The following is a 57,671-nucleotide window of genomic DNA, read 5'->3' as shown; positions in this document are numbered from 1 at the left end:
CCAACGTGCATCAGAAAAAAACCCGCCTAAGTCTAACGTTTAACATCATTTCTGCGGCACTCGCTTTTATTATTTGGGGCAGTTGGGCTTATTATGCCAATAGCGGGTCAGATACTAGACTTATATCCGCACTTACCCAAGCACTAGCCAGCTTCTGCATCACTTTAATACTGGTACACATGGTGACATTTATATTTCATCTGCTGCCAAAGACACCTTTGCGTATCATCCTACCAGCTATCATCTCAGTCAGTCTGACTGGCAGTGCACTGATACTAGCCCACACATTGGCAGGTACCTCAAAGATATTGCTCACCATCGCACCCGCATTGACGGTTGCTTTTACTTTTTGTGTGGTGACAGTACTCAAGTTAAATAAAACGGCGACCCACGCTAAGGAGCACCATGTCTGAACTCGAAGGTCGTCGCCCCCTAAAAGTTCGTAGCGCAGGTTTTGCTAAAAGCATCGCGCAATGGCTTGGTAATAAAAACATCACACCCAACCAAATCTCGATTTTTAGCGTGGTCTTTGCAGCACTGTCCGCGATCTGTCTCTTTGCACTACCTTACGCAAACGGCATCAGCTTGTGGTTACTACCCCTCGCAGCAGCACTATTTATCCAATGTCGCTTATTGTGTAATCTGTTTGATGGTATGGTTGCCGTTGAAGGCGGTAAAGGCACAGCGGCAGGAGAGCTGTTCAACGATGTCCCTGATCGAATTGCCGATCCACTGATATTGATTGCTGCTGGTTACGCCGTCACAGCGGTGGATTGGGCGGCTACACTGGGTTGGGCGGCAGGATTGCTGGCGGTATTAACTGCTTATGTTCGTACGCTATCTGTAAGTATCGGGGCACCTGCTAACTTCGCAGGACCGATGGCCAAACAGCATCGCATGGCACTGCTGACCGCAGCTTGTATCGTGACAGCGATTGAGCCGCTACTATGGACTCAGACCTTGACTATGCTATTCACCCTCATCATTATCATTGTTGGCTGTATCATAACAACAATCCATCGAACGCTAACCGCTTACCAATATCTCGAGGAAAGCATCTAAAAAAGCATACCTAAAGAACATTATCAATGCCGCTATTTTAGTACTTAAATAGCGGCATTGAAGACTTGGTCGTTTGTAGCCCTAACGTCCCGTAAACTCAGCCTCACGTCTCTCAACCATCGCCATCACGCCCTCTTTTGCATCTTCTGAATGAAACAGCGGCGGCAGATAGCTATGGATATTGGCCAATGCGGTCGCTGCACCATTACGACTCGCATCTTGCGCTGAAGACAATGTACCTCTCACACCCAAAGGCGCAGCTTTACAGATCTCTTGGGCTAGCGTCAATGCTCGCTCATATTCAGACCCATTTGCCACCACTTCGCTGACCAGATTCAGCCTATCGGCCGTTTGCGCATCGAATGCTTTACCAGTAAGCAGATAAGGCATGGCTTTTTGCCAGCCTGCTGCTGCGACAAAGCGTACGGTCGCCCCGCCAAATGGCATGATGCCACGCTGGACTTCCATTTGGGCAAAGTTGCAGTTGTCACTAGCGATCACTACGTCACTATTGAGCATCAGCTCAATGGCTACCGTAAAGCAAGTACCTTTTACCGCGACCACGACTGGCTTGGTGCGCAGTTTTCCACCAATGCCCCAAGGGTCGATTTGCTCGTCATTAAATTCAAACACGCCATCGTTTAGCTTGTCTTGTAGCTCGACCAAATCTAGTCCAGCGGTAAAGTGATCGCCATGGGCAAATATCAGCGCACAGCGTAAGTTGTCGTCTTGCTCGTAGCGGGTCATCGCCTCAGACAGCTGACCAATCATATGACTGTCAAAGGCGTTGCGTTTATTGGCGCGATTGAGCCCGACAAGGCAAACATGGCCTTGGGTGTTATAAGTGATGCGATTTTCTGTGCTATTACTTTCCGTAGTCATGGTTTCATCCTTGTTCAAATAATTATTGTCTTATAGTGAGTGGTTTTATAGTGGTAGTTATATAGTTAAATCTCGATACTTTATTCATAGAAATTTGTCGATAGACCCACTTTTAATATAGACACCCTCGCGCTATAACACAAGCAGCAGAACTGCTATGAATAAAGTCTACTGGAACCATTTTAGCGAACAGCAGTACTTATTTGTGAATATTCAACACACCCTAGGGCGTGTCCTCATTTTAAAAATGGTGATAAAAATAAGATAAATTGAAGTCAAACAAGGAAGATAGCGCAGATAATATCGAGATATTAGTCAGCTATTTGACGCCGTTTGGCAAAATTTAACTATTTTTAACCCATTTAGATGACTATCGATTGAATTGAGGACACGCCCTAATATTAAACCTTTTTTTACGTAACCGATAAAACGTTTGTTTCCTACGAAATCTGCTAAAATGGTTGATTATATTCAAACATCAAAGCCTCACACCATGACCCGTATTCCAGCAAATAGTACACACAGAAACAGATCGCCGGCGACCGCGAAAAAACTCGGTCAACTGCACCCACGCAACCCACACCAAGGTCGTTATGATTTTGCGGTACTGACTCGCGCTTTACCCGAGCTTGCTGAACATACTATTACCAATCCTAAAGGTGAGTCGACGATTAACTTCTCGGATCATCAGGCTGTGCGCGTGCTCAATAGAGCACTGTTAGCGAACTATTATGGGGTCAAGTTTTGGGACATTCCAGAAGGCTATCTATGCCCACCTATCCCTGGTCGTGCAGATTATATTCACTACATCGCGGATTTATTGGCGCAAACCACTCACGTAAATGCGGATAACACACCGCCGACAGGCAAAGAAATTCACGCGCTTGATATCGGTACTGGTGCTAGTGCTATTTATCCTATCGTTGGCAGCCAGAGTTATGGCTGGCGCTTTACCGCAAGCGATATTGATCCTATTTCGGTCAATACCGCAGCGTTAATTTGTGAGTCAAACCCAAAACTAAAAAACTCAGTTAAAGTAAAGCTCCAGCCTGAGCCTAAATTCATCTTTAAAAACATCATCGGTCGTCAAGATTATTTTGATATCGTGGTTTGCAACCCTCCGTTTCATGCGTCTTTAGAAGAAGCAATGGAAGCCAATAGCCGTAAGCAGCACAATCTGCAACGCCATCGTGGTAAGAATGAAAACGAGCAAATCAGCCGTCATTCAACCAAATCAGGCAATGCTGCGCAAAATCTAAACTTCGGTGGCCAGCATAAAGAGCTGTGGAGTGAAGGTGGCGAGATTGCCTTCTTAACCAAGATGATAAAAGAAAGTCAGAGCTTTGCAGAGCATGTCGGTTGGTTTACTAGCCTCGTCTCAAAATCTGAAAACGTGAAGCCGTTACAGCTGCTACTAAAGCAGTTAAACGTCGCTCAGATGCGTATCATCGAGATGAGCCAAGGTCAAAAAAGCACGCGTGTATTAGCTTGGCGCTTTGATACTGACGAAGAGTAATTACTAAACAAGACTACGAAGATCTTGTTTCACGTGAAACAAAAAAAGGCACCGCTTTGATATTTAAAGCGGTGCCTTTTTTATAATGACTAATTTTCATTAAAACCATAGTCAAAGAAACATAAAACCGATACGATTGTATTATGGTGCTACTGGTACAAATTTTACTTGCTTGCTGTATTCACAGAGGCTGCGAAAAACTTATCACAGCAGCACTGTAGCGATTTAAAAATACTTTGACCATAAATAAAAACCTAAATGAATCAGCTATAAAACATCACTTTCAGACCAATTAAAACAAGCACCAACCCACCTATCGCTTCTGCTTTATCTTCAAGCCATGTACCCGATCGCCAGCCTAAATAGACACCAAGCAATCCAAATACAGCGGTTACTATAGCGATAATAAAGCAAGCTAACCACGCGTTCAGTGCCAATAAATTCAGCGTAAATCCTGCCGCCATTGCGTCAATACTGGTCGCAACCGCTAACGTAAACATAGTGCGATGATTGATATGGCCATGCTTACTGGCGGCTGTTGCTGTCTCACTATCCGCATTTATAGCGTTACCTTTTGTGTGAAGCGCACTATCAACAGCATCCTCCTCATCCGTAATAAATACTTCGTAAAGCATCCTTGCACCCAGCACGATAAGTATAATCCCGCCAATCCAAGGTGCTGCTGCTGCCAACCAGCCTAATAGTGCTGCTCCTAACAAATAACCAATAAGTGGCATCACACCTTGTGCGATTCCAAAATACAAGGCAGCATACAAAGCCAGTCGCAGTAAATACGACTTACTCTGTTTTTGCGACTTAGCACCCAACCCTATCGCAACAGCGAATGCATCCATGGCTAAAGCGATAGCTAGCAGTATTACTTCAATCATTTCGTTTTTCTCGTAAAATGAATATGTCTTTATATCTGATTAACAATTAGCTTTAAATTTAAATATCTAGATTAGAAACTGTCAATGCATTTTCTTCAATAAAGATACGGCGCGGCTCAACATGATCACCCATCAAGCAAGTAAACATATGGTCAGCAGCAATGGCATCTTCGATAGTAACACGTAGCATGCGACGATTTTCAGGATCCATTGTCGTGTCCCAAAGCTGGTCGGCGTTCATCTCCCCTAGCCCTTTGTAACGTTGGATCGCTAGACCGCGACGCGCATCAACCATCATTTGCTGCCAGAGGTAATCAAAGTCGCGTACTGGAATGTCTTTAGTCGTACCAGCACTTGCTTCACGGCGGATAAAAGCATCATCTTCAAGCAAAGTATTCCATTCAGCAGACAGACGAAGCAGCTTACTGTATTCACCAGAATTAACAAAACTAGCATCAAGCAGATAATGATGTGCCAGCTGATGCACATAGACAGTGATACGTGGTAACCACTGTGCTTTAGTAGACACATCGTCGCTATCGGCTACGTCACCCTCTTCTGTCACTATAACTGGCGTCATACCCAATAAGTCTGCAGCTGCTGCATCCATATTTTTAGGTTGCGGTGCATGAATATTGATCAGTTCAATCTCAGGACTCAAATCACTACCAAAATGATCCAACTGAGTTTGCATGGTATCTTTCCACGATTGCATCGCAGACTCATCATAAGTCATGTCCGTGCTCAGTTTTGGTGTATGCGTCAACGCATCCAAAATCACCGCTGGAAAACGAATTTGCAAACGTGCTTTGATCAGCTGGGTTTGGTTATAATCATTTAATAGCGTTTCAAGCGCTTGACCAGTGATCGCAGGCGCATCGGCACTGACATGCAGCTTAGTATTGTCAATTGTCGATGACAGTAGATACGCTTTAAGTGCTTCATCGTCTTTTAGGTACAGCTCTTGACGACCTTTTTTCACTTTATATAGCGGTGGCTGAGCAATATAAATATAGCCACGCTCGATTAGCTCTGGCGTTTGACGGAAGAAAAATGTCAATAGCAACGTACGAATATGTGATCCATCAACATCGGCATCGGTCATGATGATGATTTTGTGATAGCGTACTTTGTCAGGATTATATTCGTCAGGACCGATGCCACAGCCAAGCGCAGTGATCAGGTTACCCACTTCCGCAGAAGACAGCATTTTGTCAAAACGGGCACGTTCAACGTTTAGAATCTTACCTTTTAGTGGCAAAATAGCTTGTGTCTTACGACTACGACCTTGCTTAGCCGAACCACCTGCAGAATCACCCTCCACAATATAGAGTTCTGATAATACAGGATCTTTTTCTTGGCAATCAGCCAATTTACCCGGCAGACCCGCGATATCTAACGTTGTCTTACGACGAGTCATCTCACGCGCTTTACGAGCCGCATCACGGGCACGTGCTGCATCGATAATCTTGCTTGCGATTGCTTTACCTGCACTCGGGTTCTCTAATAAATAGTCGTTAAATTTGTCATGCATCGCAGATTCAACGGCAGATTTGACTTCACTTGATACCAATTTGTCTTTGGTCTGGCTTGAAAATTTTGGATCAGGCACTTTCACAGAGACGATGGCCGTCAAACCTTCACGTGCATCATCACCCGTCGCAGCGACTCTTTCTTTTTTGAATAAATTCTCACGATCCATATAGCTATTCAAGCCACGTGTGAGCGCTGAGCGGAAGCCTGATAAGTGCGTACCACCATCACGCTGTGGAATATTATTAGTAAAACAAAACACTTTTTCGTTATAAGTATCTGTCCACTGTAGAGCAACTTCGACACTGATACCTTCGTCCTGCTCACTGGTAAAGTGAAAGACTTCATTAATGCCGTCTTTACCCGCATTAATATAGCTGACAAACTCTGACAATCCGCCTTTATGCTCAAACTCGTGGCGTTTATCAATACGCTCATCAGTCAATACGATACGCACACCAGAGTTAAGGAACGACAGCTCACGTAGACGCTTCGCTAAAATATCATATTCAAAGACTGTACCTGTGAATACATCAGCACTCGGATAAAAACGAATCTGTGTCCCTGTTTTATCAGTGGCTTCCATTTGCTTAATATCAGCATCAGGCACCCCATCAGTATAGGTTTGATGATAATGATGGCCTTCACGCCAGATATTCATCTCAAGCTTTTCAGATAATGCATTTACTACCGAGACACCTACACCGTGCAGACCGCCTGAGACTTTATAACTATTATCATCGAACTTACCACCAGCATGTAGTACGGTCATAATAACCTGCGCTGCAGATACACCTTCTTCTGGATGGATATCGACAGGTACACCGCGACCATTATCCATCACACTGACAGATTCGTCTTCGTGGATAATAATATCAATCTGATCACAATGACCAGCAAGCGCTTCGTCAATAGAGTTATCCACTACCTCAAAGACCATATGATGTAAGCCTGTGCCATCGTCGGTGTCACCAATATACATACCTGGACGTACGCGTACCGCTTCTAGCCCGCGCAAAACACGAATATCTTTAGAGCTATAATCAGAAGGTGATGCGTCAGAAACCACAGCAGATACTGTAGTTTCTTCAATAGCGTCAGATGTCAGTTGCTCGTGGTCGGTAGGTAGTGAATCACTCATGTGTCTTCCTTAATCTAGCCATAATCAGCCGTTTGTCATGGACCCACCACTACGATGATGCCGCATAACGTTATTTTGGACTTAATTTTTATCGTCGAAAATTTTGATGTACATGTTTGGCTAAAGCAAAATTAGCCAAAACTCTATAAGATATGACAGTGACTCAAAAAACATAAAGTCGGTATTTAAATCACACTAACACTCGTTTCTTTTTTTAAACGTTATCAGAACCAGCCTTATGGATTAAACACAATATTATCAACACCTTATAAAGGAATAAACAGTAAAGACAATCTATTCAATATAATCAAACAACTTGCTGAAAACAGGATAAAAATAAAGCTTAATTTTAGCATTTTTTTGCTTCTAAGTCACTGTTTACTGGTAGTTTTATCAGCATCTAGAGCCACCTCTAGACAACCTTGATTATAGGAATAACAATAGCAAATCTAAAAAACTCACGAGGTAATAAATCAAGATAAAATAGACAGTACACAAAAGCGCTTACAAAGACAAAATTCGACCATGTTTCACATGAAACATATTGTGATGTGACCAAAATCTTTCGATGAATGGTACGATATCATCCGTCAAGCTAGTCATAAATACCTGACATGGCAACTGTGATAGAGTCGACAATAAGATCTCTATCGCCCTATTATCAAGCTCTGCCGTAATATCATCCAGTAATACTACTGGTGTGATAAGTGGTTGCGATGACTGAGCAATCAAACCCTTATCTTCTGTAGAGTTAAGAAGCAGTGGCAACTGTGACAACCTTAATGCTGTGATGAGAAGTTTCTTTTCACCACGAGACAGTACATTCGCTGCTTGTTCTTTTAAAACAGCTAACTTTCCGTTTATATCAGTATCTATCGTCACGCTTGAAGATTCTTTATGACTCTCTGCTGCCTCATTAGAGCGCCAATGCACATGAATATCAGCACGATGATTGCCAATACGGGTGTAACCCAATTGTAAATCCTGCTCTAAACGCTCGTTAAGCTGTATATCAAGCGCCACGCTAGTATCATAACCTGCGTTATAGCTTAAGCTTAATTGTTCCGAATAAGACGGCAATAACTGCTTAACACTCTCAGTAAAATAAGGCTGCCATTCGGTAAATATCCGCTCACGATAATGGTGAATCAGCGCCGCATGATTACTGAGACCTTTATCCCATGATTTTAGTTCAGAGAGCTGTACTTGGGTTAATTGCCTCGTCTTTTTTAGTAAACTATTGCGCTGTTTTAATAGACGTTGGTAAGCCACCCATTGCGGATGAAACCCTTGTTTCATGTGAAACACCAACCAGTCCAGTAGCTGTCGCCGACTGGCACTGCCCTGCTCTAACATATCCATCGTTGACGGATCTATCAACAGTGTTGGTAGCTGTTCGGTTAAGACACTTTGATTGTATACAGTGGTTTGATTAAGCCGCAGAACCGTGGTTGCGTCTGTTTGTTTCTGAATGGCTAAGGTACTACTATCGTTGAGACGAGCGTGTACAGTCACTGCATTCTGATGATGTTGAATATAGCGTTTGGGCTGATGATGACGGAAGCTTTTGCCTCTTGATAACAAAAATATTGCTTCAAGTAACGAGGTCTTACCGCTCCCGTTTTCACCAACAATGACGTTGCAAGCAGCTGAATTTAGATTAACTTGCGTCAAATTGCGTAAGCATGAAACTTGTAGACGTTCAATCATAATAACGAGAGCCGCCTATTTTATTTTATTGCCTACCTACTAAACAGTAAGTAGGTATATTTAGTAAGCAAAAGTCGAATAATATAACAGATAAATTACACTGGATTAGCATTCTAAAATGAATAACAACTAGATACGCATTGGCATAATGACATACTGATGGAACTCGTCATTTAGCTGGTTAACCAACACTGAGGCATTTGATTGGCTCATATGCATTTGCAAGTCTCCTTGAATCACACTGAGAACATCTTGCAAATAAGCTGCGTTGAATGACAGCTCCATCGGCTCACCTTGATACTTAGCTTGTATCATCTCCACCGCTTCATCTTGCTCAGCATTGTTAGCACGCACTTCTACCATGCCATCACTGGCAAAGTTGAATACCACGCCACGAGACTTTTCATTACTTAAAATCGCTACACGGCGTAGTACGTCAGTCATTTTTTCTTGATTAAATAGAGCCAGTTTATCCGTGTTACTTGGCATGACGCGGCGATAATCAGGGAATTTTCCATCAATCAGTCGCGCAGTAAAAGTAACCATCAAATTATCACTCACCTGCCCTGCACTATCGACATCACCAAACGGTAAGCTAACTTGCAAGAACTCACGACCAAAACTCAATATTACTGAGTTATCTTTATCGCCCAACATTTTACCAAGCTCAGCAGCCAAGCGCTCAAGCTCAATGACAGCCTTACGTGGCAAGATAGCCTGCATATTCAGATCAGCACTGACATCGATGACACTACGCGCCAAAGCCAGTCTATGTCCGTCAGTCGCAACGGTCGTTAGTTGCTGCTGTGATACATCGAACAGCATGCCCGTTAGATAATAACGCACATCCTGAATCGCCATCGCAAACTGGGTTTTATGAATCAAATCAGTCAAGCGATTACGACTAATAGTCAGCGGTGTGATATTTTCAGGATTACCCAAGCTAGGATAATCTTCGCTCGGCAATGTTCCTAAGGTAAAACGGCTTTTACCACTGGTTAGTAAGCATCGCTCATTTTCTTGAGTAGCAAGATTAACTTGAGCTTGTGCAGGTAATGATTTACAGATATCTTTTAGTTTTGTTGCAGGTAGTGTCGTGGTACCTGCTTCAACACAAGCACCTGCAGGCAATTTCAACGTCGACGTTAGCTCCACCTCTAAGTCAGACGCGGTCAAAACCAGCTCTGATTCAGATAGCTGCAACTTGATGTTGCCCAAAATGACCATGTTATGACGCTTATCAGCAGCTTTGGCTATTAGGTTAATGGCTTTTAGTAACGACTCTCGATTAATCGATAATTGCATGCTTAGTTACTCTTATTTAAATGGTTTTATTTTTATAAATTTAAAATAATGACTCAATAATACCCTGTCTACTGACGATAATCTATTGACTAGCTATGCGCTTAGATCTTCAATATTATAAATCATATCATACGACTAAAACATAGTGATATAGCAGGCAACTAACCTGCTTGTAACATTAATGCCAGCGTCTTGTAATCTTTATCAAATGCAGGGTCTGCAGCTCGCAACTCGCTCACTTTATCACACGCATGCATCACTGTCGTATGATCGCGCCCACCAAATGATTGACCAATCTCAGGAAAACTATCTCCCGTCAACTCACGTGATAGCGCCATCGCTATTTGACGTGGTCTAGCAATACTGCGTGTGCGTTTACGGCCCATAATATCTTTAATGGTCACATCATAATATTCAGCAACCACCTTGCGAATATTATCCATATTAACGGCTTGTACGCGCATGGCTACAATATCTTTTAACGCATACTGCACCATTTCAAGGGTTATCTGTGCGCCTGTCAGATTGGCATTGGCAAAGACTTGGTTTAGAGCGCCTTCTAATCGTCTGACATTTGATACCACATTTTGAGCGATGAATAATGCGCACTCTTTAGGTAGTGTCATGCCATACGAAGCTGCTTTCTTTTGTAAGATTTGTACACGAGTATCAATTTCAGGTGGATCAACAGCGACCGTTAACCCCCAAGAAAATCGAGATCTAAAGCGTTCATCAAACTCCGTCATCTGTGATGGATGTCTATCTGAAGCCAAAATCAGTTGTTTATCACCACTGGTAAAATCAGCAAATAAAGTCAAAAACTCATTACTACTTTTTGTCTTTCCTGCTAATACATGAATATCATCTACAATTAATAAATCAACTTTTTTAATTTTCTTTTTAAAATCTTCTATTTTATTATTTCTTAATGAATAAACTAATTGATTAATAAATTTCTCAGAAGTGAAATAATAAAAACTTTGATTATTTTTTAAATATCGATGTGCTACAGAATGCATTAAATGCGTTTTTCCCAAACCAGAAGGTCCATATATAAATAAAGGATTATGACGATTCTTTGACTGACGTTTCCCAAGCTCATAACAAGCCTTGTAAGCAAGGTTATTAGACTTGCCCGTAACAAATGTCTCAAAAGTAAAGTCAGGATTGAGATAGCTCAACGATTTTGCATCAGCAGAGTCCACTAAAGCAGCACGACGCGTATTGGCATCGATGTCAGCTTTCGCATTGTTATGATGAATCGTTTCAAAATTATGTTCTGCAAGGGGAGGGGAGTGCTTATCTTCTACAAATAAAGAGCCGGATGATAACTGGGTACTATCATCTGTATCATGTCCCACATTATCAACACGGACAATAACCTCTTCGATACTACCTTGGCTATGCTTAGTAACCAGCTGCTGAATATCTTGTAAGTGGTTTTTTTTGATGTAAGTAACAAAATAATCATTAGGGGCAAGTATGATAAGGGTTTGCTCTTCCTGATGGGCTGATAAAGGTCTCAACCACATAGTGAATACGTTGTCTTTGACGTTATAGCGCAAGTCGTTTAAACACTTATCCCAAATATTTACTGTGTCTATCATGAATAATACTAACCCTATGGTCTGAAATAATAGATATGTCTCAATGATATAAACTGCTATTCAAGCACTAGCATAGCTTCTGAGGACCCAACTCAAAATCATCTTGGCAAGCTGAACAGAAACACATATCGGACAGGAGCTTAATTTACCACAGTTACCCTGTGGATAACACCTTGTTTTTTGTGGATAACATTGTGGACAGTTTCAAAGGTAAATAAAAAAAACAACTTATCCATATTTAATACACAGGTTATCCACAGCTTTGTCCATACTTTAATTTCTTGATTTTAAAAGATAAAAACCACTTAACCACAGAAAAAACACCTGCCAATAACAACAATACTTAAATATATTAATAGTTTATTATTATAGAATTCGATACAAACTGTGGATAACTTTTAAAATCAGGTCAAATAAATACGTGTTCTAAGTTGGTTAAACTGGATATTTAAAATATATTTTTATTAAAACGAACAAACAGATAAACTCACTTTAGTGACCAAAATTTTACGGATATCAATATCAACTGAATTAGTTCATTGACCAAGATCATATGCAGTGGTATAATCCTCCGTTATTACGAATTTAGTCCATTATTTTGATAGGTGAGTTATGAAACGTACATTCCAACCAAGCGTGATCAAGCGTAAACGTACTCACGGTTTCCGTGCTCGTATGGCAACTAAAAAAGGCCGTCAGGTTTTAGCTCGTCGCCGTGCTAAAGGACGTCATCGTCTTACTGTATAATTAGTAGACTACGATAGGCATGGCTAATAGTGCTTGTTAGATCTCTATTATTTATAGATTATGATAGTCAACTATTGCAATTAACATTTAGCCATATATCAAAAGCGCCCGAATCGGCGCTTTTTTTGTCTTTATATTTTACTATTATTTCTAATCTCACTATGAGCGCTTATACTAGGTTTTAATATGCCAAATACTGTTTCAGCTATACCTACTGCTCGCTTCACTAAAGAGCAACGACTGCTAACACCAGCAGATTTCCGCGAGGTGTTTGATGCACCTGAACGAAAGCTTCATCAGAGTCATCTAATGGCCTTTGTACGTTCTAATATGCGTAACAAACCACGAGTTGGCATGGCTATTACAAAGCGCAAAGTACCTACTGCAGTTGCTCGAAATCTTATTAAACGTCAAATACGAGAACAGTTCCGTTTGAAAAATATTAAAATGGAAGATAAAGATATAGTTTTTATTGTAAAAAAATCTATAAAAGGGTTAGATAAAAAAGAATTAAAAAATCAAATAAATAATATTTTTAAAAAAATAGAAAAAAAATAAAATGAAAATTATTTTAAAAAAGATAAATAAAATACTATTTAAAATTTTATTTGGTTTGATTGTTTTCTATCAAAAAATAATTAGTCCTGTCATTCCTGCCCGTTGTCGATACTATCCAACCTGTTCAAATTATGGCAAACAAGCGTTGCTTTGGCATGGCGTCCGATCTGGTAGTTGGTTGTTGTTGAAACGTATTAGTAGATGTCATCCTTTAGGCGGACATGGCATAGATTTTGTGCCTGTACCTTTAGCTTCTTATCAATATTATTATTTACCCTCTACTTGCTCTTCAAATATAAATAATCAAGGAATAGGTGTTTATCGAGATAATAAAAGCTATGTTTCACGTCTTAATTATTTGATGACGTTAGAATCAAAGTGAGTGTGGATAACTTGTGAGTAACTCACTAGCAGAGATACCCACAAGTTATCCACACTCTTGGTATCATTTAAGGCTGATTTTTAGTAAAATGATGCACATTTTATGTAAATGACTACCAATACTGTTGTTAGATGCGAGTACAACTGTACAGTCATGACACATGCCCTAATTTTTCATTCCCTAATTTTTTAATCTAGGAAAGGTTTATGCAAAAGATATTTAGGGTGATGATCATCATTGCGATGCTAATCACCGCTTATCTGCTGATTTTGGCATGGCGAGATGATTATGCCGATGCACCAGTGGTGGATGTACAGCCAGAACCCACGTCTTCAGTAGGTGCTGATATTCCATCTTCAACCGGTGCAGCAGGTGATATTCCGGCTCAGACACAACCTGTTGATAATGCAACTGTGGCTACGGTCAATACGCCTACTAAAGACACAGGTCTAATTACGGTCACCACCGATCGCTATGATATAAAAATCAATCCAGAAGGTGGTGATATTGTTTATGCGGCTCTTAAGCAATACGACGCAACGCTAAAAAGCGATGAGCCATTTGTATTGTTAGAGAACGATAGCAATCGTGTCTATGTGGCTCAGTCTGGCCTGATTGGTCAAAACGGCATTGATACGGCAGAAGGTCGTGCTAATTACAGTCATACTGCCAATAATTATGTAATGGAAGAAGGGCAGCAGACACTGTCTGTTCCGCTAACTTACAAAAAAGATGGCGTGACAATTACTAAGACATTCACCTTCACTGAAAGCAAATATCCGATTGATGTTAGCTATAACATTCAAAATGCATCTACGGCTGCTTGGCAAGGTCAAATGTTTGCGCAGCTAAAGCGTGATGATAGTAAGGATCCAGGTACTTCTAATAAAGGCGTGCTAAGCATGGCGACTTATTTAGGCGGTGCGTGGGGTACACCTGATGATCCTTACAATAAACTAAAGTTTGATGAGTTTAATGATGGTGAATTGGTTACTAGTAGCGATAAAGGTTGGGTTGGCATAGTGCAGCATTATTTTGTGTCTGCATGGACGCCTAATAACTTTACCGGTACTTTCTTTAGTCGTGAGACAGATAACGATTACTTTATTGGTTTTAATAGTAAGCCAGTTAATGTAGCACCAAACAAGCAACTAACATTAGATGCCACACTATATGCCGGTCCAAAAGTACAGTCAGAGCTAAAAGATGTTTCTGTAGGGCTGAACAAAACGGTTGATTATGGCTTGCTATGGCCAATATCTAAGATCTTATTTGCTATTTTGGATGGTATTCATAAAGTCATTGGTAACTGGGGTTGGTCCATCATCCTGTTAACGGTGCTGGTTAAAATCGCACTGATGTGGTTCTCTAATAAGAGTTACTACTCAATGGCGAAGATGCGTGCTATCGGTCCTAGATTGAAAGCGCTAAAAGAAGAACATGGCGATGATCGCATGAAGATGTCGCAAGAAATGATGGCTATCTACAAAGAAGAAAAAGTCAATCCAATGGCGGGTTGTTTACCTATTTTGATGCAAATGCCTATTTTCTTAGCCTTATATTGGGTGTTGGTTGAAAGTGTAGAATTGCGTCATGCACCGTGGATCTTATGGATACAAGATCTCTCAGCGATGGATCCTTGGTTTATTTTGCCATTACTGATGGGCGCATCGATGTTTATACAGCAGCAACTAAACCCGCAACCAGCTGATCCAATGCAAGCAAAAGTTATGAAGTTTTTACCGATTATCTTTACGGCATTCATGCTGTTCTTCCCAGCAGGTTTGGTTCTATATTGGACGGTGAATAACCTGTTCAGTATGACTCAGCAATATATTGTGAATAAAAAAGTTGAGGAAGAGCAAAAGCGTCGTACTGTTAAGGAACTTGATTAATTAGTCTTTATTCCATGCATAAAAAAAACCATCGCTTAGGCGGTGGTTTTTTTTATGCATGGAATACTAGGGCGTACTCTCAATTCAATCTATCGTCATCTAAATGGATTAAAAATGGCTAAATCTTGCCAAACGGTGTCAATTAGCTGACTAATATCTCGATATTATCTACGCTATTCTCCTTGTTTGACGGCAATTTATCTTATTTTTATCTCCATTTTTAAAATGAGGACACGCCCTAAAGTGAGATAAAACTAAGCTCAAACCACTGCTATTAGAAGTTTGCTTTGTCAGTCTGCATCGAGCCGTCTATAATGGGGTTTTTAGTTATTGAGAGTCACTGTGGATTCTTTAGAAAATGCGTCAACAGCGCACCCTGTATCTGAAGCCCCTAAATCATCAGGGTTGCCGACGATTGCTGCTATTGCAACCCCACTTGGTCGTGGCGGTGTCGGTGTCATACGCTTATCTGGTGCACGTGCCCATGATATTGCCTGTACGTTAACTGGTAAGGCCGCCTTTATGCCACGTATGGCCAGTTTTTGTCGTTTTTATCAGGCTGATGGTACCGTTGTGGACGAAGGGCTAGTGCTGTATTTCAAAGGTCCACATTCATTCACTGGTGAAGATGTGATTGAGTTGCAAGGACATGGCGGCATGATTTTGCAAAATCAGCTATTAGCTCGCGTATTTGAGTTGGGTGCCAAACAAGCGAGTGCAGGAGAGTTCTCTTACCGTGCTTTTGACAATGATAAATTGGATTTAGTACAGGCTGAAGCTATCGCTGATGCGATTGATGCGACCAGTGCGGCGGCGGCTAGTAGCGCTATCCGATCATTAAGCGGTGAGTTTTCACAAAAGATTAACCAGCTATTAGAGCAGTTGATTCATTTACGCCTGCATGTTGAAGCTGCTATTGATTTCCCAGATGAGGAAGATGTGGACTTCTTATCTGACGGGGTGATACAAGCCAAGCTAGAGCAAACACAGGTGAAAATACAGCAAGTACTGGCAACGGCTAAACAAGGTCAATTATTACGTGATGGTATACACGTGGTGTTAGCGGGCAGACCCAATGCTGGTAAATCAAGCCTACTCAACCGCTTAGCAGGGCAAGAGCGCGCTATCGTTACAGACGTAGCAGGCACCACCCGTGATACCTTGCAAGAGACAGTGGTGTTAAACGGTCTAACTCTGCATCTCACGGATACAGCAGGATTGCGCGAAACGGAAGATACTGTCGAACGCATTGGTATTGAGCGAGCACGTACAGCGATTACTCAGGCTGATATGTTATTGATGGTTTATGATGTTACTCGTGATCTTGAAGAAGAAAGCACACCGTTGCAGCTTGCTGAGCAGCTGTTTGGTCAGTTGCCAGAGGCGAAACGCTTACTGATTATTGCCAATAAAAGTGACCTATTGAGCGATGTCGCAGATGGGAAGCTGATACCAGCCTCACAAGCTGAGATCAGCGATCGCGGCTACGATCAAGTCAATGTTTCATGTGAAACAGGTGCTGGTATCGACGAGTTGGTTGAAGCCTTATGTGCTAAGGTAGGCTTCCACCCACCAGAAAACAGTCTCATTGCTCGTACAAGACACTTAGATGCCTTAAGACGAACCATGGGTCATTTAACTGAGGCACATGAACAATTAATCGTATTTCAAGCGGGTGAGCTGGTTGCAGAAAGCTTGCGTCAAGCTCAAAACAGCTTGGGTGAAATAACAGGTGAGTTCAGCGCTGATGACTTATTGGGCAAGATATTTGGTAGCTTTTGTATCGGTAAATAGTCCTGTCTCTAAGAGCGGATGCTAAAACTGACTTATACTGCGTTGTAAACCTAGTTAAGGCGTGAGTATTACCGTCGTTTTACGCCTTGTTTAGCACTGTTTTTAGCAATCAGTAGCGCCTATTTTTGAAAGTTCAACGCGCCTCAATACCCCATGCTTTTTATATAGACCTAAGGAAAAGTTCATGCACTGCCCGTATTGTAATGCATCAGATACTAAAGTTATTGATTCACGCCTTGCTGCGGAAGGTGCGCAAGTACGTCGTCGCCGTTCTTGTAACAGCTGTCAAGAGCGTTTTACGACCTTTGAGATGGTAGAGGTGGTTATGCCTCGAATTATTAAGTCAAGCGGCAAGATTGAGCCTTATGACAATGAAAAACTGCGCCGCTCTATCTTATTACCTTTGCAAAAGCGTCCAATCACTATCGATGAGCAAGAGGCGATGATTAGCCGTATAGAAAAGCGTGTTAGACAGATGGGTGAGCGTGAAATCAGTAGTAAAGTCTTGGGTGAGATTATCATGAGTGAGCTTAAAACGTTAGATGACGTGGCTTATGTGCGTTTTGCTAGCGTTTATCGTGATTTCCAAGATATTGATGCATTTCATCAAGAGATTGCTAATATTCGTCCAAATGAAAAATAGGCGAATTAACCCTGATGTAATGTTCGAACACCCGCCGCTTTTTATTCTTTTATAGACTATCCTCAATCATTGATTAAGTCCATTATTATGTCTACCAAAAACCACGCGCAAGATGCGAAAGACCGTTACTTTATGATGCTTGCTATCGAGCAGGCAAAGCAAGGACTATATACTACTAGGCCGAATCCAGCCGTAGGTTGTGTCATTGTTCAAGCGAACGAGATAGTCGGTCAGGGGTTTCATCCAAAAGCAGGTGAGCCCCATGCAGAGGTATTTGCGCTCAAAGATGCTGGTAGACAAGCAGAAGGAGCAACTGCTTACGTAACTCTAGAGCCTTGTAGTCATACTGGTCGTACACCGCCTTGTGCAGTCGCGCTTGCGAAAGCTGGTGTGACACGGGTCGTGATTGCAGGACTTGATCCTAATCCACAGGTCTCAGGGCGCGGTGTGAAGATATTGCAGGACGCTGGCATAATAGTTACGGTTGGTGTATTAACGGCGCAAGCAGAGTTATTAAATCGTGGCTTTTTGAAGGCGATGCGCACTCAAATGCCTTATGTACGTCTCAAAATTGCTACGAGTCTCGATGGCCGTACCGCGATGGCAAATGGAGAATCAAAATGGATTACTTCAGCTGCTGCTCGTGAGGATGTCCAAAAGTTGCGGGCACAAAGTGGCGCTATTATTACAGGTAGTGAGACAGTGATAGCTGATGATCCACAGCTTAACGTTCGATCCGAACAGTTAGGCGTTTCACCTGAACAAATACCAAAGCCTATGGTGGTTGTGTTGGATAGACGTCAGCGTTTAACACACAGTCTACAATCTCATTATCAGCTATGTCGTCGAACAGATACTGTTTATTGGCGTAATGATGATTTAACTGCCTTATTAAAAAATTTAGTAAAAGAGCATCAATGCTATGACGTATTGATTGAGGCTGGTGCGAGTGTTGCAGGTAGCTTTTTGAGTCAACAGTTAGTAGATGAAATGATTGTTTATCAAGCGCCTTGTTTACTCGGAGTACAAGCACGATCCATGGTTGATCTCAATCCTATATCTTTAGCCCAGCAGCTGCGGTTTGATATCGATAGGCACGAACAACTTGGCTCAGATCTTAAACTAATTCTGCTACCTTTATAATTTTATGGTGTTATACACAAGATATCCCCAGGCTGTAATAAGGCTTCTTTTTAATCTGGTCGGGTATTAGGAATATCATCTATTCAATCGGTAGTTATTTGAATGGACTAACAGTGGTTCAGTCAGTGGTTAAGGTTTGCCAAACAACATTAAATAGCCGGCTAATATTTTGATTTTAGCTACGCTATTTTCCTTGTTTGATTACAATATGTCTCATTTTTAGTGCTATTTCTAAAATAATGACAGACTCTAAATGTATGTTAAGTATGAACGAGCTAGTACGTGAGATTATGTTTCACATGAAACTGTGCATAACTTTGTTTCACATGAAACTCACAAACTAAGCCTTTGTTTTTGTTTTAAAATAATTTCTTTAAAATCAATGGTGTATGCTTTGTTTAATCGGATTTTTTAAATACAGTTGGTTTCTAGATTTCTGTGGATAACTCTACAAAAACAAAGGTTTTAAAGGTAAGTTGGATTGATTTACTGTTACTTATCCACAACTTATCCCATAATAAGTTTGAAATAAATTTACGTTTCACTAAAAACTTAGTTCAGACAAACATGATCAATAAATTAATAAGTCGAAATACGTTGTCGATAACGGCAATATAATAATGAGATGAGGCATATATGTTTACCGGGATTATAGAAAGTGTTGGAAAGGTTAAATCCATGCAGTCTACGGGTGGTGATATACGTTTGACGATAGAGTCCGATGATTTGGATTTTAGCGATGTAAAACTAGGCGATTCAATTGCTTCAAATGGTATTTGTTTGACCGTTGTGGATTTTGGTAGTAATCACTACTCTGTCGATGTCTCACGTGAAACAATCGCTCGCACAGCGCTTGAGGATCTTAAAGCAGGTTATATCGTCAATTTAGAGAAAGCCATGCTACCCACCACTCGTTTTGGTGGTCATATCGTTGCAGGTCATGTGGACGGTGTAGGGATTGTTAGTAAGCTGCAACAAGATGCACGTTCTATCTACATCGAAATTGAAATACCCCAAGAATTGGCACATTATACAGCGACTAAAGGTTCTATCACGGTTGATGGTATTAGCCTGACGACCAATCTTGTACGTGACAACATCGTTTGTCTCAATATCATTCCTCATACCGCACAAGTGACTAACATCGCCAAACACTGGTTGGTTGGTAATAAAGTCAATATAGAGGTGGATATCGTTGCTCGCTACTTAGAGCGTCTATTAGGTAAGTCGCAAACAGAAGGGCTGAATGCCCCCAATCCACAAAGTCAGATTACAGAAGCATTTTTAGCAGATAATGGCTTTATGAAGTAATAGTCGAGAGCACAAAGTGATGGATATTAAAACAGCTATGTTCGTAATGAATGTAGCTGTTTTGGTATGAGACATTGGCGTTACGAGCTTGCTAGGTTTTTATGAAGCGCTGTAACACCTTTGCTAATTCTTTTTTGTTGATAGGTTTGGATAAAAAGTCATCCATTCCTACTTGAGTACAAGCTTCACGGTCCTCTTCGGTATTGTTTGCAGTTAATGCCACGATAGGGATGTTATCACCTTGCAAGCGAATAGCTTGAGTTGCTTGTAAACCATCCATAACTGGCATGCGGCAATCCATTAAAATAAGCGAGATCTCTTGACGTTGAGTCTTTAGCTGTTCAAGAGCTTGCTGACCATCTTCTGCGACTACACTACGATAACCAAGCTTGCTCAATATTTTGCAGGTTATTTTTTGGTTGGTTGGACTATCTTCTGCGACTAGAATCAGTGGAGACAAGACTTCTTTTTTGGGTATATCTTCTTCCACAAAAGATGGACTGCTATCATATTGATGTTTGACCAGTATGTTTAGTTTTTTCCTTGCAGACAAGGTTAAGCGTAGCAGCTCAGAAACTAGTAAGCTTGCGTCCAAGGGTTTGGTCAAAAATCCATCATATTGGTCTAGTATGGTAGAGGAAATATGTCTTTCAGGTTTCATGCTAAGCAATATCTTTGGTAGTGAAGACATAGTGCCTAGTTTGTTTAACACTTCTTGTTGTTCACTATGCTTGTTGCTCGCATGAGTTGATAAGTTGATGGATTGGTTGTATTCATAATCCAATAACAAGACAGGAATGACGGTCTGCTCATTTTGCGTTAATTTATTTTTTAGCTGCTGTATAGTGGCTCTATCTAAAATACTGTAAGTAGTTACGGATATCGTTAAGTATTCGCACAAACGTTGTAAATGCTTAGCAACTAAAGGTTGGTTGACAATAGCGATAAGGTGAATATGAGACAGCTGCGAACAAGGATGATATACCGGTTCATAAGTGGAATGACGCTCAGGAAGATAGAGACTAAATACCGTCTCTTCATCCGCTGTAATATTTAGTTCGATAAAACCGCCGAGTAACTGAGCGAAGCTATTGGCATCATTCAGGCTAATTTCACTGTCTTTAACCAAGTTATGATTGGTTTGATCACTGTCTTGATTCAAAATAGTGACTAATTGATTTTTTCTCTCAGGAGTAATAGCTACTCCAGTGTCTTTTACATTAAACCGAATCCAATAAGATGTTTGCGCAGGCATTATAGTATCGTTGTTAGGCGTCAAGTACTGGTTACTTATTGGCGTGACCTTGTCTTTAGATACGCGATCAACAGTGAGAGCGACATAGCCTGATGTTGTAAAATTAATAGCATTCTTCAACAGATTTAATGAGATATGGCGTAGCCGAATGTCATCAGTTTCAATGTAACGAGGACAGTCTGGCGCAAAGAAATAGATCAACTCTAGCCCTTGTTGTCTTACTTCTTTTGTGACTAAGCTGCTAACTTCTTTGCTTACTTTATAAATATCAACCGTTTCGATGCTTAGACGTGTTTTTCTGACATCAATTTCCTCTGTCGCTAGCGTGTCATTGAGTATAGTCAGCATCTTTTGACTGGTTGTAATCAATGTGTTTAGAGTTTTCTTGCCTTGCGCCGTCAATGTTGAAGGGTCGATTGGTTCCAACGAATCAACTATCTTCTCTAGTGGTATCCGTAACTTACGACCTATAAATGCTTGGGCTTCGCTTGATTCATCAATTTGTAATTGTAGCTGTTGGTTTTTCTGCTGTAGTTGTTCTATTTGATTGGTATATTCATTAATATTGCTAAAAAGCGCGGTAAAGCCATGAACTTGTCCGTGTTCGCCAAACCATGGTGTGATATGCAGTTGGTAAGACTGCTGGTTTTCTAACCCATAAACAATTAAGGTGCGAGTGACACGTAGGTTTGATAATTTCTGTAGTAGTAACTGAGTGGGCTTATCTTTAGCAGCAACAAAGTCGGTTAGTTGGCAGCTATCATCATAGTCTTGAGAAGGACAGGTAAACACTTGCTCAAAACGTTGATTAAAAAAACTTATCTGACCATGACGCATAATCATTAGCATTGGTAACGGTGCTTGATTTACCAAACGATCGAGCCGATGCGTCAGGGTCGTTATACGACGATAGTCCTTGTGTAGCTGATAATTAACACGGCTTAGCGCATGACCTAAGCGCAAGAACTCAGGTGTGGATCTTTTATATAGAAATGGTGGTGGACTATAAGCATCCTTGGCTTGACTGTTGAGACTGTCGGTATAAAGTAATAGCTGTTCCCAATCGACGCGACGATTGAGCATGTAAAGTAATCCGATGATAAACAGCACGATAGCTGTCATCAATGGCAACCAATAACGGTAAGATAACCAGTTAATATCTAGTGGTCTATGACGTAATATAATATATATCTGATGACCGCTTTTAAGCTTGATCGTACCTGTTACATTGCGACTATTGAGTGTATAAGCACTGTGGCTACTGTTACTAGGCGGTGATGATGTAATAGTAGGAAAGGTAACAGTGGTAAAACCAGGCTCATTAGGGCGAGTATAGCGGTGGATGAAAGTCTGACCAGATGGCATCATACAAACAATCTGGTAGCTTACATTTTTAAACACTGGTTTTTCTAAAATATTTGAAATTTCAGTGTCTGTTATACCGACATGCTCCGTCATTTCATATTGTAATGAATAGAAGGTATCAATACTCCGTTGCTCATTATTTTGTTTTATCTCGTGAAAGAGCGCGAAATAATACATCACTAGCATCGTTAACAATGTCAGTGCATAAAATATAAGTAAGCGTCTTAAGGACTGAAACTGTTGCATGAAAGCGTGTTCCTATATCGACACGAGAAAACATAGTGGGTGAATCGTAACTTGGGTACGGTAGTCGGTTTGCTAGAAGTATTCTGCTTTTTAGGCTCTACTGCTATTATAAAGATAAACGATGTCATTAGTAACGCCTGATTGCCATCGTTACAATCATGGCACAACACTAGAAACTCACCTATAATGAACAAATTAACCTTATATAATGCACGATTATGACTACAATTGCTCCTACATCAGATTTACCTACGCCCTCGATCACTCATGATTCTCTCGCTATCAATCGATTGAAGGTAGTATTTGCGGGAACGCCCGAATTTGCCGCTATTAGTCTGGAGTCACTAATCAGTCAGCAAGACGTGCTGAATATAGAGATTGTCGCGGTGTACACGCAGCCTGATCGCAAAGCAGGTCGTGGCCAAAAAGTATCTGCCTCTGCGGTGAAAGAAGTCGCACTAGCAAACGATATTCCTGTAGAACAACCAGTCACCTTTAAAAAATCAAGTGATGAGGGTCTGGCTGCTCGAGCAGTGCTGCAATCATATCAGCCAGATGTCATGATTGTTGCTGCTTATGGATTGATTTTACCTATCGGTGTATTAGAGACACCGACACATGGTTGCTTAAATATTCATGCCTCACTATTACCGCGTTGGCGCGGTGCGGCTCCTATCCACCGTGCCTTATTGGCAGGGGATGATGAGACGGGTATTACTATTATGCAGATGGATAAGGGCTTAGATACTGGCAATATGATTTACAAAACCAGCGCTCGTATTGAAGCTGATGATACTGCTGCCAGTCTACACGATAAAATGGCTGCGCTTGGTGCGAATGCAATCAGTACCGTGTTGCAAGATTTGCCACATTATCAAGCACAAGCTGTGGTTCAAGATGAGAATCAGGCGAACTATGCTGAAAAACTAATCAAAGCCGAGGGTGAGATTGACTGGACACAGCCTGCGGCCGCTATTGAACGCCAAATTCGCGGACTGACACCGTGGCCGGGTGCTTATACGTTTTTAGCAGGGCAGCGCGTTAAAGTATTGGCCAGCTTGCCAATCAATGCGTCGCAGCAAACCAATGAACCTGCAGGTACTGTTATTAGTGTTGGACGTAATGCTGTTTTGGTTGCTTGTGGCAAAGCGAATGACGCTGAATCATCAGCCACGACTTTAGCCATTACTCACTTGCAGTTTGCAGGTGGTAAACCTCAGACGGCTGAGCAAGTTTGCCATGGTAATCAGCTCAATGATGGCGACAAATTTACGACAGAATCAAAATAACCAAATCTAACTTAATGCTAGTTTATCCTATCTCAACAAGGCGCTATCTGATGATACGTCAAGGAAATAAAATTTAATGAGACACAACAGTACTGCGCCTAGAAATAATGCACCTAGAAATAACAAGCTCAAACCATCAAGCAATCTTATTATGAATGGTAGCGTACGTGTGCGTGTGATTCGTACCTTACTGGCTATTCAAAATGGTCAGTCGCTCTCAAGTGTCCTTGATCCATTACTAAATAGTCTGCATGACGGTGACAAAGGCTTTGCACATGCGCTGCTACTAACCACACTGCGCCAGTGGCATGCGCTGGCACGTTTGCTAGATACGCTTGCAGACAATCCTATCGATGAAGTTGAGGTGCGCACCACCATTCAAGTGGGTTTGGTTCAGCTGCTTTATTTAGAAGTGGCTGACCATGCTGCGATTCATGAAACCGTTGAAGCTGCCAAAGAGATTGAGTTTGCTCATTCTACTGGTTTAGTCAATGCTATTTTGCGCAAAGTCGCTAAAAATCCAAGTAAATTTCGTAAGAAGTGTGATAAGAAGCATAGCCTACCGAATTGGCTCGCTTATCAGCTTAAGCAAGACTGGAGCGAGCAGTATGATGAGCTAACACAAGGCTTACGCCAACCAGCACCAATGTTTTTACGAGTAAACTCATCGGTGACTTCGGTAGAAGATTATCAGAATGCATTGTATGGTGCAGAAATTGATGCGGACATCGTTGAACTAACGACTGGTTTTAAATTATTGAACGCGTCAGAGTCTAGCGCGGCTACAACGCTATCAACCAAAGGTATTAGATTGCATCAAAGCACTGCTGTTAACGCTTTGCCTGAGTTTGCTTTAGGGACTGCTAGTGTACAAGACATGCATGCGCAATTAGCTGCACCCATTATTAATCAAGCATTGATGGCTAAGCTCAGTGCTGAAAGTAACAATGCTGACGATACTGAGAGTGGCAGCGACAGTGTTGAGAAAGAGATACACATTTTAGATGCTTGCGCGGCCCCTGGTGGCAAACTGGCACATTGGTTAGAGATTATAAGCGCTAATGATGAATCATCGTTGTTTCACGTGAAACAAGATGATGCTGAAACGTCGCCTACGACTGCTAATGCTAATGTCAAGGTAACGGCTATCGATAATGAAGCACCACGTATTGAGCGCATTCGTGAGAATTTACAGCGCTTAAATCTGAGTCAGCACGATCTGAAGCAAGCAGAGAACAGCATTGCATTGAACATTGTCTGTGCGGATGCAACCAGATGGCAGCATGGCAAGAATAAAAAAGCGGCGACAAATGAGCCTGTATTTGATGCGATATTGCTTGATTCTCCTTGTACCGCGACTGGCGTTATTCGCCGTCATCCTGATATTAGTATCCTGCGTACCGAAGAAGATATCGAGCAAACGGCACTGCTACAAGCAGATATCTTGCATAACTTATGGCCACAACTCAAAGCAGGTGGTTATCTGTTGTACGTGACTTGCTCTATCTTAAAACAAGAGAACGTTGAGCAAATGCAGGACTTTATCACTCATCATAATGATGCGGTAGCGATTGAGTTTACTGAGGAATGCAGCTGGGGTATCGAACAAGCGATTGGTCGTCAGTGCTTACCGATTGATAGCGAGAGTGGCGATGGTTTTTATTATGCGTTGTTGCATAAAACTGCCGAATAAACCGTTTTTAACTATTGAATAACATTATTGTAGACAGGACAATCTAATGAAATATATCAGTACCCGTGGTCAGACAGCGCCGATGGATTTTAGTGATGTGCTTTTAATGGGTCTTGCTCCAGATGGCGGTTTGATGCTGCCTGAGCATTATCCAAATATCGATAGCGCAACGCTTGATGAGTGGCGTGCGCTTAGCTATCCAAAGCTTGCGATGGCGATTATGCAGCGTTTTGCAACAGATATCCCTACGGCCGATCTACAAGACCTCATTGAGCGTACTTATACTGCCGAGGTGTTTGGCTCTGATGAAATTGTTCCTGTTCGTAAGCTTGAAGATAATTTATATATCCTAGGATTATCAAACGGTCCGACATTGGCGTTTAAAGATGTTGCCATGCAGTTCTTGGGTAATGCTTTTGAGTATGTGCTTAAGAAAAAAGACGCACGTATTACCATCATTGGTGCGACAAGTGGCGATACAGGTAGTGCAGCAGAGTATGCACTGCGTGGTAAAGAAAATATCGAAGTCTTTATGCTATCACCACACGGAAAAATGAGTGAATTCCAGCGTGCGCAGATGTATAGCTTGACTGACGATAATATTCATAATATCGCTATCGATGGTATGTTTGATGACTGCCAAGATATCGTCAAAGCGTTACAACAGGACGCTGAGTTCAAAGCTGCCTACAATCTAGGTACAGTGAATTCTATTAATTGGGGTCGCATCCTAGCGCAGATCGTTTACTACTTTAAATCTTATTTTGCGGTCACTACTAGCAACGATGAAAAAGTCAGCTTTAGCGTACCGTCAGGTAACTTCGGCAACATTTGCGCTGGTCATATTGCTCGTGAGATGGGGCTACCGATTGATCGATTAATCGTTGCTACTAATGAAAACGATGTGTTGAATGACTTCTTCAACCAAGGTGCTTATCAACCGCGTCCGACTGAAAAGACTTATGTAACGTCAAGTCCATCAATGGATATCTCCAAAGCCTCTAACTTTGAGCGTTTTGTTTATCTATTATTGGACAAAGACAGTGCGCGTGTTCATGAGCTGTTTGAAGGGGTGAAATCTGGTCAAGGTTTCGATTTATCTGAGCTAATGGAAGCGGTTAATACTCGTTATGGATTCGCTGCTGGCAAGTCTACCCACAGTGATCGTTTGCAAACCATCAAAGCCCTTTATGAGCAATTTGGTGAGTTGGTCGACCCACATACTGCTGATGGCATCAAAGTCGCCAAAGAGTTGCAGCAAGAGGGTGAAGTGATTGTCTGTGCGGAAACAGCATTACCTGTTAAGTTTGCAGATACCATCGTTGAGGCAGTAGGGCAGATAGATATTGCTCGCCCATCTCATACCGAAGGACTAGAGAGCTTGCCGCAGCATGTAGTGGTGCTAGATAATGACGCTGAATTGGTTGCTGAGCAAATTCGTCAGCATGTCACACCAAATCCAGCGTAAATCACCGTCAAATTATGAGCTTAGAGCATGCTGAGCGTTTGACCATAGCTATGCTTAGTTGTGAGTATTTAATACAGCTACCTTAAATAAAAAATCAGAGAAAGTATTTATATAAAGGTTACACTATTGTAATAAAGTGTTTATGATTGTGTTATGGTAGATATAATTGTAATATTAGAAACAGCGTCAGCGAGTCATCATTGTGCTAGACGCTTTTTTAGGAACAAAACCAGCCAATTATACTGAACAGCTGCCCTCTAAGCGTCATAATAAATGCGCAGCTTGAGTAACGGATTGATTGAATTTTTATTGTCACTTATTTCATTAAGTATCAACAATAGAGATTCTAGATTGATAGACTCAAGCGTGATTATTATGATGGTAATAGCGGTACATATTGTGGATATAACAATGAAGATGAGCTTAAAAAAGATAGCAACAGCACTGATGCTTACGACTTTTAGCAGTGCCATGCTAATGACCACTGCCCACGCCAACAATCCACCACCCACTCTCAAAGCAGATGCGCCTAATCGCTATACTGTCACAAAAGGCGATACCTTATGGGACATCTCAGAACGCTATTTAGATAGTCCATGGCGTTGGAAAGAGATTTGGGCGACAAACAAGCAAATCAAAAACCCCAATCTTATCTATCCTAATGACATTCTTATCTTATGTGTGATTCAAGGTAAGACTCTCATTGGTGTGGATACGGGCGAGGGCTGTGCAGGGGTTGAAAAGCAACTTACTGGTAACGTAGCTGCTACTCCAGTAACAGTGACGTCAACTGCCAATAGCATTCCATCTATTCCTTGGACGGCTATTCGCCACTGGCTAGACAAAACAGTTATTGTCAATCCACAAGATTTTAATACGACTCCGTATATATTAGCCTCTAAAAAAGGTAATTTAATCACTGCGAGTGGTGATAAGGTCTATGCGAAAGGTGTGCCACTTATCACCGGTCAGCGTTACGGTATTTATCGTGAAGGTGAGCTGTATACTGATTCCACGACAAACGACGTCATCGGTCTAGAAGTTACACAAGTAGCAACAGGCTTGGTTACTTCTACCGAAACCAATGGCGTTAGTAGCTTACAACTGACCGATAATTATGGTAAAGAAGTACGTGAAGGTGACCGCGTCTTTGTTGAATTGAACAACTCTATTCCACCCGTGTTTTATCCGACGCCTGCTAATACCAGTCGTGGTGGCATGATTGTACGTGTGATGGACTCAATCAGTTCAGCAGCAAAAGGCAGTGTAGTTGCTATTAATCTGGGCAGCTTAGAAGGCGCTAAGCCTGGTGATGTATTGACTGTCTATCAAAAAGGCGCTTTGGTACGTGATATCAAAGATGAAGATACGCCTGTACGCTTACCAAATGAACAAACAGGTATGCTAATGGTCTTCAATACTTTTGATCATATCAGCTATGCGTATGTACTTAGTTCTGAATTGCCACTTAATGTCGGCGATCAGTTACTACCGCCTCCTTATTTATAAGTGAGCAACAGGCTTATTACAAGATTTATTGATCTAAGTCTGCCTATACGAGACAAATGACTATGACGACAGTCACCTCTCCTTTATCGGACGATCAGCGCGCAGTATTGGCGCTGTGGTACGAGGTGAATGCGTCATTATCTGCTTATCATAAGCTACTTACTTCCTTTGGAAATGTAGAACTTGCTTGGCAAGCAAAAATAGAATCATGGCGACAAGCGGGTATTCATCATACTCACCTCAAACGTCATGAACAGCCAGAGCAAACACTCACTAATATTGATAAAATTCAGCAAGCACTACTAGAGGGTCGTTACGGTCTGCTATTTGCTGATGAATCTGACTATCCTGCCCAACTTTTACAAATCTATGACCCACCACCATTGTTATTTTATCGTGGTAATCGTGCGCGCCTGCATCAAGCACAAATCGCTATCGTCGGTAGCCGAAAACCCACTGCACATGCACAAAAAATCACGTTTGATATGGCACAGTATTTAGCACAAGCTGGATATATCATTACCAGTGGACTAGCGATGGGTGTGGATAAACGCGCGCATTTAGGCGCGTTAGCACAAACTGATGCTGACTATCAGGGTCGTACCGTTGGCGTGATGGGTACAGGGATTGATGTAAACTATCCCAACCATCGCGATAAGTTATTTACTCAAATTATCGATCAAGGTGGTTGTATCATTAGCGAGCTGTTACCAGACACGCAGCCGCACAAACATACGTTTCCGCGCCGAAATCGTCTGGTTGCAGGATTAAGCTTAGCAACGATTGTGACAGAAGCGACCATTCAAAGCGGCTCGCTCATTACTGCGCGTTTAACCTCTGAACAGGGTAAACAGGTCTTTGCCATTCCAAGTCATATCGATAATAATAATGCTGAAGGTTGTCATCACCTAATACGTGAGGGGGCGACGTTGATTTATCATCCTCAGCAGGTACTAGAAGATGTCAGTGGTCAGTTAGACTATGACAGTCGTTCTGACAAACAAACACAGCGATCGCAATCTAATAACACCCAATTGAGCAATAAATATTCTCCAAAAGTTGTGAGTATAGAGGACGGCACCGTAACAGCTACCAACGATTCACAACCATCATCTTCTAATGTTAAGTTGCCTCGCAGCGCTGTTGTTGTTCCTGAACATCTAACCAGTATTTATGAGCAGATTGATTGGCATGGACAAGATCTAGATGCACTTATCGTGGCTACCGATCTTGCACCACCGCAACTGATTGGCCAGTTGATGGAGCTTGAATTGTTGGGTATTATCAGTGTGCAAGGCGGTCGATATTTACGCGTCTAATGCTATATTTTTTTAACTTGAAGCTTTTTTGCTTTCCAGGTTTTAGGAAGTTCAGCACAGTAAAAAGGTGGTGATTTTCAAGTTTTGTTATCTGAGTCAAACTTTCTCCTGTGTTATGATTAGCGCTCAACCTTCTACTCGTCCAAACCATTCAAGCTATGAATCATTCCATACCTTTTATCACTGACTCCACTGCACAAGCTGCTCATTGGCTCAAAGAAGGGCAGCTGCTCGCTTATCCAACCGAAAGTGTCTGGGGTATCGGCTGTGATGCTTATGATAAAGAAGCCGTTAAGCGAATTTTAGAGATTAAACAGCGTCCACAAGCCAAAGGTATGATTGTCATTACCGACAGCGTGGAGCGTCTGGCACCCTTGCTATCTTCTTTAACGGATGAACAGTGCGCTCCTATCCTAAAGAGTTGGCAGGCAGATAGTGGTCATAATAACGATGATGGTTTGCAATATAAGCAAGCACATACATGGCTGCTACCTATTCCGCAGGCGCTAGCTACTACGATTCCTCCTTGGGTAACAGGACAACATCAAACGATGGCGGTGAGAGTCATCGCTCATCCTGTTATTCGTCAGCTATGCGAGCAATTGGTCAGTGCACACAATCCATTTGGACTGTTGGTTTCGACCAGCTGCAACCCCTCAGGGCAACCACCTGCTGTCACTTTCACCGACGCTTATGCCTATTTTGGCGAGCACATCAGTTACTTACAAGCTGATACGTTGGGCTATACTTTGCCCAGTCAAATTCGTGATGCAATTACTGGCTTAATCATTCGTTAGAAAGTAGCAGTCATTTAAATGCAATGAGCAAAGCTTCATTATATAAATGATAAGCACAGTCTTTACATTTCACTATTGACAGAAATAAAAGAATGGCGCAAGATGAGTTAATAAGCAGAACCATTAATAAACAAGCCATATTGCATAAAAATAAGTGAATAACCGTTATGAAATTAAATCCTGTGACCGAAAAGTTTATCTTACATTGGGGTGAGATGGGCTCGCAATGGGGTGTCAATCGAACCATGTCACAGATTCATGCGTTATTATTTATTATTGGTAAACCATTAAATGCTGAAGAAATTACCGAAACACTTGGTGTTGCTCGCTCTAACGTTTCAAACAGTATTAAAGAGCTACAGCATTGGGGCTTGGTACAAAAGATCTCCATATTGGGCGATCGTCGCGATCATTTTACGACCAATACTGATGTTTGGGAGCTAGCACGCATCATTGTGGTTGAACGACAAAAGCGTGAGCTTGAACCAACAGTGCAGTTCTTACAAGAATTGATGGACAGTCCTGAATTCGAACATGAGAACAGCGATGTAAAAGCACGCATCCGTGATACAAAAGAATTCGTTAGTACACTCACCACTTGGTCTGCTGAGATGCTCAAGCTACCCACCAGCATCCTCAAAAAAGTCCTTAAATTGGGCGCGAGTATCAAAAAAATTCTGCGCTAGTAATGAGATATAGTATTTAAAATAAAAAATTTAAGTGATAATTTCTGTTTTAACAGAAATTTATGTAATAAATATAAAAGCTAGTCAAGATCAAGCGATACGAGTTTTAGTAAGAATCGCAGCAATAAGAAACAGTAACGACAAATGGGTGCGTAAAATGAATGCAAATAAGACACACGCTAATAAAGAGCAATCCATTAAAAATGCAATGGCCTCAGTTGAGTGGCAGGATTTGCGCCAATTAACGCGTGCTCAAACTGCTTATAACCTCATTTTGCCTTATCCATTTTTATTGTTGTCTTGGTGGTTCGCTAGTCAGTCTTGGTATGTATTGGCATGTGGCGCTTCTTATTTGTTTTTCGCCGCTGCTTTTCGCCAAGCGCACGATGGTTATCATCATAGCTTGGGCGTGAGCAAACGCACCGTTACCGGCATATTGTTATTGCTCAGTGTACTATTGATGACCAGTTTGCATAGTATCCGAGCCACTCACATGGAACATCACCGCAATCCGTTAGGTGACAGTGATATCGAAGGCCGTTTGGCAAAAGGTTCGTGGTGGCAAGCCATGCTTGGCGGCATAGCATATCGATTGGATATTTACCGCCAAGGACTGCATCTTAGTAGCCGTCGCAATCAACGTATCGCATGGCTAGAGTTTGGCTTGATTGCCCTTGTTATTATCACTGCGTTGGTATTGACTGTGCTTCCTATGGCGGTTCCTGCTATTGCAACCTTGACTCAAGTATTGATATACCACTTACTGACGATGATGTTGGCCAATGCCAGCGTGGGCATCATCGCTGTGTGGGGCGTGCATCATGATTGTGATGAGACAATCGCCCGAACTGAGCGCAACCCTGTAGTTAATTTGCTGACCTTCAACTTACTTTATCACGTCGAGCATCACCTCTTTCCTGCTGTGCCATCGAACCACTTACCTGAGCTTGCCAAACGTTTGGATGCAGCAGCGCCGCATCTGACCAAAGCACATGTATTGCCAAATATGACAACTGTCATGGAATTTATAAATCATTATGCGAGTAAGTTAAAAGATAAGAATCAAAGAAATAATGATAGTGAATGTCCTATTCGTAAGCGTTTTGCTTAGTAGAATGGGTAGGCATGTCAGCATTACCTACGTTAGAAGAAAATGTTGAATGCTCGAGCTAATCGACTGGAAGAATAGCTAAAAAACTGTTTCTAAGGAAATTGTCATGAGTTCAGATTCTAACAAAGGTCATGAAAATTATTCAAAAGCAAATGTCATAGCATCATATTTACTCTTTGGTGGAGCGACTGGTGGCAGCTTAATAGGATTAATAGCAGCTATATTTGTGGTTTTAGAAACTATCTTGCAAGATGATGTCTGGCAGAATATCGGTAGTTCAATAGTGCAAGCTATATTAGCAGTACCTATCTGGGCATTTTTTGGTTTTATGATAGGTCTAATTCCCGCAACATTGACTGGTTGCTTAGTCGCGAGTTTGAAGTTATACCGCAATCATAAAGGTTTATCGTATTCAGCTATCATCGGTACAATATCGACGGTTATCTATACTTTACTATTCATGGTTTTTAACGATATCCCTTTTTCACTTGCTGCTTGTATCTTTGCCGCCTTGATGGGAAGTTCTAGTGGATATTTCACAGGGTTATTTGTCTTACCAAAGGCATGATTCACAGAGATAAGTGACATAATTAATCACCAATTATCCATAGTAATTTCATTGGCTTTGCCAACGCCATATTTATACTAAATTAACGATGACTGTTAATGGGATAAATAAAATGAAAACGAATAATAAGTTAGGTGCGTATCCTTATCTACAAGTGATTATTTTGTTTGCAGGGTTTGGTAGCTTGGTTGGTGGACTGGTAGCGCAGCTGTTTTTATTATTCATCTTTAGAGATGCTGATTTTGCTCAAATAGGTTATCAACCATTACTCTATGTTGGATTACTTGGTTTTATCCCTGCTTTATTAACAGGTGTTATCGTTGCTAGTCAAAAGGTATGGCGCGGTGATCGTAAAAGTATAAAAACCACATTCATGATTGGCTTTATCATTTCAGCGATTTATATGGGTGCAATCGTTTTATATTTAGGCATAAACTCATTGATAGAAGTTGGCGTATTATTCGCATTCATGACTGCTATAGGATTGTTTGGTGGCATCAACTCAGCGATTGCTAGCCTTATTGCTTTACCAAAAGTATGTAAAAGTCATTTTGATATAAAGGCTAAAAAAGAAGACGATAACTATAACGGGTTAAGTTTTACTGAAAAATAATACACATTAGGGAGTAGGGCATGAATATTCTAATTAGTGGCGGTTCAGGGTTTTTGGGTAGTGCGTTCAGCAAAGAGATTCAGAAACGTTATCAAACGGCTGATAGAGAATTACATATTACTTGGCTGACACGTGACAGCAGCCAAGAACATCCTAATGATATTGACATGATGACTTATGACGAACTCTCAAAAACAGACAATACCTTTGATATGATTTTGAACCTAGCCGGTGCAGGTATTGCTGATACGCGTTGGAGTGATGAGCGTAAAGAGCAGCTGCTTGCGAGCCGTATTAAACCTACCGAGTCAATACTGGAGTTTATTGCCCGTACCAGTATCAAGCCCAAGCTGCTAGTCAGTGGCTCAGCGATTGGCTGGTATGGTGTACAAGGTGATACACCACTGACCGAAAGTAGCAACTACAAAACAGATTTTGCCCACCAGTTGTGTGAGCAATGGGAGCAGCTCGCTTTGACGGCAACCGGGTATGGTGTACCTGTGGCCATCGTACGAACTGGTGTGGTGATTCATCCTGAGGGTGGCATGGTTGGCAAGCTTTTGACACCGTTTAAAATGGGCGCTGGTGGTCAGTTGGGCGATGGTCAGCAGGTCATGAGTTGGGTCAGCCGTGAAGACTGGGTAGGGGCGACGATATTTATCATTGAGCAGCACCTTACTGGTAAGCACGATAGTGGTGCTGATACTGTACATGATAACGCCTTGCAGACTACCAGTGATACACCAGGGTTTGTATATAACCTCACGTCGCCAAACCCCGTAAACAATCATACTTTTACTAAAACGCTTGGGGCATGGCTGCATCGTCCGACCTTTTTTACCTTACCTAAATTTTTACTCAAGCTGATGTTTGGTGAGATGTCGATGCTATTAATTGATGGTCAAAAAGTATTGCCGCAAGTATTACAGGACGCAGGTTATGAGTTTCAGCAGCCAACGCTAAAGCAAGCGTTAACAGAGCAGAAGTCATAAATGACTAGGTAACTGTTTCATGTGAAACATTTTTTTAGGCTCATTAGTAGAAAATATCATGACAAGTCTAACGAACGAGATCAAAGAATCATCTTATCCATTTAATCGAGTGGGATGGGGCTATAGCCTACTAGGTGGTAGCACTGGTGGTCTAATGGTTGGTACGTTATTTATATTTGATTATCCAGGAATAGAGTTATTATTAATATTTATTGTTTCATCGATAGTACTTGGTGCTGTGTTTGGTCTAATACCTTCTATAATTACAGGGGTTTGGGTAGTCAAAAATGAAATGAAAATACAAGGTGCTGAAGATTACTGTAAGTTATTTTTAATGGGCTTTTTAGTCAGTTCCACTTACGCTGTATCAGTTGTGCTGCTTAATTACTATATATTCGAATGGTTTCTGATGGACAGTTTTTCTTTACAGCTATTCTCATTCACAGGAGGTATGGGGCTGCTGGGAGGACTTAGTAGTATGATTCTAGGTAAATTACTACTATCGAAAGAAAAGACATTGCAAAACTTTGATAACTTTTAGATAAGTATAAGGTTTTAAATTGAAAATACTTAATAAGTTTCATGTGAAACAAAATAGAGGTCTTTATGAGTAAGACTAATAGCAACGCCACTGTTGATAAGCTAAAAACTGATAAGCAAATAGTCGTATCTTTAAAGAAAAAAGAAGAGCGAAATATAGGAGGTTCAGTTTTAACTATGTCTGAATCTGATTATCCTTACTTTAGAGTAATGGGGTTTTATGCGTTACTCGGTGGCATTTTTGGCGGAATAGCTTTAGATTTATCTATGGTAATTATTAGTTTAATTACACAGAATTCTATTGAAACATTTATGTTTCAACGTTCAGTAGAATGGTTTTTTAGAGCTTTGTTACTTGTTGGAATAATGGGGTTTCTACCTGCGTTACTAACTGGCTTTATGGCATGCTTATTTAAGATGTATTTTGATTCAATAAAAAAGGCGGTACTATTATTTATAATTGGTTTTGTAAGCACTTTTATATACATGGTGTTGTTTACTCTAGATAAAGATTTTATAGATGTCGCTGTGATGCTTTTTCTATTTTGCTGTAATGGTGGTGCAATCGCTGTAATAATAGGCTGGTTTGTACTACCTAAACATGAATAAAATTTATCTATTTATTTCACTTTTGACAGAAATTAAATAAAACAAGGGAGGGTGTATGGATATTATTGAGAGCGGCGCTACAGTTGCGGTACCAAACTACCCAACCGGTAGAGTAATAGGGCTTTATGGATTGTTAGGCGGTGCAATAGGTAGCTCAATTATTGGCTTACCTATTACTATAATAGGTGTAATAGCAGGCGCGATAACACCTGCTGGTTTTGGTGTGATGCAAGCTGTGGCAATCTTATTCAGTATTATTATACTTGGAAGCCTGATTGGTTTATTACCTTCACTAGTCACAGGAGTGGTTATCTGCCATTTTCAGATATACTTTGATTCATCTAATGAAGTATTACCCTTGTTTATCATCGGTTGTCTTAGCACTTTTATCGTATTCCTAGCCATAATTTTATTATCAACAGGGCTTTCGGCTGGCGCTTTAGATAACGTTATCTTATCAGGTGTAGCTATAGTGGCACTCTTTTTGCCTGTTAGTATCCTAGGCGGGCTCAGCGCTATCGTCACAGGATGGGTCGTATTACCTAAGCACAAATACTGACCATAAATACTAAGCACAGATAAAACTTGTCTATTATTTTCACTTTTAACAGAAATAAAGTAAATAACACTAAGCCAGTTGAACCAAGTAGTTGCATTGCACGCCAGCTACTGCTTATCATCAAGTAAGGAGAACATCATGCGTCATCCTTCATTAGCCAGTATTGAATGGCAAGATTTGCGTCAGCTTAGTCTGAGCGAGACTGTTTATAATATTTTTTTATCATTACCTTTTCTATTACTGTCATGGTGGAGTGCGTGGCAGGGCTGGTGGTTGCTTGCACTTGTGTCGACATTCTTCTTTTTTACCGCTGCACTGAGACAAGCGCATGATTGTTATCATCGAACGCTAGGAGTGGGAAGAGTTGCCACCGAGCTCATGCTGTTTTTTCTCAGTATCACGATGCTCTGTAGCACACATGCTATTCGACACACTCATCTCAACCATCACCGAGATCCGCTTGGTGACAGCGATGTTGAGGGCAACTGGGCACGCTTGCCATGGTATAAGGCGATATTAGGTGGCGGGTTGTTCTCGATTGCGATTCAGTGGTTTGGGTTGACGCATGGTAGCCGCCGTAATCGTATACTTGTTGCCTTTGATCTGTTGCTTATCTTCGCAGTGGTTGTCATTGCTTTTATCACGATGCACCCAGTATTGGTGTATCACGTATTGGTGATGATATTGGCCAATACGATGGTGGGGTTCTTTGCGGTATGGAGCGTACATCATGGTTGCGATGAGGTGGTATATGCTCGCAGTGAGCGCCATCCGCTCATCAATCTATTGACGTTTAATTTGCTCTATCACATTGAGCACCATCTATTTCCAGCGGTGCCGACTAATCACTTACCGATACTGGCTAAGCGCTTAGATACCTCCGCCCCGCAATGGACGCAGCAGCCAGTTATCCCCTTATTAGCACCAGTCAATAAGTATTCAGTAGTTAACACGACCGAAAAAGTTAATAGCCTTGATGTTTAGGTATCACTCATAAAGGAGTTGTAACATGATTATCCAAAACCATATCAACAGCTATAGAGAGCAGGCGAGTTTATCCATCACGATGTACTACGATGATGCCTGCGTGATATGCAGCACCGAGGCGCATAATATGAAAAAACGCCAGCCACAGAAGATACGTTTGGTTCCTGTAGAGGAGGGATTAGATGAGCTGGCGGTCGCAGGGTTTAGCCGTGAGGATGCGATGACCTATATGTGTATAAAGGACAGCTATGGCAATTGGTACACACACATGGATGCTGTGCGGCTGCTCTACAAGACTGGCGGTGTTAAATGGTCACCGTTGTTGTTTTTGCCAGTGGTCAAGCAACTGGGTAACTTTGGCTACCCATATGTCGCCCGCAATCGTTATAGAGTTCCAAACTGGGTGACCAAGATGATATATGGAACAGCAGTCATGCAAGCCTGTAAAAATGGCGTCTGTAAAATAGCGCCAGACAAACGCTAAGGCAGTTCTGTCAAAAAGTAAGTAGGTTCTATAATAAGCAGATTTATGATATGTCGTTTGTCGTAATAGTACGTGCTTTCTTATTTGATATCAAAAACACGATAAGGCTGATAACCCCAACGCATAACGACAGTAATGCACCTGTTATTAACGTCATGACAAAGCTTGATAATAATCTAATCCCAAACGTTCAGCGATATAGACAGCCGCCATCCCTGCTAAAATTTCTGGTGAGACAAAACGAGCAATAGGCATGGCCAGATTCAGAATCTGTAACCCTGCTTTTATATATACGCCTGTCTTCAAAGCTGCGATAAAACGATGCCACTGTTTTTTGCGTGCAAAATCATCAAGCAGCGTATAAAACACAATAAAGCAGCTGATACCTGATGCCATACCGCCTATAGATAACCAAGAACCATTATTTAATATAATGCCCCATATAAAACCAGCGATGGCACTGATACATACCCAAAGTGTCCAAAACCCCCAGCGTTTATTCATACTCTTACCTTTATTTTCTGTACGACTCTTATGATAAATCATACGACTTTATCTCATAAAGTTTTATGTAAAAATCATGAAGTATTGATGAAATATAGGCTGAGCACTAAAAAAAAGCTGTTTTTAACGTAAGATAACCTCATTTTTATCTGAGTGGATTTTACTATGTGGCTGTTTATTGGATTCACGCAATTACTCTCTATCATGACTTGTCTGTTGCTTTGGTGGTTTATCAAACCAAAACGCCAAAGCGTTAAGGTGATTTTGGTAATAAGTGTTTTTATCGTTAATAATGCCTTTCTCGTTTATGGTCTAAGTGATTTTTGGGGTGAGCGTTTTAGTGTCTATCTGGTCAGCGGTATCTTGCAGGGATTTATGTTTTATGCAGGGATAGCCACTGCTGTACTATCACTCTTTTTTAATAAATTATTAAAGTGTCAGTCGCGCCCTAAGCTCACACGTGTATTTGCGTTCACGGCTTATATAGCTATTGTCAGCTTGGCGGTATTTAATGCTTACTCGCCTGTGGTGCATCGTTTGACGGTTACGACGGACAAGCCGCTGAATGAGCCTATGAGCATCGCCTTAGTATCTGATACCCACTGGGGGAGGTGGTTCGGTAATCATCAGATAGATAAACTGGTTGCTTTAGTCGATACGCAAAATCCTGATGTCGTCGTCATAGCAGGCGATATCATGCACGACACGACGATTGCTTATGACAACACAAATATGCACGAACATTTATCAAAACTAAAGGCACCACTTGGGGTTTATGCCACCTTAGGGAATCATGATTATCGAGGTTATGATGAAGCCATCTCTGAAGCCGTTGAAGCCGCAGGGATTAAAGCGCTTGATAATGAGAGCGTGTTATTAGATGACTCAGTGTGGTTGGTTGGGCGTTCGGATGATGTTGATCAGACCAGATTGTCAGCGAAGGAGTTAATGACCCAGGTTGATACGAATAAGCCTGTGGTGTTTTTAGAGCATCGTCCTTCTATGATGGATGAGATCAAAGTGTTGCCGGTTGATTTGCACTTGTCTGGGCATACTCATGGTGGGCAAATTTTTCCATTAACAATTTTAATGAATTGGTTTTCACCACTCAACTATGGAACAAAGCGCTTAAATGATACGCAGTTTTTGGTGACGTCAGGTTATGGCATCGGTGCAGTGCCTTTTAGATTAAGCACACGTTCGGAGATTTGGATGATTACCTTGACTGGTAACGCTGATAAATAACGATATTGTTATTTGAATATTCAACAGATCCTAGATGACCTATGGATAGAAACCAATTTTATAGAAGCCAGTAGCCATCGATATTTTTAGCGCCTACTTACATCTGATTAGGGCAAAGGAAACACTTCACAAGCACTTTAGTTTAAATTAAGACAAAATTTGTGGCAAATTAGAAAAAATCCTGCGTTTTAGGCTTGAAATTTATACCTATCACCTTTATCAAGCAGCTAGTAAAGCGCATTAATAAAATAATGAGCGAAATATTTTAAGTATCTAATAAGGACGCATAATGACTGGTAATGAGCCAGTCTGCCGTGTCCTATATGAACCGTCATTATCACATTCTAAGGAGCTATTATGAGCGAGCAAAACGTGGCGCAAGATAATATTGATCAGAGTGAAAGTGTTTTAGATGAAACACTGAAAGAATTTGATCCACAAAACAACTCAGGTGAAGAGGCGACCATCGACAATGATATCGACCTTGAGACTTTTAAAGCACGCATCGCTGAGCTAGAAGGTGAGGTTAAGCAAGCCAAGGAAACCACGGCTCGCGCCAATGCAGAAGCGTACAATGCGCAGAAGCGTATGGAACAAGAAGCAGAAAAGAGCAAAAAGTTCGCGCTACAAAAGTTTGCCAAGGAGTTGTTGGATATTGTCGACAACTTAGAGCGCGCTATCGAAAATGCTGATGCTAATGATCCAGTCGCTGAAGGGGTGCAACTGACGCACAAAGCGCTATTGGCACTACTGACTAAAAATGGTGTAGAGGCGGTCGATCCACAAGGTGAAAAGTTCAACGCTGATTTACATGAAGCGGTTGGTATTGATGCAGATGCTGAAGCTGATACTGTCGGTACTGTACTGCAAAAAGGCTATAGCCTAAATGGTCGTCTGCTGCGTCCAGCAATGGTACGTGTCGGTCAATAGTTTTTAGGCCGTTATCGCTAATATAACGAGAGTTAAGATAACAGCTTTATTATATAATTAAGGAACAATAAGTCTTTAACTGTGCTAAACCTTAATATTAATAAGGGTTTTCACAAAAAATCACACAAAAGACAATTTTTGTGTGGGTTTTGACTTGAAAAAATCAACAAGTAAACCGATATAAAGCAACAAGTGACCGACATTGGTCTGAGCATATAATTATTTATATTTAAAACAAATTAGGAGTAATTGATTATGGGTAAAGTAATTGGTATTGATTTAGGTACAACTAACTCATGTGTGGCAGTAATGGAAGGTGATAAGGTTAAAGTCATCGAAAATGCTGAAGGCACTCGCACAACACCATCGATCGTCGCTTATAAAGATGACGAAATCCTTATTGGTCAGTCAGCTAAGCGTCAAGCAGTCACCAACCCAAGCAATACATTGTTTGCGATTAAGCGTTTGATTGGTCGTCGTTTTGATGACAAAGTTGTACAAAAAGACATCGGTATGGTGCCGTACAAAATCGCCAAAGCAGATAACGGTGATGCATGGGTAGAAATCAATGGTAAAAAACTTGCACCACCACAAGTTTCTGCTGAAATCTTGAAAAAAATGAAGAAAACAGCTGAAGATTATCTTGGTGAAAGCGTGACAGAAGCTGTTGTCACTGTACCTGCATACTTCAACGATTCACAGCGTCAAGCGACTAAAGATGCAGGTAAAATTGCTGGTCTTGATGTAAAACGTATCATCAACGAACCAACTGCTGCTGCACTTGCTTATGGTATGGATAAAAAGCAAGGCGATAGCACCGTTGCTGTATATGACTTGGGTGGTGGTACGTTTGATGTATCAATTATCGAAATCGCTGACGTAGATGGTGAGCAGCAGTTCGAAGTACTAGCAACCAATGGTGACACATTCCTTGGTGGTGAAGATTTTGATTCAGCATTGATTGACTTCTTAGTAGACGAGTTCAAAAAAGACCAAGACTTCAACCTAAAAGGTGATTCTCTTGCGATGCAGCGTCTAAAAGAAGCTGCAGAAAAAGCCAAAATTGAGTTATCAAGTGCCCAAAGTACTGAAGTAAACCTGCCATATATCACTGCTGATAGCAGTGGTCCTAAGCATTTGGTTGTTACTATCAGCCGCTCAAAACTAGAGAGTTTAACTGAAGATCTAGTACAGCGTACCATGGGTCCTTGTAAAATTGCTCTTGAAGATGCCGGTCTAAAAATTGGTGATATCGATGACGTCATCCTAGTTGGTGGTCAGACTCGTATGCCTTTAGTACAGAAAAAAGTAGAAGAGTTCTTCGGTCAAGAGCCACGTAAAGACGTGAACCCTGATGAAGCAGTAGCAGCAGGTGCAGCAATTCAAGGTGCCGTATTATCTGGTGACAAAACTGACGTACTATTGCTTGATGTGACTCCATTGACTTTAGGTATCGAAACAATGGGCGGTGTTATGACACCAATCATTGAGAAAAACACTATGATTCCTACTAAGAAATCACAGGTATTCTCAACAGCTGAAGACAACCAACCAGCAGTAACCATTCAGGTTTATCAAGGTGAGCGTAAAATCGCTAACCAAAACAAACAGCTTGGTCGTTTTGACTTGACAGATATTCCACCAGCACCACGTGGTCTGCCACAAATCGAAGTAACCTTTGACATCAATGCTGATGGTATTATGAATATTTCAGCAACTGATAAAGGTACTGGTAAAGCACAAAGCATCCAGATCAAAGCAGATTCTGGCTTGTCGGACGAAGAAGTCGAACAAATGGTTCGTGATGCAGAAGCCAATGCTGCTGAGGATGAGAAGTTCGCTAACCTAGCGCAAGTACGTAACGAAGCAGATGGTCGTATCCATGCGGTACAAAAAGCACTAAAAGAAGCCGAAGACAAAGTCACTGATGATGAAAAATCAACAGTAGAAGCGGCTATTACTGAGCTTGAGACAGCGACCAAAGAAGATGATCATGATGACATCAAAGCCAAGCTTGAAGCGCTAGACAATGCATTCTTGCCAATCAGCCAAAAAATCTATGCTGATAGCGGCGCTGGTGCAGAAGGTATGGATCCAAGCCAGTTCCAACAAGGTGCTGAAGGTGAAGCAGACACTAACCAAGCTGATGATGATGTTGTGGACGCTGAGTTCACTGAAGTCGACGAAGACAAGAAGTAATATCAAATTTAACAACGCGATGAGCTGCATCAAACTTGCTTAGTCGACGCAATGTAGCCCTTACGCTGGTTTGGCTTGCTACTCAAGTTTTTAAAAATGGTATAGTCGATACAAGCCGATAAGTTATTAAATTAAAAAACGCATCCTTCGGGATGCGTTTTTTTATGGCTACTATTTCCAATAATTGTGCTTCCTATTAGCTACTATTCTTGTCATATGCTGCGTGATTAAGGTTTAAATGCACTCACTATAAGCGCTTCATAAGTTAGGCTTACACCGAGCTTACCTTCTTCATCTTTTACAGAAAACTGCTGCCAGTACGCTTGCTCAAACTGCTGTAACCGTGTTTTTGTCCACGTAAATGGTGGTGTATTATTTGACTGTATTTGCGTTTGATTGGTCGATACTCCCGTTAGTTTCATGTGTTTAAGCACCTCGTAGGGGCGTGTAAACCATAAATCAAAACGCTGTGTGGTTACCTGACAATCTATAAACCCTGCCTTATTTAACGCTAGTTGCCATGCCTCGATACTCGGATACAGTAGTCCTTGATCTATTAATGTTTTAATCTGCAAAAAATTATTTGGGGTAAAGGTGCTAAAAACCAGCTGTCCTTCAGGTTGTAAGCGGCGTGCTGATTGTGCGACAAAGCTCAATGGATCATCAAACCATTGCACGGCATTGGCACTGACTATCAAACTATGGTTTTCTGCCAAACCTAGGGTTTCAGCGTCACCAACGATGATTTCAGCAGTGGGCAGTATTGATTGTAATGTAACAGTATGCTCACTACATAATTCGTTAATGAGCCAGTGATGGCTGTGGATTTGCTCAGCGAGTAACCGTGTCATTTGACCTGTGCCTGCACCGATTTCCAATACACTACTTTGTTTAGTATGAGCAATATTATCCAGTAGATACTGACAAACTATTTGCTGAACATTGGCATGTTGGTCATAGTCTCTAGCGCTTGCAAAATGGCGAGCGATGATTTGTTTTCTGATGCTAAAGTGAGTGGCTGTAGAGAGTGTTGTCATATTATTCAGGTCATCTAAGTCAGACGGTTTTTTGGATAAAAAGGCTGATATCTCATAATAAAGGTGATCAATAAAGTGCAAAACCATCTTGACTAAATGAGCTGCTGTATCAGCTGATTGCAGTCTTTATTGGTCAGTTTGGCATTCATAACCAACCGGATACGGGCGGTGTGTTCGGGAACGGTAGGTGGTCTAATAGGCAGCGCATAAAACCCTGCCGCTTGCAGTTGTTGTGCTTTGGCAAGTGTACGCGCATTATCACCCAGCATATAGGGCACAATGGGTGAGTTATAATAGACGTTTTCAGCCGCTGAGGATACACGATATTGCGGTGCGATGGCCTGACTCAGTGTGGTAGAGAGTTGTGCCAAATGTGCGCGTTCGTCAGTCAATGTGGGCATTTTTGCTAAAATAAATCGTGTCCATGCATGATTGATAGGAGGTAACGCCGTACTAAAAATCAATGGGCGCATAGTATTAATCAGCCACTGTTTGACGGTCTCATTACACATGATATACGCCCCAACTGACGCGAAAGCCTTACCAAAGGTACCAACTAAATAATCAATTTCAGCCAACGTTACTGTCTCTTCTGCCAGCCCTAATCCTGTATTACCTAAAACACCAACCGCATGTGCTTCATCGACGTATAGCTCTATACGAGCGTCTTTAGCTTTTAATGCCACCAGCTTTTGTAAGTCGGCGCGGTCACCATCCATACTAAAAATACTCTCAGTAACAATAATAATGCGCTCAACGGCTGGGTCTGCTTGTTCAATAAATCTGGCCAAATGCTCGTAATCATTGTGACGATAACGGCGATAGCTGACAAGCTTACTTTGGCTCAGTTGCAATCCATCGATGATACTGGCATGTACCAGCTTGTCAGCCAAAATAAGTGTTTTGACTGGCAATAAGGTCAGTGCAGGTAAGATACCAATATTTGCATGGTAGCCACTATTGAGTACCAGTACAGATTTGTTGGTAGGTACGCCTTGTTGATTTACCGCATTCTGATACCAACTTTGTAATTCTGACTCTAATAGTTGTAGTTGTGTGTTGTTACCTGTGAGGAGCCGTGAAGAGGTAGCACTCATTTTAGGTACTGTTGCTGCAGGTAATCCTTCTATTTGGTTGAGAAATTCCTCTTGTAGCTCAGCATCACCGCCCAAGCCAAGATAGTCATTACTCGCAATATTAAGCAAAGCTTTACCTTCGCTCACGATATACCGTCCACTATGCCTCAGATTTGGGAGTTGACGGTATTGTTGATTTGTTTTGAGCTTGTCGAGCGCTGATTGCATATGATTAAGGATAAGGTTTGTCATTTTTTCTCTTAATTTTTATTATTTCAGGCGTATTGACCTAGGGTTTTGAGGAGCGAATCTGTGAAATGAGTAGGGATTATTGCATAAATAGGGTGATTGTAACAAAAAAGTTTCATTTTTTGGCCTTTGTAACCCGCTCAATGATGAATGCTTGCAAATCTTAACTCTCGTGCCGTTAAACACTGACAGACTGTATGAAATAGTTTGTTACTATTATATTCATCGGAAGCAAGGCGATATGACTATAGAAGTCATCACAAGTAACTTGCTTATTCTGATCGATGTTAAGGAGTTCATAATGAGAAATATACAAAAAGTATTACTTACATTAACAGCTGGTTCTTTATTGACGGTTGGTGCTCAAGCCGCTACATCTTATAGCAATGGCTATACTGGACAGCCATATGTTGGTGCTAAAGTTGGTCAGTTCGATTTAGACATTGATAACGCAGATGATCCAACCGCTTACGGAGTTTATGGTGGTTACAACTTTGATTCTACTTTTGGTGTCGAAGCAGAATATGTAGGTTCGGATGATGCTGATTATCGTAACGGTGATCTGGATGCCAAGACTTATGGTGCATACGGTACCGCTCGCTACCAATTCCCGAATACTGGTCTATATGCAAAAGGTAAGCTAGGGGTTGCAAAGACTGAAGTTGAAGGTGACTACACTAACGGTGCGGTTAAAGTATCGAACTCTACCAGTGATACAGGTATTGCAGGCGGTGTGGGTCTTGGTTATTCAGTCAACCCTGACTTCGGTGTCGAGGCTGAATACTCGATGCTGGACAGCGATGTCGATACCAACCTATTAACTGTTGGTGCACAGCTAAAATTCTAAATATTTTTCTAAACCCTTTTATTGAAGGCTTATCTGATGAGCTTTTCTCATACAGATAATACATAACCAAAATGTAATTTTAAGGATATAAAATGAAAACTCTACAAAAAACCTTAATGGCAGTAGTAGCAGGTTCTTTATTAAGCGTAGGCGCACAAGCCGCGGTCTCTTATGGTAATGGCTATACTGGTCAACCATATGTCGGTGCCAAAGTCGGTCAATTCGATTTAGATACGAATAATGCCGATGATCCAACTGCTTATGGCGTCTATGCTGGTTATAACTTTGATCCTAACTTTGGTCTTGAAGCTGAATATGTTGGTTCAGATGACGCTGATTACCGTGGTGGTGATATTGATGCCAAATCTTACGGTGCCTACGGTACTTATCGCCATGCTTTCGCGGATAGCGGCTTATACGCAAAAGGTAAGCTAGGTGTGGCAAGAACTGAAGTTGAAGCGACTAACACGACATTGGGACTCTACGACGGCGAAGATAAAGATACTAGTTTAGCTGGTGGTGTAGGGCTTGGCTATTCAGTAAACTCTAATTTCAACGTAGAAGCAGAATATGACATGTTGGGTAGCGATACAGATCTTATGACTGTAGGTGCAAATATTAAGTTCTAAACTATTTAAAAAATAGTGTTATAAATAAGAAACGCATCCTTCGGGGTGCGTTTTTTTGCACGTGGTAAAAATAAAACAAAAGTCATCAAAAAAGAGTGCATTAAAAATAAGGTTCTGCTAGAATCTCGTATTCAACAATAGTCCATCTAAATTTTATGCTTTGCTATATTTATGCAGATGGCATTTTAGCCTTACTTAATAGGAAATATATGAACACTCTACAGAAAGCTTTAATCGCTCTATCAGTTGGTTCTTTGATGAGTGTAAGCGCTCAAGCTGCTGCTAATTATGCAGGTCAGCCGTATGTTGGTGTAAAAGTTGGTCAGTACAGCCCAGATGCAGATGTAGATGATGACGCAGTGTCATATGGCGTTTATGGTGGTTATAAATTTACTCCAGAGTTTGGTGTAGAGGCTGAATATTTAACCACTGGTGATACTGATTCGTTCAATGAACGTTTTGAGAAAGCTGAATATAGTGCTGATGTATATGGCTTATATGGTACTTATGACTATACTTTTCCAAGTACTGGACTTTATGCAAAAGGTCGTTTGGGTATCGCAAAAAATAAAATCGAGGCGGAATACACGGATAAACTCGATGCTAGTCAAAATGAGAGTTTGAGTCATTCTGATACAGGAGTAGCTGGTGGGTTAGGTCTTGGCTATAACATCAGTCCTATGGCCTCTATTGAAGCTATGTATAATATTTATCCTCAAGTTGAGGATGAATTTGAGGATATTAGCGTAAGCGGCTTTACTTTAGGCGCTCACTTTAAGTTCTAATCAAATAAAGAATAAATAAAAAAACGCATCCTTCGGGGTGCGTTTTTTTGTGCGTTAGACTTTTATATTTTCTCTCATGTTTATTAAGCTGTGAACATCGTAGATTGATGATTTTTAAGAATTTATGGATACGAAAAGTGTGTTACATTGAAAGCTAGAATATCAAAGATAAGAGGTATCGCAACGATGGAAATACTTTGGATGATTGAACCTTGGCATTGGCTCGTTTTAGGCTTCATATTATTGATTGTCGAGATGTTTGTGCCCACATTTGCAAGCCTATGGTTTGGTGCTGCTGCCATCATCGTTGCAGCCCTTTCATGGTTATTGCCTGTTTCAGTCTTTGTCCAAATTATTATTTGGCTGGTGCTGTCGGCCATATTTCTATTGGCTTGGTTCAAATTTATTAAGCCTTTATCGGTAGACCGTACCAAAGCAGGATTGGGTGGCAGTGTTATCGTTGGCGAAACAGGCATGATAATCGTACAACCGCAGCCTAATCATGCGGGTACGGTGAGGTTTAGTGTTCCTATCGTTGGTGCGGCGGAATGGATGTGTCGTACGACAGGGGAGCAGGTAGCGGTTGGTGATCGGGTAGTGGTAACAGACATCGTTGGTAACGAGTTAATTGTGAGTAGTATGAAATCGCAAGCAGCGACGAATAATAGTAAACAAATATAATAATAGGGGTGGGTTATGGAAAGCTTTAGTATCGTCATGATAGTCTTAATTGCACTGGTTGTATTTACCGTGTTTAAAGGGGTTCGTATCGTACCGCAGGGTTATAAGTGGGTGGTACAGCGATTGGGGAAATATAGCCAAACGTTAGAGCCTGGACTTAATCTTATTATTCCTTATGTCGATGATGTGGCTTATAAAGTCACCACCAAAGATATTGTGCTGGATATTCCGTCACAAGAAGTCATTACCCGAGATAACGTAGTTATCATTGCCAATGCCGTGGCTTATATTAATATCGTACGCCCTGACAAAGCAGTGTATGGCATCGAAGATTATGAATATGGTATTCGAAATCTGGTGCAAACGTCTTTGCGCTCGATCATTGGTGAAATGGATCTTGATAGTGCATTGTCTAGCCGTGACGAAATCAAAACCAAGCTAAAGCATGCAATCTCAGAAGATATCGCCGATTGGGGCATCACGCTAAAGACGGTAGAGATTCAAGACATTAACCCTTCACAAACCATGCAAGCATCAATGGAAGAGCAGGCAGCGGCAGAGCGTCTACGCCGTGCGACGGTAACTCGTGCTGATGGTCAAAAACAAGCAGCTATTTTAGAAGCAGATGGTCGCCTAGAAGCATCACGCCGTGATGCTGAAGCGCAGGTAGTGCTAGCGAGAGGCTCAGAAGAGTCGATTCGTTTGATTACCAATGCCATGGGTACAGAAGAGATGCCGATTGTTTACTTACTTGGTGAGCAGTATATCAAAGCAATCCGTGAGTTGGCTGAATCTGATAACTCAAAAATGGTGGTGTTACCTGCTGATATTTTAAGTACCGTTAAAGGTATGGTGGGTGATAAGTTAAAAGTGTAGTAACTATCATTTCAGATAAAAAAAGACCTCTATTGAGGTCTTTCTTTTGTTTATTCAAAATTGTTTTAAATCACTTTAGAAAAACGATCTTTGTGTTTTGTCTCAAGATATTCATCAAAGACCATCGCAACGTTTCGACCCAATAAGCGTCCACGTGGTAAGACACGAATACCAGCGGCATCCATATCGATGAGTCTATCGTCTTGCATCGCACCGAGTTGTGCTATTTCATCGATAAAATAGGTAATCGCATCGATACCGAATTTTTGATTCACATCTTTAAAATCAATATAGTCATGACAGAGCAAATTCATAATCACGTATTCACGTAAGCGATCTTTAATCGATGTTTTGATAACTTTTACCGCAGGCATGATAGTAAGATTGCTCTGTGCAGCATCTATACTGGCTTGATAGGTTTGCAGATCAGTATCATTTTGAAGGATGTAGCGAGTATTGGCATTGGCAATTTGACTGATAGACGACACACCAAAGCCCAATAAGTCACAATCACCCATGATGGTATAACCCTGAAAATTACGATGCAATTTACCCTCGCGCTGTGCGACAGCGAGCTCATCATCAGGTTTGGCAAAATGATCAATACCGATATATTGATAGCCCGCCGCGCTTAATGTATTGATGGTATTGCCAAGCATTGTAAGCTTGGCTGCTGGACTGGGTAGATCTTCATCTTTGATCTGACGTTGCGCCTTAAAGCGCTCAGGTAGATGCGCATAGTTAAATACCGACAGACGATCTGGTGACATCTCAATGATGCGCTGTACGGTTTTGTCCAATGTATCTGGGGTCTGATGCGGTAGACCATAAATCAGGTCAATATTGATAGAATGAAAGCCCAGTTCACGCGCTTCATTTAGCACGTTTTCAATCAACTCTGCTGAGTGCACACGATTGACGGCGATTTGTACCGTTTCATCTAAATCTTGTACACCCAAGCTAATGCGGTTAAAACCTAGCCCGCGTAACACTTTTAGCGTGTCTCCACTTAGCTCGCGCGGGTCAATCTCGATAGAGTAATCACCTTCATCTTCGGGTAAAAACTCAAACTGCGTCAGCAAAAACTCCCACAGCTGAACCATTTCTTCATCACGCAAAAACGTCGGCGTACCACCGCCCAAATGTAGCTGTTTGACCAATGGTTTGCTGCTACCTTCAGGTGCAGATAACAAGCGACGCTTATGCTTAATCTCAGCGATTAAGTACTGTAAATAGTCACCTGAATCGCTATTTTTTTTGGTAATAATTTTATTACAAGCACAGTAATAGCAAAGGTGGCGACAGAACGGAATATGAAAATATAGAGACAATGGCGCACGCGCTTCACGATTTTGCAGGATTTTTGTCTCAAGGCCGTCAGCGATTGGTGAGAACTCTAATGCCGTTGGATAAGAGGTATATCGCGGCCCTGAGCGATTGTATTTATTGATAATCGCTTCATCAAAGGCAGGTAGCTGCTTGCTCGTAATGCTACCGCGCGTACTGGCATAAGGGTTGTCTGGTTGCATGACAGGTCGCGTCGTCGTCGGCTGCTCTCCAGCGCGATTGTAAGGCTGCTCGATATGGTCAGCACTGTTAGAATTGTTCTGTTCTGAATGTTCTGTCATGCGATATTCCTCATGTTGACCATAGCTATTACTGGATTTTGTCTGGCTCACCGATAGTGATCTTAATCGTTTATTTATGAGCATTTTTACAGCAATATTTATGTCTAAATAGACAGTCGCTAGTATAACAAATCCCTGTTAGTAGTGGGGTGAATAAATAGGGCGTCTCCTCACTCTGAATAGTAAATATTAAATGGATTAAAAATGGCTAAATATTTGCCAAACTGCGTCAAGTAGCTTGCTAATATCTCGATATTATCTGCACTACTTTCCTTGTTTAACTGCTATTTGTCTCATTTTTATCTCCATTTTCAAAATGAGGGCATGCCCTAGCGCTTTTAGATAAAACGTCTAGGTATCATGGGATAGTCACTGGCTCATTAAGTATAGGCACTTATGATTAAAAACACGACATTTGCGCACCTATAGATAATCCTCTATTATCGAGAGAGCCTCTTTATAGGAAATACTCATGTCGTTTGCTCAAGTTTATACCCGTTCAGTCGTCGGTTTGCACGCACCTAAGGTGATTATTGAGGTGCACTTATCGCAAGGTCTGCCTGCTTTGACCATTGTTGGTTTGCCTGAAGCTGCCGTACGTGAGAGCAAAGACAGAGTACGTTCTGCGATATTGAATTCTGGGTTTCAGTTCCCCAATCGCCGTCTAACTATTAACTTAGCACCTGCTGATTTACCCAAAGACGGTGCGCGCCTAGACTTACCAATTGCGATAGGTATATTGGCAGCCAGCGACCAGCTCGATCCAGAGGTATTATCAGGGTTTGAGTTTATTGGTGAGTTGGCGTTAAACGGAAACTTGCGACAAGTAACAGGCAGTTTGGCAGTTGCACGAGCGATTAAAGCGGAAAGACTGGCTGCAACGTCATTGAGCAGTAACGAGCGACCATTAAACGAGCAGCACTCAGTAGAGACATCAGAATCAGTCAAGTTAATAGTGCCAATGGATAATGGAGCGGAAGCCAGCCGCGTCGAGGGCGTAGAGATATTAGGCGCCCAAAGTCTCAAATCCGTCTGCGATCACTTACGGTCATTGGCTGATTCTAGCGGATTTTATCAGCCTTTGGATATCGTTACACCCAGTATCGCCCCAAAGCATGTCGGCTATCAAGTGGATTTGGCCGATGTCAAAGGACAGCACCATGCGCGGCGTGCGCTAGAGATTGCCGCAGCAGGTGGTCACTCGATACTGTTTACCGGGCCACCCGGCTCAGGTAAGACATTGATGGCATCGCGACTACCGACTATTTTGCCTGATCTCAGTGACGAAGATGCGTTAGAAGTAGCCAGTACGTATTCAGTCGCAGACAGCGATTATGATTATGGCACACGTCCTTTCAGACAGGTTCATCATACAATATCAGCCGTGGCCTTGGTCGGTGGGGGCTCGCGTCCGAAACCTGGTGAGATTACGCTTGCGAACAAGGGCGTGTTATTTTTAGACGAGTTACCTGAGTTTGATCGGACGGTATTAGAGGTGTTGCGTCAGCCATTAGAAGCCAAGCAAATAACTATCAGCCGTGCAAATTCTCAAATGACTTTCCCTGCTAACTTTCAATTGGTCGCTGCTATGAACCCTTGCCCATGTGGTTATGATGGCGATGGTTCGGGACGCTGCCGTTGTAGTGCTCAGCAAATTAAGCGCTATCAAGACAAGCTATCAGGGCCTTTGCTTGATCGCATTGACTTGCATATCACTGTACCTGCTTTACCGATTGCAGATTTGCAAAATGCTCAAGCGGGAGAAGCCTCCGAACAAGTACGCCACAGAGTCTCGAAGGCACACGACTGTCAGATACAGCGTCAGGGTAAAGTGAACAATGAGCTTAGCCCTAGCGAGGTTGATAAATATATCCAACTAGGAGAGGGCGAGCAGCAGCTATTACAGCTGGCTCAGCAGCGCCTAAATTTATCTGCTCGTGGCTATCATCGAGTGTTACGAGTAGCTCGTACTATCGCTGACCTTGCTGATAGTGTTGCCATTACCAGTGCTCATGTGTCTGAGGCACTCAGTTATCGTAGTAAGTGACTCTATTCGCACAAGATAAGTCCCACATTCCCACAAGATAAGCTCCACAAGGTAAGCCAAACGAAATGCGACTAACCTTGTGAAAATTTTTGAGATTATGCTTGTTTAAGCAGGTAGTCTTGTAGTGTTTTAAAGCTATCAAATGCTTCGGTCGGATTCAATTCACGGATGTCTTGTCCATAGTTGTAGCCGTAAGACAGTCCAAGCGTGTCTATATTGGCGTTTTGTCCGGCCAATATATCGTTTCTAGAATCACCAATCATCACGGCTTTTTCTGATGAGATATTCAACGTCTCACAGACATGCAATAGTGGCGCAGGGTCGGGCTTTTTGGTTGAGAGGCTATCACCGCCTAGCACTTCACTAAACAAATCCTGCCAACCAAAGGATTGTAATATTTTTGGGACAAAACGAATGGGTTTATTGGTGACTAACGCCAGTGTATAACCTGCGTCCTTCAGTTTCTTCAGTCCGCTATCGACATCTGGATAAGCGACGGTCTTACTACCGCTAAGATTTTTATAAGCCTCAAAAAACACTTGCTCTGCGTGATCAGCCTCTTCGACCGTCAATTCGCCTTCTAGCACTTCTACCTTACCCACGAGCGCACGCTCTACCAGTAATCTTGAGCCATTGCCTATCCAGTTGCGTATCGTCTCGATAGGGTAAGTCTCTTTGCCCAGTGTGGTTAACATAGCATTGGTCGCATCAGCCAAATCTGGCACACTATCAATGAGTGTTCCGTCGAAATCAAAAATTAACAGTTGCTTATCCATTATTCCTCGCTATTTGAAACAGTTATATTTGTTATGTGTGTGGTATATAGTCAAAGAAACATAAAACCGATATGATTGTATTATGGTGTTACTGGTACAAATTTTACTTGCTTGCTGTATTCACAGAGGCTGCGAAAAATTTATCCCAGCAGCACTGTAGCGATTTAAACATACTTTGACTATAGAGCTTTGCACTATACCTTAGCACAGCCATCTTTTAGGGTGAGAGAGTTCACTTTTTTAATTTTTTAATATGACAAACAGAGGTAACTACTCAACCTCTTTATAACGTTCACGATGCTCTTTTTTCATTCTGAGATACTTTTTGTTCTCACGACACTCGTCCCATTTTTGTTTAAATATACGGGCAGACTCTGCTTTGATAGGATCTTCGACTTGCCGTGGCAGCTCTTCACGCCCATGCGCACCGCTCTGACCTTTCTTATCATCAGGGACAGCGCCTTTATATTTTTTGCCACCTTTATGATTGGCATAGCGGCGGGCACGGGTATAACCCATTTGAATGAATTTACGAGCCATATCAGCACCGACAAAATCATCATCAGCCAAATAATCTAAAAACATTTGATAAATAGTATCGCTACTCTCGGTTGCGATATCAGGAGTAGCAAAGCGCCAGTGCGGTAGTATTTCCGATTTGTATGGCTCAACCAGTAACACGCCTTGCTCACCGCGTCCGACACGATACAATTCAGGCTGTGCGCGCAGATCTAAATGCTTATAATCCAAGTCGTAATCAAACTCTCGCATAACATCACCTGTTCAGGATATCAATATTTAGTATACTGAACCGAGTTGTTGAAAAAACAGCTTAAAAATGTTGTTCAGCTGTGACCATCAGGAAACCAATCATGAATAAAATATCTATCGCTTATTCGATTCTCATAAAGTCATTAAAAAATATACTTATGATATCGACAGTACTGATGGGCCTACTAACCACTAATGCGGCCTATAGTGCGTGGTTCGAAAAACTGATTCCTGAAGGAGAGACGTACACCGTAAGCGAGATAGATCGTGATCAAGCATTTGTGATTGATGATTTTATTTATAATGCTCGTACGTCTTGTTTTTTAGCAGTGGGTGATCGAGTGGTATTTTTTGAAGGGCGTCATGGTATTGATTACCGTGCGACGGTTTATAGCTTAGATTCAAATGAGCGATGTGAGTTGTTATTAAACAAGCACGTGTAAAGGTGGTTTAAAATATCCTTAGGTATAAAATCCAAACATAAAAAAAGCCCCAAACATAATGTCTGGGGCTTTTTAGAATTCTTAAACGAATGGTGGCTCGAGGCAGGTTCGAACTGCCGACACACGGATTTTCAATCCGTTGCTCTACCGACTGAGCTATCGAGCCGTCTTCGTTGAGGCGCTATTAAACTAAATATAAGCACTACTGTCAAGTAGTTTTTGCATTATATTTGATAAAAGACGATAAATAGTCAGATATGGGCAAAATCAACCGTATCAGCGCTCGATTCAGTCTTTTACCCGTAGCAGTTCATACTCGCTCATAATACGATGAATCTCGGTATCTGCAGGGACAAACTCACGCACGCCCTTTTTAATTTCGGCATCATAGACCAGTTTAATAAACTTGGCATCAATAGCGCGGCCACGATTTTGCGCATGCACCGTTAAATACTGCAAGCGCTTAGCATTGGTTTGTCCATCATCAAAACAGGCAACCGCAGCGATCGGCTTATCATTGAACATACCGACATAGAGATACTGCCCACGCTTAAACCCTTGCTCAACGAGACTGAGTACCTCTGTGCCGCTAGGCTGAGTGTCATCGCTGTCATACAAAGCGTGCAGGCGTTCTGTTAGCTCGTTTTCGCGGGCAGGTTTTTTAATCAGTGGTGCATCCAAGCTATTGATAGCGATCGCTTCTAAGGGCATGGTGGAGTCCTATAATGGTATACAGCATGACATCATAGCGCTGTCATCGCCTATGATTAATAAAACTAAAGTCACTATTTTAGCAGAATGAGGTAAATTTGTGCGTGGTTTACGGCTTGGACATAGCAGTAAATGTTAGGGTTTGCTATGATGAAGGTAGACAACGCCTAAGGCGTGTAGACAATAGTATTGTTCGTATCATACGTAAACATTGATAGATTTTTTAAATTTTTCATTATTCACTTATTTAAAGACTCGGGCGTGTTTTCGTCCTATTTTATTGACCGCTTTTCACTGATAAAAAACTGATAGAGAGTAGCCATGACAGCCAATGCAACTGAGCAAAATGCACCAAAAAATGCAAACTTACACGGCCGCCCCGAGCGTATTGCGACCGTTGAGCGTATCACTGCCGAAACGCAAATCACTTGTACCGTCAATCTTGATGGGACTGGTCAAGGCACGGTAGATACTGGCGTGCCTTTCTTGGATCATATGATCGATCAAATCAAGCGTCACGGTTTGTTTGACTTGGAAATCAAATGTAACGGCGATACCTTTATCGATGATCACCATAGTGTGGAAGACACTGGTATTACGCTTGGACAAGCATTTAACAAAGCATTGGGTGACAAAAAAGGCATCCGTCGTTATGGGCATTTTTATGCGCCACTCGATGAGTCATTAACCCGTGCGGTTGTTGATCTGTCAGGTCGTCCTGGCCTGCACATGGATATCCCTTTTACTCGCTCGCATGTGGGCAAATTTGATGTTGATCTGTTTAGTGAATTTTTCTATGGCTTCGTCAACCACTCGTGGATGACTGTGCATTTGGACAATTTGAAGGGCAAAAACAGCCATCACCAAATTGAGTCTACCTTTAAAGCATTTGCTCGCGCCCTGCGCATGGCTTGCGAATATGATGAGCGTGCGTTAAACACCTTGCCATCGACTAAAGAGGCTTTCTAAGGCGCATTTAAGGCTGTTCTACAAGGTTGCTCAAAAGGGCCAGTCAAGCTTGGCGTACTAGTTGTACAGCCTGCGCTTGACTTCCTTGTAGCAAAACCTTATCTACACCCGCGATAATAGAAAAGGCAATGGCCAATAATATAAATGGCTAACGATATAAATAGTACAGTAGTCAAAATATTTAAAAATGAGAACCAATCGATGACCAAAGTAGCACTATTAGATTATGGTATGGGCAATTTGCATTCCGCCAGTAAAGCACTGTCAGTGGTCGGGGCAGACGTCTCTATCACCAACGACCCAAAAGTTGTCGCTGCGGCAGACAAGATAGTCTTCCCCGGTGTCGGTGCCATGCGTGACTGTATCGCTGGCATGCACGATGCTGGGATTGATGAGGTCATACGCGATGCTGTATTTAACAAGCCTGTTATGGCCATCTGTGTAGGCATGCAGGCGTTGTTTGAGCAGTCCGCTGAAAATGGTGGTACCGACTGTCTTGGCATCTTAAAAGGCACAGTAGAAGCATTTGACCCGACATGGACAGATCAGCAAGGCGCAACGATAAAAGTACCGCATATGGGCTGGAATACTATCAGTGGTATGGATTTTGATCATCCATTATGGACTGGTGTCGAAGACAAGGCGCATTTTTACTTTGTCCATAGTTACTACTGCGAGCCTACTGATAGCGCACAAGTGGCTGCGGTATGTGATTATGGTCAGCCGTTTTGTGCCAGTGTTATCCAAGATAACTTATTTGCAACCCAGTTCCATCCAGAAAAAAGTCATACTGCTGGTTTGCAGCTGTTAAAGAACTTCGTCGAGTGGGATGTTTAACTGCTATTTATACGTTTTTATAGCCGTGTATAAATCAATAGATTTTGTCACAGCGAACAGAACCAAGCCTCATAGGTTTTATTTGGATATTTGATTTTAAGTAAATTAATGTTTACTATCGCTTTTATTTTCAAATAAAAGGTCGTGTTCTCTATGCAAGAAAAAATTGACAATAGAAGCGATTCAGAGTTGCTTCAGCAAGCTATCACACCTGAAAAATTA

At 41.7% G+C, this 57,671-nt stretch carries 53 protein-coding genes and 1 tRNA gene; 39 read left to right on the top strand and 15 right to left on the bottom strand.

Annotation, left to right across the window (positions count from 1 at the left end; genetic code table 11):
* Positions 1-5 precede the first annotated feature (5 nt).
* Positions 6-413, top strand: coding sequence for a hypothetical protein (locus tag ACT3QP_RS04815; RefSeq protein WP_444524663.1), 408 nt, complete (start codon positions 6-8; stop codon positions 411-413).
* A complete protein-coding gene (locus ACT3QP_RS04810) occupies positions 406-1,062 on the top strand; it encodes a CDP-alcohol phosphatidyltransferase family protein (RefSeq protein WP_444524662.1) in 657 nt (218 codons plus the stop codon). The genes ACT3QP_RS04815 and ACT3QP_RS04810 overlap by 8 nt, the downstream gene beginning before the upstream one ends.
* Positions 1,063-1,143: 81 nt before the next feature.
* On the opposite strand, the gene ACT3QP_RS04805 is transcribed toward ACT3QP_RS04810, so the two are convergent.
* Positions 1,144-1,944 carry a crotonase/enoyl-CoA hydratase family protein gene (locus ACT3QP_RS04805; RefSeq protein ID WP_444524661.1) on the bottom strand — a complete coding sequence of 267 codons (801 nt, stop codon included), beginning with the start codon at positions 1,942-1,944 and terminating at the stop codon, positions 1,144-1,146.
* A 457-nt stretch (positions 1,945-2,401) separates the two neighbouring features.
* Between ACT3QP_RS04805 and rlmF the strand changes: the two genes are divergently transcribed.
* Positions 2,402-3,460, top strand: a complete 1,059-nt coding sequence (rlmF, locus tag ACT3QP_RS04800; protein ID WP_444524660.1) for a 23S rRNA (adenine(1618)-N(6))-methyltransferase RlmF — start codon at positions 2,402-2,404, stop codon at positions 3,458-3,460.
* 263 nt (positions 3,461-3,723) lie between these two features.
* On the opposite strand, the gene ACT3QP_RS04795 is transcribed toward rlmF, so the two are convergent.
* From ACT3QP_RS04795 to dnaA, 5 genes are all read right to left on the bottom strand, one after another.
* Positions 3,724-4,350 carry a manganese efflux pump MntP gene (locus ACT3QP_RS04795; protein WP_444524659.1) on the bottom strand — a complete coding sequence of 209 codons (627 nt, stop codon included), beginning with the start codon at positions 4,348-4,350 and terminating at the stop codon, positions 3,724-3,726.
* A gap of 58 nt (positions 4,351-4,408) precedes the next feature.
* Positions 4,409-7,024, bottom strand: a complete 2,616-nt coding sequence (gyrB, locus tag ACT3QP_RS04790) for a DNA topoisomerase (ATP-hydrolyzing) subunit B (protein ID WP_444524658.1) — start codon at positions 7,022-7,024, stop codon at positions 4,409-4,411.
* 504 nt (positions 7,025-7,528) lie between these two features.
* Positions 7,529-8,734 (bottom strand): DNA replication/repair protein RecF, encoded by a 1,206-nt coding sequence (recF, locus tag ACT3QP_RS04785; protein ID WP_444524657.1) that lies wholly within the window; start codon positions 8,732-8,734, stop codon positions 7,529-7,531.
* A 129-nt stretch (positions 8,735-8,863) separates the two neighbouring features.
* The gene (dnaN, locus tag ACT3QP_RS04780; protein ID WP_444524656.1) at positions 8,864-10,039 is read right to left on the bottom strand and encodes a DNA polymerase III subunit beta; all 1,176 of its coding nucleotides are present in this window, start codon (positions 10,037-10,039) and stop codon (positions 8,864-8,866) included.
* 161 nt (positions 10,040-10,200) lie between these two features.
* Positions 10,201-11,646: a chromosomal replication initiator protein DnaA gene (gene dnaA / locus ACT3QP_RS04775; protein ID WP_444524655.1), complete on the bottom strand. Its 1,446-nt coding sequence runs from the start codon at positions 11,644-11,646 to the stop codon at positions 10,201-10,203.
* A gap of 612 nt (positions 11,647-12,258) precedes the next feature.
* Between dnaA and rpmH the strand changes: the two genes are divergently transcribed.
* The 8 genes from rpmH (at position 12,259) to ACT3QP_RS04735 (ending at position 20,119) form a co-directional block, all read left to right on the top strand.
* A complete protein-coding gene (gene rpmH / locus ACT3QP_RS04770) occupies positions 12,259-12,393 on the top strand; it encodes a 50S ribosomal protein L34 (RefSeq protein ID WP_007394757.1) in 135 nt (44 codons plus the stop codon).
* Between the two features lie 186 nt (positions 12,394-12,579).
* Positions 12,580-12,951 (top strand): ribonuclease P protein component, encoded by a 372-nt coding sequence (gene rnpA, locus ACT3QP_RS04765; protein ID WP_444524654.1) that lies wholly within the window; start codon positions 12,580-12,582, stop codon positions 12,949-12,951.
* A 1-nt stretch (position 12,952) separates the two neighbouring features.
* On the top strand, positions 12,953-13,333 hold the full coding sequence (yidD, locus tag ACT3QP_RS04760; protein ID WP_444524653.1) for a membrane protein insertion efficiency factor YidD: 381 nt from the start codon (positions 12,953-12,955) through the stop codon (positions 13,331-13,333).
* Between the two features lie 206 nt (positions 13,334-13,539).
* Positions 13,540-15,228 (top strand): membrane protein insertase YidC, encoded by a 1,689-nt coding sequence (gene yidC / locus ACT3QP_RS04755; RefSeq protein ID WP_444524652.1) that lies wholly within the window; start codon positions 13,540-13,542, stop codon positions 15,226-15,228.
* Positions 15,229-15,633: 405 nt separating this feature from the next.
* Positions 15,634-17,022 (top strand): tRNA uridine-5-carboxymethylaminomethyl(34) synthesis GTPase MnmE, encoded by a 1,389-nt coding sequence (mnmE, locus tag ACT3QP_RS04750; protein ID WP_444524670.1) that lies wholly within the window; start codon positions 15,634-15,636, stop codon positions 17,020-17,022.
* Positions 17,023-17,206: 184 nt separating this feature from the next.
* Entirely contained in the window at positions 17,207-17,665 is a 459-nt protein-coding gene (gene nrdR, locus ACT3QP_RS04745; RefSeq protein WP_058369796.1) for a transcriptional regulator NrdR, read from the top strand.
* An 87-nt stretch (positions 17,666-17,752) separates the two neighbouring features.
* A complete protein-coding gene (ribD, locus tag ACT3QP_RS04740; RefSeq protein WP_444524651.1) occupies positions 17,753-18,808 on the top strand; it encodes a bifunctional diaminohydroxyphosphoribosylaminopyrimidine deaminase/5-amino-6-(5-phosphoribosylamino)uracil reductase RibD in 1,056 nt (351 codons plus the stop codon).
* Positions 18,809-19,444: 636 nt separating this feature from the next.
* A complete protein-coding gene (locus tag ACT3QP_RS04735; RefSeq protein ID WP_442061830.1) occupies positions 19,445-20,119 on the top strand; it encodes a riboflavin synthase in 675 nt (224 codons plus the stop codon).
* Positions 20,120-20,210: 91 nt separating this feature from the next.
* On the opposite strand, the gene ACT3QP_RS04730 is transcribed toward ACT3QP_RS04735, so the two are convergent.
* A complete protein-coding gene (locus tag ACT3QP_RS04730; protein WP_444524650.1) occupies positions 20,211-22,985 on the bottom strand; it encodes a response regulator in 2,775 nt (924 codons plus the stop codon).
* A gap of 218 nt (positions 22,986-23,203) precedes the next feature.
* Here ACT3QP_RS04730 and fmt point away from each other — a divergent pair, with 218 nt between their 5' ends.
* From fmt to ACT3QP_RS04650, 16 genes are all read left to right on the top strand, one after another.
* Positions 23,204-24,274 carry a methionyl-tRNA formyltransferase gene (fmt, locus tag ACT3QP_RS04725; protein ID WP_444524649.1) on the top strand — a complete coding sequence of 357 codons (1,071 nt, stop codon included), beginning with the start codon at positions 23,204-23,206 and terminating at the stop codon, positions 24,272-24,274.
* A 76-nt stretch (positions 24,275-24,350) separates the two neighbouring features.
* Entirely contained in the window at positions 24,351-25,967 is a 1,617-nt protein-coding gene (locus ACT3QP_RS04720) for a transcription antitermination factor NusB (RefSeq protein ID WP_444524648.1), read from the top strand.
* 46 nt (positions 25,968-26,013) lie between these two features.
* Positions 26,014-27,435, top strand: a complete 1,422-nt coding sequence (gene thrC / locus ACT3QP_RS04715) for a threonine synthase (RefSeq protein ID WP_444524647.1) — start codon at positions 26,014-26,016, stop codon at positions 27,433-27,435.
* A gap of 411 nt (positions 27,436-27,846) precedes the next feature.
* The gene (locus ACT3QP_RS04710) at positions 27,847-28,944 is read left to right on the top strand and encodes a LysM peptidoglycan-binding domain-containing protein (RefSeq protein ID WP_442061819.1); all 1,098 of its coding nucleotides are present in this window, start codon (positions 27,847-27,849) and stop codon (positions 28,942-28,944) included.
* A gap of 62 nt (positions 28,945-29,006) precedes the next feature.
* Positions 29,007-30,263, top strand: coding sequence for a DNA-processing protein DprA (dprA, locus tag ACT3QP_RS04705; protein ID WP_444524669.1), 1,257 nt, complete (start codon positions 29,007-29,009; stop codon positions 30,261-30,263).
* Between the two features lie 158 nt (positions 30,264-30,421).
* Positions 30,422-31,060 carry an L-threonylcarbamoyladenylate synthase gene (locus tag ACT3QP_RS04700; protein WP_444524646.1) on the top strand — a complete coding sequence of 213 codons (639 nt, stop codon included), beginning with the start codon at positions 30,422-30,424 and terminating at the stop codon, positions 31,058-31,060.
* Positions 31,061-31,227: 167 nt separating this feature from the next.
* Positions 31,228-31,746, top strand: a complete 519-nt coding sequence (locus tag ACT3QP_RS04695) for a GbsR/MarR family transcriptional regulator (protein WP_442061811.1) — start codon at positions 31,228-31,230, stop codon at positions 31,744-31,746.
* 157 nt (positions 31,747-31,903) lie between these two features.
* A complete protein-coding gene (locus tag ACT3QP_RS04690; protein ID WP_444524645.1) occupies positions 31,904-32,857 on the top strand; it encodes a fatty acid desaturase family protein in 954 nt (317 codons plus the stop codon).
* 106 nt (positions 32,858-32,963) lie between these two features.
* Positions 32,964-33,425 carry a hypothetical protein gene (locus tag ACT3QP_RS04685; protein ID WP_444524644.1) on the top strand — a complete coding sequence of 154 codons (462 nt, stop codon included), beginning with the start codon at positions 32,964-32,966 and terminating at the stop codon, positions 33,423-33,425.
* A gap of 112 nt (positions 33,426-33,537) precedes the next feature.
* Positions 33,538-34,038 (top strand): hypothetical protein, encoded by a 501-nt coding sequence (locus ACT3QP_RS04680; protein ID WP_444524643.1) that lies wholly within the window; start codon positions 33,538-33,540, stop codon positions 34,036-34,038.
* Between the two features lie 20 nt (positions 34,039-34,058).
* Positions 34,059-35,030: an epimerase gene (locus ACT3QP_RS04675; protein WP_442063391.1), complete on the top strand. Its 972-nt coding sequence runs from the start codon at positions 34,059-34,061 to the stop codon at positions 35,028-35,030.
* A 58-nt stretch (positions 35,031-35,088) separates the two neighbouring features.
* Positions 35,089-35,571, top strand: coding sequence for a hypothetical protein (locus ACT3QP_RS04670; RefSeq protein ID WP_442063393.1), 483 nt, complete (start codon positions 35,089-35,091; stop codon positions 35,569-35,571).
* 65 nt (positions 35,572-35,636) lie between these two features.
* Positions 35,637-36,179 (top strand): hypothetical protein, encoded by a 543-nt coding sequence (locus tag ACT3QP_RS04665; RefSeq protein WP_442063395.1) that lies wholly within the window; start codon positions 35,637-35,639, stop codon positions 36,177-36,179.
* Between the two features lie 55 nt (positions 36,180-36,234).
* Positions 36,235-36,738 carry a hypothetical protein gene (locus tag ACT3QP_RS04660; RefSeq protein ID WP_442440080.1) on the top strand — a complete coding sequence of 168 codons (504 nt, stop codon included), beginning with the start codon at positions 36,235-36,237 and terminating at the stop codon, positions 36,736-36,738.
* 138 nt (positions 36,739-36,876) lie between these two features.
* Positions 36,877-37,722, top strand: coding sequence for a fatty acid desaturase family protein (locus tag ACT3QP_RS04655; RefSeq protein ID WP_192519497.1), 846 nt, complete (start codon positions 36,877-36,879; stop codon positions 37,720-37,722).
* Positions 37,723-37,747: 25 nt separating this feature from the next.
* Positions 37,748-38,209 (top strand): thiol-disulfide oxidoreductase DCC family protein, encoded by a 462-nt coding sequence (locus ACT3QP_RS04650; RefSeq protein WP_442440079.1) that lies wholly within the window; start codon positions 37,748-37,750, stop codon positions 38,207-38,209.
* Between the two features lie 153 nt (positions 38,210-38,362).
* On the opposite strand, the gene ACT3QP_RS04645 is transcribed toward ACT3QP_RS04650, so the two are convergent.
* A complete protein-coding gene (locus ACT3QP_RS04645; protein WP_442074808.1) occupies positions 38,363-38,755 on the bottom strand; it encodes a hypothetical protein in 393 nt (130 codons plus the stop codon).
* Positions 38,756-38,878: 123 nt separating this feature from the next.
* Here ACT3QP_RS04645 and ACT3QP_RS04640 point away from each other — a divergent pair, with 123 nt between their 5' ends.
* From ACT3QP_RS04640 to dnaK, 3 genes are all read left to right on the top strand, one after another.
* Positions 38,879-39,958, top strand: coding sequence for a metallophosphoesterase (locus ACT3QP_RS04640; RefSeq protein WP_192519494.1), 1,080 nt, complete (start codon positions 38,879-38,881; stop codon positions 39,956-39,958).
* A 357-nt stretch (positions 39,959-40,315) separates the two neighbouring features.
* Positions 40,316-40,888 carry a nucleotide exchange factor GrpE gene (grpE, locus tag ACT3QP_RS04635; RefSeq protein WP_192519493.1) on the top strand — a complete coding sequence of 191 codons (573 nt, stop codon included), beginning with the start codon at positions 40,316-40,318 and terminating at the stop codon, positions 40,886-40,888.
* Between the two features lie 255 nt (positions 40,889-41,143).
* Entirely contained in the window at positions 41,144-43,087 is a 1,944-nt protein-coding gene (gene dnaK / locus ACT3QP_RS04630) for a molecular chaperone DnaK (RefSeq protein ID WP_192519492.1), read from the top strand.
* Between the two features lie 227 nt (positions 43,088-43,314).
* Here the strand turns inward: dnaK and ACT3QP_RS04625 are convergent, their stop codons facing one another.
* Positions 43,315-44,124 (bottom strand): methyltransferase domain-containing protein, encoded by an 810-nt coding sequence (locus tag ACT3QP_RS04625; RefSeq protein ID WP_192519491.1) that lies wholly within the window; start codon positions 44,122-44,124, stop codon positions 43,315-43,317.
* Between the two features lie 92 nt (positions 44,125-44,216).
* Entirely contained in the window at positions 44,217-45,452 is a 1,236-nt protein-coding gene (locus ACT3QP_RS04620; RefSeq protein ID WP_192519490.1) for an 8-amino-7-oxononanoate synthase, read from the bottom strand.
* Positions 45,453-45,750: 298 nt separating this feature from the next.
* Here ACT3QP_RS04620 and ACT3QP_RS04615 point away from each other — a divergent pair, with 298 nt between their 5' ends.
* The 5 genes from ACT3QP_RS04615 to ACT3QP_RS04595 all read left to right on the top strand — a co-directional run bounded on the left by ACT3QP_RS04615 (position 45,751) and on the right by ACT3QP_RS04595 (position 49,267).
* Positions 45,751-46,296, top strand: coding sequence for a porin family protein (locus ACT3QP_RS04615; protein WP_192519489.1), 546 nt, complete (start codon positions 45,751-45,753; stop codon positions 46,294-46,296).
* A 92-nt stretch (positions 46,297-46,388) separates the two neighbouring features.
* The gene (locus ACT3QP_RS04610; protein ID WP_192519488.1) at positions 46,389-46,925 is read left to right on the top strand and encodes a porin family protein; all 537 of its coding nucleotides are present in this window, start codon (positions 46,389-46,391) and stop codon (positions 46,923-46,925) included.
* Between the two features lie 209 nt (positions 46,926-47,134).
* On the top strand, positions 47,135-47,710 hold the full coding sequence (locus ACT3QP_RS04605) for a porin family protein (protein ID WP_192519487.1): 576 nt from the start codon (positions 47,135-47,137) through the stop codon (positions 47,708-47,710).
* 186 nt (positions 47,711-47,896) lie between these two features.
* Positions 47,897-48,391 (top strand): NfeD family protein, encoded by a 495-nt coding sequence (locus ACT3QP_RS04600; RefSeq protein ID WP_225739184.1) that lies wholly within the window; start codon positions 47,897-47,899, stop codon positions 48,389-48,391.
* Between the two features lie 15 nt (positions 48,392-48,406).
* Positions 48,407-49,267 carry an SPFH domain-containing protein gene (locus tag ACT3QP_RS04595; protein WP_192519486.1) on the top strand — a complete coding sequence of 287 codons (861 nt, stop codon included), beginning with the start codon at positions 48,407-48,409 and terminating at the stop codon, positions 49,265-49,267.
* 65 nt (positions 49,268-49,332) lie between these two features.
* Here ACT3QP_RS04595 and hemN read toward each other — a convergent pair whose 3' ends face one another.
* Positions 49,333-50,796: an oxygen-independent coproporphyrinogen III oxidase gene (gene hemN / locus ACT3QP_RS04590; RefSeq protein WP_413038452.1), complete on the bottom strand. Its 1,464-nt coding sequence runs from the start codon at positions 50,794-50,796 to the stop codon at positions 49,333-49,335.
* A 571-nt stretch (positions 50,797-51,367) separates the two neighbouring features.
* On the opposite strand from hemN, the gene ACT3QP_RS04585 reads away from it, so the two are divergent.
* Positions 51,368-52,942, top strand: coding sequence for a YifB family Mg chelatase-like AAA ATPase (locus ACT3QP_RS04585; protein ID WP_444524642.1), 1,575 nt, complete (start codon positions 51,368-51,370; stop codon positions 52,940-52,942).
* Positions 52,943-53,037: 95 nt separating this feature from the next.
* Here the strand turns inward: ACT3QP_RS04585 and ACT3QP_RS04580 are convergent, their stop codons facing one another.
* Complete coding sequence (locus tag ACT3QP_RS04580; protein WP_444524641.1) at positions 53,038-53,718, bottom strand: phosphoglycolate phosphatase; 681 nt, start codon at positions 53,716-53,718, stop codon at positions 53,038-53,040.
* 270 nt (positions 53,719-53,988) lie between these two features.
* On the bottom strand, positions 53,989-54,489 hold the full coding sequence (locus ACT3QP_RS04575) for a DUF4385 domain-containing protein (protein WP_444524640.1): 501 nt from the start codon (positions 54,487-54,489) through the stop codon (positions 53,989-53,991).
* 101 nt (positions 54,490-54,590) lie between these two features.
* Here ACT3QP_RS04575 and ACT3QP_RS04570 point away from each other — a divergent pair, with 101 nt between their 5' ends.
* Positions 54,591-54,932 (top strand): hypothetical protein, encoded by a 342-nt coding sequence (locus tag ACT3QP_RS04570; RefSeq protein WP_444524639.1) that lies wholly within the window; start codon positions 54,591-54,593, stop codon positions 54,930-54,932.
* 90 nt (positions 54,933-55,022) lie between these two features.
* On the opposite strand, the gene ACT3QP_RS04565 is transcribed toward ACT3QP_RS04570, so the two are convergent.
* Together ACT3QP_RS04565 and ACT3QP_RS04560 are read right to left on the bottom strand one after the other, a co-directional pair.
* Positions 55,023-55,098 (bottom strand) — tRNA-Phe (locus ACT3QP_RS04565).
* A 122-nt stretch (positions 55,099-55,220) separates the two neighbouring features.
* The gene (locus ACT3QP_RS04560) at positions 55,221-55,643 is read right to left on the bottom strand and encodes a hypothetical protein (RefSeq protein WP_444524638.1); all 423 of its coding nucleotides are present in this window, start codon (positions 55,641-55,643) and stop codon (positions 55,221-55,223) included.
* Positions 55,644-55,964: 321 nt separating this feature from the next.
* Here ACT3QP_RS04560 and hisB point away from each other — a divergent pair, with 321 nt between their 5' ends.
* On the top strand, positions 55,965-56,612 hold the full coding sequence (gene hisB / locus ACT3QP_RS04555; RefSeq protein ID WP_192991942.1) for an imidazoleglycerol-phosphate dehydratase HisB: 648 nt from the start codon (positions 55,965-55,967) through the stop codon (positions 56,610-56,612).
* Between the two features lie 201 nt (positions 56,613-56,813).
* Positions 56,814-57,449 carry an imidazole glycerol phosphate synthase subunit HisH gene (gene hisH, locus ACT3QP_RS04550; RefSeq protein ID WP_444524637.1) on the top strand — a complete coding sequence of 212 codons (636 nt, stop codon included), beginning with the start codon at positions 56,814-56,816 and terminating at the stop codon, positions 57,447-57,449.
* Positions 57,450-57,671 lie beyond the last annotated feature (222 nt).

Origin of the sequence: Psychrobacter sp. AOP7-B1-24, from assembly GCF_052376215.1 — a bacterium.
Classification (GTDB): Bacteria; Pseudomonadota; Gammaproteobacteria; order Pseudomonadales; family Moraxellaceae; genus Psychrobacter.
The sequence above is the reverse complement of the archived record's forward strand: the minus strand, read 5'-3'. Positions and strand labels throughout refer to the sequence as shown.

Bases quoted from the DNA above. Each gene is read 5' to 3' on its own strand.
- ACT3QP_RS04690 (WP_444524645.1), top strand. From the start codon at position 31,904: ATGAATGCAAATAAGACACACGCTAATAAAGAGCAATCCATTAAAAAT.
- fmt (WP_444524649.1), top strand. From the start codon at position 23,204: ATGACTACAATTGCTCCTACATCAGATTTACCTACGCCCTCGATCACT.
- ACT3QP_RS04570 (WP_444524639.1), top strand. From the start codon at position 54,591: ATGAATAAAATATCTATCGCTTATTCGATTCTCATAAAGTCATTAAAA.
- ACT3QP_RS04805 (WP_444524661.1), bottom strand. From the start codon at position 1,944: ATGACTACGGAAAGTAATAGCACAGAAAATCGCATCACTTATAACACC.
- rlmF (WP_444524660.1), top strand. From the start codon at position 2,402: ATGGTTGATTATATTCAAACATCAAAGCCTCACACCATGACCCGTATT.
- hisB (WP_192991942.1), top strand. From the start codon at position 55,965: ATGACAGCCAATGCAACTGAGCAAAATGCACCAAAAAATGCAAACTTA.
- dprA (WP_444524669.1), top strand. From the start codon at position 29,007: ATGACGACAGTCACCTCTCCTTTATCGGACGATCAGCGCGCAGTATTG.
- hemN (WP_413038452.1), bottom strand. From the start codon at position 50,796: ATGCAACCAGACAACCCTTATGCCAGTACGCGCGGTAGCATTACGAGC.
- ACT3QP_RS04685 (WP_444524644.1), top strand. From the start codon at position 32,964: ATGAGTTCAGATTCTAACAAAGGTCATGAAAATTATTCAAAAGCAAAT.
- ACT3QP_RS04680 (WP_444524643.1), top strand. From the start codon at position 33,538: ATGAAAACGAATAATAAGTTAGGTGCGTATCCTTATCTACAAGTGATT.
- ACT3QP_RS04625 (WP_192519491.1), bottom strand. From the start codon at position 44,124: ATGACAACACTCTCTACAGCCACTCACTTTAGCATCAGAAAACAAATC.
- ACT3QP_RS04620 (WP_192519490.1), bottom strand. From the start codon at position 45,452: ATGACAAACCTTATCCTTAATCATATGCAATCAGCGCTCGACAAGCTC.
- ACT3QP_RS04700 (WP_444524646.1), top strand. From the start codon at position 30,422: ATGAATCATTCCATACCTTTTATCACTGACTCCACTGCACAAGCTGCT.
- ACT3QP_RS04650 (WP_442440079.1), top strand. From the start codon at position 37,748: ATGATTATCCAAAACCATATCAACAGCTATAGAGAGCAGGCGAGTTTA.
- ACT3QP_RS04585 (WP_444524642.1), top strand. From the start codon at position 51,368: ATGTCGTTTGCTCAAGTTTATACCCGTTCAGTCGTCGGTTTGCACGCA.
- ACT3QP_RS04810 (WP_444524662.1), top strand. From the start codon at position 406: ATGTCTGAACTCGAAGGTCGTCGCCCCCTAAAAGTTCGTAGCGCAGGT.
- ACT3QP_RS04665 (WP_442063395.1), top strand. From the start codon at position 35,637: ATGAGTAAGACTAATAGCAACGCCACTGTTGATAAGCTAAAAACTGAT.
- ACT3QP_RS04605 (WP_192519487.1), top strand. From the start codon at position 47,135: ATGAACACTCTACAGAAAGCTTTAATCGCTCTATCAGTTGGTTCTTTG.
- ribD (WP_444524651.1), top strand. From the start codon at position 17,753: ATGTCTACCAAAAACCACGCGCAAGATGCGAAAGACCGTTACTTTATG.
- grpE (WP_192519493.1), top strand. From the start codon at position 40,316: ATGAGCGAGCAAAACGTGGCGCAAGATAATATTGATCAGAGTGAAAGT.
- dnaA (WP_444524655.1), bottom strand. From the start codon at position 11,646: ATGATAGACACAGTAAATATTTGGGATAAGTGTTTAAACGACTTGCGC.
- rnpA (WP_444524654.1), top strand. From the start codon at position 12,580: ATGCCAAATACTGTTTCAGCTATACCTACTGCTCGCTTCACTAAAGAG.
- yidC (WP_444524652.1), top strand. From the start codon at position 13,540: ATGCAAAAGATATTTAGGGTGATGATCATCATTGCGATGCTAATCACC.
- thrC (WP_444524647.1), top strand. From the start codon at position 26,014: ATGAAATATATCAGTACCCGTGGTCAGACAGCGCCGATGGATTTTAGT.
- ACT3QP_RS04660 (WP_442440080.1), top strand. From the start codon at position 36,235: ATGGATATTATTGAGAGCGGCGCTACAGTTGCGGTACCAAACTACCCA.
- yidD (WP_444524653.1), top strand. From the start codon at position 12,953: ATGAAAATTATTTTAAAAAAGATAAATAAAATACTATTTAAAATTTTA.
- ACT3QP_RS04640 (WP_192519494.1), top strand. From the start codon at position 38,879: ATGTGGCTGTTTATTGGATTCACGCAATTACTCTCTATCATGACTTGT.
- nrdR (WP_058369796.1), top strand. From the start codon at position 17,207: ATGCACTGCCCGTATTGTAATGCATCAGATACTAAAGTTATTGATTCA.
- ACT3QP_RS04580 (WP_444524641.1), bottom strand. From the start codon at position 53,718: ATGGATAAGCAACTGTTAATTTTTGATTTCGACGGAACACTCATTGAT.
- rpmH (WP_007394757.1), top strand. From the start codon at position 12,259: ATGAAACGTACATTCCAACCAAGCGTGATCAAGCGTAAACGTACTCAC.
- ACT3QP_RS04795 (WP_444524659.1), bottom strand. From the start codon at position 4,350: ATGATTGAAGTAATACTGCTAGCTATCGCTTTAGCCATGGATGCATTC.
- dnaN (WP_444524656.1), bottom strand. From the start codon at position 10,039: ATGCAATTATCGATTAATCGAGAGTCGTTACTAAAAGCCATTAACCTA.
- dnaK (WP_192519492.1), top strand. From the start codon at position 41,144: ATGGGTAAAGTAATTGGTATTGATTTAGGTACAACTAACTCATGTGTG.
- ACT3QP_RS04695 (WP_442061811.1), top strand. From the start codon at position 31,228: ATGAAATTAAATCCTGTGACCGAAAAGTTTATCTTACATTGGGGTGAG.
- hisH (WP_444524637.1), top strand. From the start codon at position 56,814: ATGACCAAAGTAGCACTATTAGATTATGGTATGGGCAATTTGCATTCC.
- ACT3QP_RS04575 (WP_444524640.1), bottom strand. From the start codon at position 54,489: ATGCGAGAGTTTGATTACGACTTGGATTATAAGCATTTAGATCTGCGC.
- ACT3QP_RS04730 (WP_444524650.1), bottom strand. From the start codon at position 22,985: ATGCAACAGTTTCAGTCCTTAAGACGCTTACTTATATTTTATGCACTG.
- ACT3QP_RS04600 (WP_225739184.1), top strand. From the start codon at position 47,897: ATGGAAATACTTTGGATGATTGAACCTTGGCATTGGCTCGTTTTAGGC.
- gyrB (WP_444524658.1), bottom strand. From the start codon at position 7,024: ATGAGTGATTCACTACCTACCGACCACGAGCAACTGACATCTGACGCT.
- ACT3QP_RS04735 (WP_442061830.1), top strand. From the start codon at position 19,445: ATGTTTACCGGGATTATAGAAAGTGTTGGAAAGGTTAAATCCATGCAG.
- ACT3QP_RS04645 (WP_442074808.1), bottom strand. From the start codon at position 38,755: ATGATTTATCATAAGAGTCGTACAGAAAATAAAGGTAAGAGTATGAAT.
- ACT3QP_RS04675 (WP_442063391.1), top strand. From the start codon at position 34,059: ATGAATATTCTAATTAGTGGCGGTTCAGGGTTTTTGGGTAGTGCGTTC.
- ACT3QP_RS04655 (WP_192519497.1), top strand. From the start codon at position 36,877: ATGCGTCATCCTTCATTAGCCAGTATTGAATGGCAAGATTTGCGTCAG.
- ACT3QP_RS04710 (WP_442061819.1), top strand. From the start codon at position 27,847: ATGAAGATGAGCTTAAAAAAGATAGCAACAGCACTGATGCTTACGACT.
- ACT3QP_RS04670 (WP_442063393.1), top strand. From the start codon at position 35,089: ATGACAAGTCTAACGAACGAGATCAAAGAATCATCTTATCCATTTAAT.
- ACT3QP_RS04560 (WP_444524638.1), bottom strand. From the start codon at position 55,643: ATGCCCTTAGAAGCGATCGCTATCAATAGCTTGGATGCACCACTGATT.
- ACT3QP_RS04720 (WP_444524648.1), top strand. From the start codon at position 24,351: ATGAGACACAACAGTACTGCGCCTAGAAATAATGCACCTAGAAATAAC.
- recF (WP_444524657.1), bottom strand. From the start codon at position 8,734: ATGATTGAACGTCTACAAGTTTCATGCTTACGCAATTTGACGCAAGTT.
- ACT3QP_RS04615 (WP_192519489.1), top strand. From the start codon at position 45,751: ATGAGAAATATACAAAAAGTATTACTTACATTAACAGCTGGTTCTTTA.
- ACT3QP_RS04610 (WP_192519488.1), top strand. From the start codon at position 46,389: ATGAAAACTCTACAAAAAACCTTAATGGCAGTAGTAGCAGGTTCTTTA.
- ACT3QP_RS04595 (WP_192519486.1), top strand. From the start codon at position 48,407: ATGGAAAGCTTTAGTATCGTCATGATAGTCTTAATTGCACTGGTTGTA.